This window comes from Paenibacillus sp. JQZ6Y-1 (assembly GCF_040719145.1).
In the GTDB taxonomy this organism is placed as follows: Bacteria; Bacillota; Bacilli; order Paenibacillales; family Paenibacillaceae; genus Saccharibacillus; species Saccharibacillus kandeliae.
Window position 1 is genome coordinate 1,845,486 of record NZ_JBFDUZ010000001.1, and the last position, 57,671, is coordinate 1,903,156.

Below are 57,671 nucleotides of genomic sequence, written 5' to 3' on the forward strand. Positions count from 1 at the left end.
TATCCGATGCACATCGTTATACGATTCAGGTTTGGTCTGAAAATGCGTCTGGTGTTAGATCATCCGTTCATTCTATTCATTTTAAAACAAAAGAAAAAAACCTTGGGAATGTTCCTTCTACAGCTTTACACCCATTTACAGAAGAGAATGACAAAGGGTCAAACGAAGATCATTCCAATATCCATGCACAACCTGTTATCTCAGCAGAAGATACTCCCACAAAGCTCATTCGATTTACAGATGTAGAATCCAGATACTCAGAATATGCTATTCATTTTTTGGCGGATCGAGGGATTGTTAATGGGGATGCTACAGGCAAATTCAATCCCAAAGATGGAATTACTCGTGCGGAGTTTGTGAGTATGTTGCTTCGTGCAAAAAACGAGCAAAATGAAGAATCTGCAACAAGTCTATCTTCATCGTCGGCTATGTTCACCGATATTGAAGGAAAGTGGTATACCCATAATGTAGAAAAAGCTGCAACCATGAACTATATCGACGGTTACCCCGATGGATCGTTCAAGCCAGACCGCGTGATTACACGGGCAGAGGCAGCCAAGATACTGCAAAACTTTATTGACCAAGAAAAATCAACATTGTACTCCTTCACAGATGAACGAAGCATCCCATCCTGGGCAAAACCAGCCATCGATCAATTGGGTGGTGAGTTATTTATTGGATATGAAAATGGTCAATTCAAGCCTCAACGTAACATCACGAAAGAAGAAACTGCCGTGGTGATCTATAGGTTATTAAATAAATAAGACAGGTCAGAGCAACAGGAGAAGTAAATTTCTATTCACTTACAGTCCACGAACCCACAAAATTTGCTAGCTTTATCGATCGGGAATAACATATATTTATTATATTGGATAATTAAACCATATCCAATATAGATATCATACAGTTGTATCGATTTTATTAATAAGAATCGAGGAGGGTTATCATGGAAATTCATTCAAACAGCTCGTCAAAAATTCCGTTTGACCAATTTAAAGAACTGTATAAGGTAAAACAAATTCCAGACTTTTCGAACCTTTCGAATCATGATCTTTTAAAAACGATTTATGAACATGAAAAAAGTACTCGCGGTGTTGATTGGCTTCAAGCAAATGCTTCAGGAGGCGGAAATCTTCAAGGAGTCATCTCTCAATACACTAATCTTCTATCGTCTCAAGTTTCTTCCTTATCAGAAGAAGAGCTTTCTTCTGCAAAAATGCTTGGACTAATAAATGAAGATCATTCGATCGCTATTGCACCGCTTACTGGCATCTTAGGGTCCACTGTTTCACCTGCAACTTTTCCAGATGGTGCTCCTAGTTATACAGTCTGGACTTGGAAAGCAGATAAAGTGGCTAAATATTCAAAGTTACGTGGAGTAGATGTAGAAAGAGAAATATTGAACCTTGTCGCCAACTTTCAAGTGTTGGCTCAGGATGATATTGTCGGTATGGTCAAAGGGTTAATGCACATGGGTATTGTTGCATTAGGTAAAAAGGCTTGGGATATTATCAAAGCCACCTATCAGACGTTGAGTGCTCTAACGGAAGAAACGGAAGCTTATGCAATATTTCAGGGAGTATTATCCATCGGTACAAACCTAGTACGACTTATGGTTTGTGGTATTATTCTTGCTATCTTAATTCCTTTGATGTATTTAATGTCTCGAGATGCCATAGGTTTATTTGTTATTATTAACAACACTTCTTCTGATTTAGTGATGTCCAATATAGAGTGTGTCCATGGTAAATGTATTACTGGTTTCAAAGAAGATGCTGATGTCGATAACACGAAAGCTATCTTGCCTGCAGCGGAAGAGATTTTTAATCCTGCTTTTGATAAGAAAATCAAGATGGTATCTGCTGGTTTTCTTGCTGTTCGTAAAAGAGACAATGCATTAATTGGAACATTGGGCGGTTTGAGCTTTGCACCTACAAATGAGTATCCAACCGGAGTTTATCTTGGATGGGAAGTACCACTAATCTTCGGGGATAATAAACTTCTTGTCAGCGCTAACTTTAACAGCTCAATTTCCGATTTTGCAGATAATGTTAGCGATGCAGATAGAATAGATTCTGAAGATACATCTTCAGCAGGACATACTGTTGAAGGTCACATGAATAGTGATAGTGGAAGTCATGCTTATGCATTTTTTGTAGCGAATTAAATATTAAATTACATTCATTTGCAATCATAAAAAGGAAGTGCCTTTTCATAAGGTACTTCCTTTTTATGATTGCGAAGAACGTATAAGAGAAGTTGTCAACAAAATGCTATAAAAGTAAAAGGTATAGTTATAATTGATAATTCTAAAGAATGAGGACATTGAAACATTCTGAAAATCAGCTTTTGAAATGAGATCAAGATTGAAATAACAATAAAAGAGATAATAAAACGCATGTCTGTGATTTTTGATCATAGAAACGACGTTTTTAATTTACGAAAACATTAGGTATGGTTAGCACATAAAGGCAATTTGCGATACGTATTCAACTTTATTCTTTCCTCTTTTTCATTATTTGTCCTCTCCATGTGTACAAAGAATAAAAAAGATGATACATTGAAATCAGCGTATAGACAGCAATGAAAGCGTTATCCTAAATATTATATGTCTCCTGTAAAAGGACATATGTATACTGAGGAGGGAATGTAATGTCCAGCCAAGTATTGGACCAATTTTTGAGATCAAACATTGAGGAGTTAAAGACAAAAGGGCTATACAATGTCATCGACACGCTACAAGGTGCAAATGGACCTGTGATTCGTATTGATGGAAAGTCTCTTATTAATCTCTCTTCTAATAACTATCTGGGATTGGCAACTGATCAGCGTTTGATTGATGCTTCCGTTCAAGCAGCGCAGACATACGGGGCAGGCGCAGGCGCTGTACGAACAATTAACGGTACGATGGATCTGCATATCGAGCTTGAACAAAAGCTGGCAACCTTCAAAAAAACAGAAGCTGTTATTGTGTATCAATCAGGATTTAACTGCAATATGGCGGCGATCTCCGCAGTAATGGATGGTCACGATGCTATTTTGTCCGATGAACTGAATCATGCTTCGATCATAGATGGCTGCCGTCTGTCGAAGGCGAAAGTCATTCGCTTTAAGCATTCAGATATGAATGATTTAAGAGAGCAGGCAAAAGCTGCTAAGGCATCGGGTCAGTATCAGAAAATCATGGTCATTACTGACGGTGTATTCTCTATGGATGGCGATATTGCCAAGCTTCCTGACATTGTGGACATAGCCGAGGAATTTGACCTGATTACGTATGTGGATGATGCGCATGGCTCAGGCGTTCTTGGACAAGGAGCGGGAACGGTGAAGCATTTTGGATTGTCTGACCGGATTGATTTTCAAATCGGTACGCTATCCAAGGCGATCGGCGTTGTGGGCGGTTATGTGGCGGGGAAGAAGCAATTGATCGAATGGCTCAAGCTAAGAAGTCGGCCATTTCTGTTCTCGACCTCATTACCTCCGGCTGCCATTGCTGCTTGTAGCGCTTCTGTCGATATTTTGATGAACGATACGGAGCTGATCGACAAGCTATGGAAAAACAGTACCGATTTAAAAGAGGGCTTAAGTCGGCTTGGATATGATGTAGGCAAGAGCGAAACGCCGATCACCCCATGTATTATTGGCGATGAAGTAACGACCCAGCAGTTTAGCAAACGGCTGTATGAAGAAGGTATATATGCCAAGGCAATCGTATTTCCAACTGTTCCAAAAGGGACGGGCAGAATACGCAATATGCCAACGGCTGCACATACAAAGGATATGCTCGAACAGGTAATCTCTGTTTACGAGAAGGTTGGTAAGGAAATGAAGCTGATTTAGATGCATGCGCGAGAATCTATTTCGGGAGGAATTTCTAATGGACAAGATTTTAGTGACGGGTGCACTGGGTCAGATCGGTTCAGAGTTGGTTGTGAAGTTGCGTGAGATATATGGTGCGGATCATGTGGTTGCTACAGACCTCAGATCATCGACTCACGACATTACCATATCCGGTCCATTTGAGTTGCTGGATGTGACGAATGATAAGGCAATGTTTGACATTGCCAAGCGATATAACGTGGATACAGTCATCCATCTGGCAGCGTTATTGTCCGCTACCGCAGAGGAAAAGCCGCTGCTTGCATGGAATTTGAATATGGGCGGATTGATGAATGCACTTGAAGTATCCAGAGAGCTCGGTTGCCAATTTTTTACCCCAAGCTCGATTGGAGCGTTTGGCCCTTCGACTCCGAAGGACAATACTCCGCAGGATACGATTCAGAGACCTAATACCATGTATGGGGTGAATAAGGTATCTGGTGAGTTGCTCTGTGATTATTATTTTCATAAATATGGGGTGGATACGAGAGGGCTGCGGTTTCCAGGCTTGATATCGTATATGACGCCTCCTGGTGGTGGGACGACAGATTACGCTGTGGAAATCTACTATGCAGCTATAACAGCCGGGCGGTATAGCTCTTATATCGCTAGAGACACCAATATGGACATGATGTATATGCCGGATGCTTTGGACGCTATTATCAAATTAATGGAAGCGGATTCATCGAAATTTAAGCACCGGAATTCATTTAATGTTACGGCAATGAGTGTAGATCCAGAAGCGATCGCTGCGGCGATTCGAGAGGAAATTCCTAGTTTTGTCCTTGATTATAATGTAGATCCCAAAAGACAGGCGATTGCAGATAGCTGGCCGCATTCGATCGATGCAACAGCAGCGAGAACAGAATGGGGATTCCAGCCACGATACAACTTGCAAGCGATGACGAAGGATATGCTGTGTAAGATAAGTGAGAGACAATTGCTTCGTAAGGCGTAGAGTGATTGTGGATTGGGCTGCGGCGTGATTATTTGCATGGGATTTACTTATGTGTAGTTTGTTGGTTCTATCTAATCATATTTTAGAACTGTTTTGAAGCGGGTATGATGATTTCATACGTAACGATTAGCGCTGAAAGAATTAGCGTCTTAGGGTGGTCATCCATCTTAAGTCCCTTTTTTATGCGAGAATATGTTTCCCAAAATTTCCAGATGATGATAATATAAGTAGGCGAGTACGATGAAGTTTGAGTGGATTTATCGCAATCCGCTGACTGTAGGATTAAAGAGAGAGTGGTATGAAACAGAAAGGTTGAAAGAGATTCGCAGGGTGCCGTTTAGAGTCGGAGGACTACGTTTGAGAGCGAATTGTCGTGAAAGTTAGTAAAGGTAAAGGTCGAAAAGACAAATATTGTTATCTTAAATGGCAAGTACGATTTCGAAGCGTTATATGGAGCAGGAAAATTCGGATCGGGAGGGAAGCAATCTTACCGAGTGATCTGCGCAAAAAAGTGTTTAAAGAAGCGTTCTTACAATTATGGATTCAAAAGGATTTAGTATTCATTCGCTGAGATATTCCTTAGCGACACATTTGTTGGAGAACGGAATTGATCTGAGTTATATTCTTGAGTTGCTTGGGCATAAGATTGTTATACGCATTTGAGCCAGAAAGATAGTGGGCTGATTCAAAGTCAGGTGGATCTATGGGTAGGGTGGGGATGATGAAAGGAATAGGGATACATTCGTGAATAACTATGTAAGAAGAATTATTTGGAATTTATGGAATACTGCGTCGAAGATGGTATAAAGTAAGTTCAGGAATAAGACGCTATATGATAGAATCGAAACAAAAATTCATACTAAACAACTGAACAATCAGAGCATAAATAAATTTTAAGATGGACTTTGAATGTGGAGGTTATTCAATTGAATCAAATCGTTAAAAGTTTTCTTGAGACGCACATTAAAGAATACGGAATTGAACATCTAAAGCAAGAAGTAGCTTTTGAACATTTTTGTAATAGATTAATTGTTAATAAATATGTTATAGAAAGATTTTCTCCTGAAGATACGATGACTAATGCTGGAGAAATTGGACTAGATGGTATAGCAATAATAGTAAACGATATACTAGTCAATGATAAAGACACATTAAATGAAGCATTAAAACTTTCTGCTAAAATTGATGTGAAGTTTATTTTTCTACAAGCTAAAACAAGTGATAAGTTTGATGGTGATGAAATAGGAACTTTCTGTTTTGGAGTTAAAAGTTTCTTCTTACCCAAAGAACAAAGACCAAAAACAAATGATAAAATTGAAGCGTTAATAGAGATTAAGGATCAAATTTATACAAAAAGTATTGATTTTTCTTCCAAGCCAGAATTAAATCTGTTTTTTATTACTTGTGGTAAATGGAATAGTGAGAATAATCTTAATGATAGAGTGAAAATAGAGTGCGATTATTTTGAAAAGACACAAGATTTCGAGGATGTTAATTTTTATCCATATGATAATGAAAAGATAATAATTACCTACAAGGAATTGAAGAAGAAAATAAGTAAAATGATAGTAATGGAAAAAAAATTTACATTTCCTAGTATGCTTAATATAAAACAAGCATATGGTGGTTTAGTAAAATGTAAGGATTTTGTGAATATATTAGAAGATAACGAAGGGAATATGTTAAGAAATATTTTCGAAGATAATGTAAGAGACTTTCAGGGATATAATCCAGTGAACAAAGAAATCCGTGGTACCATTAATGACGTTAATGAACAAAAATGGTTTTCTGTACTTAATAATGGACTTACAATAATTGCCAAGAAAATTGAATCAACAGGAGATGAAATAGAAATATTTGACTACCAAATCGTAAATGGATGTCAAACTAGCTACGTATTATTTGAGAATAAAGATAAATTTACTGATGCAATGCATCTTTTTATCAAAATAATTGAAGTAGAGAATCAAGAAGTCTTAGATAGAATTATTTACACAACCAATCGACAAACAGAAGTTAAGTCAGAAGCATTTGCTTCCACTAGACCATTTCATAAGGGTTTAGAAGATTACTACAATTCTATAGAACCGCAGTATCGTTTGTATTACGAAAGAAGATCCAAACAATATGACTTAGTAGATAATATTAATAAAAATAATGTAGTTACACTTTCTACTCAAATAAACTCCTATATATCTATGTTTTTGAATTCTCCGCATAGTACACATCGTTATTACGGAGAGTTATTACAAAACTATAATAAGCAGTTATTTGTTAATGATAGTTTATATGAACCATACTATATTTCGGCTTATTTTCACTATTTCGTAAATAACTATCTAAAGTCAGGTGATATTTCAAAACCAAAATATCAACGCTTTAAGTATCACATAGTTTGTGCAATGAAGGCTTTATCAGTTGGAAAGGAAATGCTTTATCCTAACAGTCGTAACTTGAAAAAGCAATGTGAAGCTTTGATGAAGGAAATTAAGTCAGATAACGATTTGAAGGAACTGTTTATTATTGCCACTTCTTGTTTAGACGAGGCAATGTTGAGAAATCCTAATATAAATCCGGATAACTTGCACCGCAGTAGAGAACTTACACAGACTTTGCTAGAAGTTGTTTCAGAGTATTCGCAGGCTTTAAATAACAGAGATTACTTAAAAAAGGGCGATGTAGTGTCTTGTGTGGTTAAAAAAATCGAGAGATATTACTTTCTAGTAGAAATAAAGACTGATGATATACGAACTAATGGCTCAGTACACATTTCGATGATTGCTGATCGATATGTTAAAGATATAAGAGATGAAGTGAAACTAGCAGATATAATTCAAGCTAAAATAGTTAATGATGACTACTACGAAAAATGGTTTGGATGGGAATTATCAATGGTTTTGAATTGAGTTTATTTTAGAAAAAGTTATCTAAAAAAAATTTAAGATCTTTCTTTATGAGTTGATTAATAATATTTAAAACAACTTTATAAAGAAAGATCTTTTGAGTTTAAAAACCACTTTTCCTAAGATTAAAGTTCATGTGACTATTTGATGTAAAAATTCCGATCAGATTATAAATAGAGTTGTCCTTGAGAAGGTCGCTATATCGATCATATACTTACCGAATTCAAAGATAAGATTCACAGCATTTATATGTGCGGCTCGATTCCCAAAGGAACGGCTAAACCTTTTCAGTCAGATGCAGACTTTACGATTGTATGTGCAAATCCTAACGATATTGATTACGAACAATTGTCAGCTATTAAAGATAGTCTTTTGAAAGAATACCCAATAGTAACGAAGATTGATACAATCATTTGCTCAATTGACGATGTATTGAATAAACCGAATGAGTGGGGTTTTTGGGTTAAGATCATTTGTGTTTGTGTATATGGTGAGGACATTGGAGAAAAAGTACCACCGATCATGATTTCTCCAGATTTCATTCTAGACTTGAATACAGAGACTAAGGAGGAAGTAGATCGTATTGTACATCGTTTACTTTCAAATGCTAATGATCATACCGTGACAACTAGATATATCAAAGGTTATTCGAAGAGATTGCTTCGTGCATTATACTCTTTGATTTTAGAAGATACAGGTGTGTGGGAAGATGACATGTTGAAGATGAAAAATACCATATTAAAATATTGTGATATTGACTCCACTTTAGTCGATTATCTGTATGCTTGTTACTTGGATAGCAACGTACCTGTTGAAGAGTTTCTGAGAATTGCAGATGAAGTATATCGCTATTTTGAGAACGCCTTACATAGAATGGCTGCTTCCAGAACTTCTTTTAACTGACTACATAGCCCGAAACTCCAAAATGAATATGTAGAGGTGTAAGCATGACACAAGAAGATATCAAAATGCTGTTGATGGAAAAGAAACTGATTCATACACCTCTCGTTGGTTGTACTGAAGAAGAGATAATTAAACTAGAGGATAGGGTTGGTTTTAAGCTGCCGGGAATGTATAAAGAGTTTTTGCTTGCGGCTGGGCACGGATCAGGCAGATTATTTCAAGGAACAACTGTTAATTATATTAACCTTATTGAAATTCAAGAATGGGCAAAAGAATTATTGGAAGAGAATAATAATCCCATAACTTTATCAAGTACTTCATTTGTTTTTTCAATGCATCAAGGGTATGAAATTAGATTTTTTGATGTCCATATGGGTGAGAATCCACCTGTATTTCTCTGGCACGAAGGAATGGAAAACCCGGCTTCAGCTATTAAGTTATTTGATACATTCGAGGAATTCTTGCTACAAGAGATTGAAGATCATTCCAGTGTAAGCTGGAGAGATTAAGAAAGTAGGATAGTTTGAAGAAGTGTGGAGCATCACATGACAAGTTCCCGTAACGAAGCAGGAAGTTAAAATAATGAAGAAAGTAAATCCATGCGTAAAAAGCAGGATAGATCTGAAGAAGCAGCCGAGAAATTTGGGGACCTACATGTTTAGTTCTATAGAGAAGGATCTGAGCGCTATTCATTCCGCCAGATCAGGTGTTCGCCATGCTTTCGAGTATGATAAGAATCTCATTTGTTTTCACAAACCGGGAATGACGTCCCAAACGAATTAGAGTTCTGCAGACAAACTCATTGGCATACTGTCGATATACATCATATGGCAAGCTTTTTAGATAACAAGTGAGGATTTCCTTAGAACATGGGAATCCCCACTTGTTTTGCTATAGGTACATGTGCTACCCATTCTAACCCTTCCAAAAACAAAAAAATCTTATCTCGATTAAGATCGAAATAAGATTGAACAGACGACTCAATGTACAAACATTAAAAGTGAAAATAAAGTTGAAAAAGTAATAATACTATAATATCATAATTAATATTAATTAAAAAAATTATATCACATATCCGAATGGATGTCAAGTGCTGAACAAAAATTTTTACAAGAGAATGAAGGAAGCAATGAGAATTAGTCATGACCAGGTAAACAGAAGCATTTCACAAGCTTGAAAACACAAAATAAGTTCCGTTTTCCAGACGGAGGGAGCTGAAGAATGACGAACGAACAGCAGGCAAGATTAGATACTGAGTTTACGCTTGAACAAACGAAAGAGTTTTTATTGGAACAAGGAAAGAAGAACGCATCGCTGCACTACAAGGAAATTATGAATAAGCTCGCTCCATTTGATCAGGACCCAGAGCAGATTGATGAATTTTTTGAGCTCCTGGTTGAAAGTGGGATTGATGTAGACAACGAATCCCATGAGGGGCAGCCATATGACTCAGATGCTCCTGTGATGGATGATCTGAATATGAAGGAATCCTTACTGCTTCGGTCCGGTATTAAAACAGATGATCCGGTTAGAATGTATTTGAAGGAAATCGGGCGCGTTCCTCTGCTGTCCGCAAAAGAGGAAGTGGAATTGGCCAAAAAAATCGAGAAGGGAGACGAAGCGGCGAGCCGTAGACTGGCTGAAGCGAACCTGCGGCTGGTCGTCAGTATTGCGAGGCGTTATAACGGCCGCGGCCTGCTGTTCCTGGATTTAATTCAGGAAGGCAATATGGGGCTGATCAAAGCAGTGGAGAAGTTTGACCATACCAAAGGGTATAAATTCAGTACATATGCAACCTGGTGGATCAGGCAGGCTATCACCCGAGCTATTGCTGATCAAGCCAGAACCATCCGCGTGCCGGTTCATATGGTGGAGACGATTAACAAGCTGATACGGGTATCCCGGCAGCTGCTTCAGGAAATTGGGCGCGAGCCCACTGTGGAAGAAATCGCCAAGGAAATGGAGATTACCATAGAAAAGGTGAGAGAAATCATGAAGGTATCTCAGGAGCCTGTGTCCCTTGAGACGCCTATCGGTGAAGAAAACGACTCGAATCTTGGTGATTTTATTGAGGATCAGGAAGCACTGGCTCCAGCGGATGCCGCTGCATATGAGCTGCTTAAGGAGCAGCTGGAAGATGTTCTGGACACACTCACCGAACGTGAAGAGAATGTTCTGCGTCTTCGTTTTGGATTGGATGATGGTCGTACACGAACTTTGGGGGAAGTGGGTAAAGTGTTTGGTGTTACTCGCGAGCGTATTCGTCAGATTGAAGCGAAGGCTCTGCGCAAGCTGAGACACCCAAGCCGCAGCAAGCGATTAAAGGATTTTTTGGAATAAGCTCGCATTATGAATAATTACAGAAGGAGGTGGTAGTATGGAAGCCGGATTTATGATCCGCTGCTTGAAATGTGGTGAGGAACAGAAACTCGTGCCGGGAAGACGTCTCAATTTTCGAAATGAGCCTATTAATTTTGGAACGGACAATTATGGTGCTGACCAAATATCCTGCAAATGCGGGAACGCGCTTGAAGAGCGGAGCAAGCATGAAAGCAGTGACTTTGAAGGAGAGTTTATTGTAGAGTGGCATGATATCTCTAAGTAAGGTGCATAAAGAATCTGTCGATGCAGAAAAAGAAAGAGCAACAAGCTTGGAACTTGTTTGTGCTGATTTTTCTAACAGTTAAGAAAGTCTAACTTCACTAAAGCGTTAAATTACTCTGAAACTTTCTGCTGGCAAGAAAAGCTTCATTTGAAACTAAGGAATTGTTAGACACGCTAAATTGACTTGAATTTCCATTAGAATCACGATCTTATAAAGAGTTTGCAGTCATCGAAAAAATGATCAGCAATTTGCTAGAATCAATAGACAAATTAAAATAAAGAATAAATATTCAAATATAATAACTGTAGTAACGAATACAATTAAATAAATCCTATGTAGTAATTATAAAAGTAAATTGCATAGGGTTTATTTAATTAAAATATTAAAAGTATCAAATAGCAGCGGTAGTAAGAGAATTAAGGTTGATAATTATTAAATAGTAAAATTTAGCTAGATGTATAGTATATGAGCAATGATTATGGATACAAGGTTAAGATCAAGCGTAAGGATTTTCAATTCTTTTATACATAATCACAAAACTCGTATTTTGTACATATGTATATACATAGTCTTAACCATGACTTTTTGTTTATTCTATCCTTCCTTGAATAAAAAAACGGAAAAGCGATTTCTAAATCTGCTTTTCCGTTTGCCATTTGATTTGTTTCTTATTCCCCAAACTAACTCATGCAGAACGCTTATTCAAAATCCGTCTGAACACTAATACTCTTATTTGCTTCCAAATTCTCATGCAATTGAACTAGCCGTTCCGATGCTCGCTGATAAGCATCACTTCCCAAAAATAATTGAACTGGCGGATTCGGCGACTCGGCTAGATTCATAAATACTTCGGCTGCCTTTTCAGGATCACCCAGCTGCTTACCATCAGTCGATACAAATTGGTTGTGACCAGAGTGAATCTCACTATAATCTTCTATTTTATTGGCAGATAAAACTAGTGAATCCGCCTTATTAAAATGAGTTCTAAATCCACCCGGAGCTACTGCCGTCACTTTGATTCCCAGATGCTTCACATCCTGAGCAAGCACCTCCGTCAATCCCATTAGCGAGAACTTCGTAGCCGCATACACACTCCAGCCCATATGAGGAGCAAAGCCAGCAATGGAAGCAATATTAAATATATGCCCTGAACGCTGCTTTCGCATATACGGCAGTACACTCTGAATAACGTTGATCGGACCAAAAACATTGACTTCAAAGCTTGCCATGATTTCCTTCTCGGATAACTCCTCAATCGCACCTCCAATCCCATAGCCCGCATTGTTGACAACTACATCTATTTGCCCAAACGTCTCGTACGTTGTCTTCACCGATTGCTGAATCGAATCCGCTTGCGTCAAATCAACTGCCAACGGTAAAAATTGTCCTTCTGACGCCTCTCCTACAGCTTGCTTTAACTCTTCGATACGACGTGAAGTTGCAGCAACTCTGTATCCGCTCTTAATCAATGTTCTGACCAAAGACAATCCGAGCCCTTTCGAAGCACCGGTTACATACCATACTTTAGCTTGTTGCATGTTTTCCCCTCCAATAGATAATCTTTGTTGTGTAAACAGGCAATTGCGATACGCCTGTTAGCACAAATTGATTATAGGTCTCTCCTCCTAAATTCCTTTAACCTATTCTTTCCGCATTCTTGCCTATTATTGTCATCTGCTTAACAAAGTTAGTCCGACAACTTATAATGGATGTAACATGAAATATACGTATAGGAGAGATATACATGCTGGCTGAAGATCAAAAAACATACGTCAAACAGTTAGAACTTGCAAAGCTCGTTGAGAAGTTCTCTGTTACAGATGGCGACCATGTCACTCCGATCCCTTCCTTACATCTAGTTCGAGATTCTCAATCGAATATTCCTGTATGTAGAATTCAAAAACCTTCGCTATGCATTGTAGCTCAAGGTGAGAAGGTTATTATGCTCGCAGATGAGCGCTATCAATATGGGGTATCCAATTACTTAGCGGTATCTTTGGATGTGCCGATCACCGGTCGTGCTATTGATCCTTCGCCTAACGATCCTTACTTAGCGATTCGTTTGGATTTAGAAGCTGACCAAATCTTTCAGATCATGAAGGAAACTGACTTACTACCTGAGAACACGAAAAAGTACCATAAAGGGTTATTTGTAGGCAAAATGAATACTCCTCTTCTCGATGCAGCCGTTAGACTCGTAGCGCTTTTAGAGACGCCAAAAGACATTCCAGCAATTGCTCCTCTTGTTATACGTGAGATGATCTATAGACTCCTTAGCGATGATCATGGAGATGTATTTAAGCAAATTGCCTTGGTTGGAAGTAAGTATGCCTCTATTGCAGAAGTGATTGAGCAGATCAAGAACAATTATAATGAGCCTCTTCGTATTGAAGAATTAGCGGAGCTGGGGAACATGAGCGTTTCCTCGTTATATCGTCATTTTAAAGAACTAACCGCTATGACTCCTGTACAGTATCAGAAGCAAATCCGATTACAAGAAGCGCGTCGTCGCCTGTTAACTGAATCTACCCATGTGGCAGATATCGCATTCGAAGTAGGCTACGAAAGCCCCTCTCAATTTAGTAGGGAATATGCGCGCCTATTCGGCTTTTCTCCGGTAAGTGATATAAAGCGGTTCATCTGAATGAACATGAAACTCAAACCGCGTAAAACGTACGAAGTGTTAAAATCATCCGCTGTTACATGCAAATATTCCATACAAATGACTGCCTATTTCTTTCTAAAGATATTGATATAAAATGATGCAAAATAAAACAGCCTATCATCACTTCCATTTTGGTGACCGGCTGTTTTATTCCACAGACTTAGACTTCATCACTACATGATAAGCTTTCCACACACAATATTGATTTTACATACTATGCTTGTTTTATCCCTAAACTCGTATACAAAACCTCCCTTACAATTACATACACAACTTCATGCAAAGGATTGTATAGAGCTACGGTAATAGCTACCCATTGTCAATTTGCCGCTTTAGCAATGAATAGTTGTTGAAAGAATTCTTTGTAGGTTGTTGGTTTTCGACCAATGAGACGTTCCAGATCGCCGGTGATTTCCGAAAATTCTCCCGTGTTGATGGCTTGCACCCAACCGAGTAAGAAATCATGCATAGCCTGTGGCAAGCCCATCATGTCAAGATAATCTGTTTCGGAAATAGCTGCATAGGTGATGTGTTCCCCGCTAATCTCTGAGAGAATGTCAGCCATCTCTGAAAAGGATTTTGCCTCTCCGCCACTTAGGTGATATGTACGATTCTCGTGTCCGTTTTGCGTAAGAACAGCCACGTTAGCCGCTGCCAAATCATCTAAAGATGCAGCAGCTACTTTACCGGAACCTTCTGGTACTCGTACACTACGAGAGCTAATTGCATCTCCAACGGATACATTCATAAGTTCAAGATATGGTGGATTCCGCAAAATGGTATAGTCCAATCCAGATGCTTGAAGCGTTTGTTCTGTAAATATGTCGGACAACGTGATTTCAGGCAAAATAAGATTGGAATGTTCTTTTCGTATAATCGATGTGAAAATGACGTGCTTAACCCCCGCCTGTTTTGCAGCAGTAATAACGTTGAAATGTTGTTTATTGCGGTCGGTAAATGCTACTGCGGAAATGAGCATGACTTTTTCCACACCATGAAACGCCTTCAACAGAGAGTCATAATCGAAATAATCGCCTTGGTGGACCTCTACTCCTTGTTCAACCATTTTTTTTGCTTTAGCAGATTCTAGATCACGTACGAGTGCAGCGACCTGATTGGGCTGAACTTGTTTGAGTAGAAGATCGAGTGTTTTGCCACCAAGATTGCCTGTTGCTCCAGTAATAAGAATTTTTCCCATGTGAATTGCTCCTTTTAAGTTAAATTTTTTGTTTTTGATTAGCATTCCATAGTATGAAAAGAGGTAATATTAAATTTTTGCTCACTGTGTAACTGTAACGGTTACAGTTACACAAAAGGTAAAAAAAAGACGTTTATTCACGTCTATCTTTTTTTAACAAATCGTCTACAACATCTTGCATGGTAAAGCTAGCCAGAACATCTTCCATGGAGATTTCCGCTTTTTTAAATATGACAGACAGAACGCTTTGTATATTAGCTCCAACAATGCAGGCTAGCTCAGTATCCTCATGAATCTGAAACAACTGCCCTTCCTTTACAACTTCAACAGCTCGATAGACATCAAGCAAAGTGATCTGATCAATAGGCTTTAAAAGAGTCGTTCCTTTATAACCTAGATTCACATGAACCAAGCCTGCTTTTTTCAACATACTCGTTACTCGACGGATGACGACTGGATTGGTTTTTACACTAATTGCAAAGAATTCAGAAGTACAAGTCACATTCTTCCCTATCGCTAATATACTCAGTATATGAATGGCTACAGAAAATCTAGTACTAATTTTGACGGTAGTCACCTCCTTTTATGTAATCATATTAGTTACAATAATTGTGGTTGTCAACCTGTAAAGATGAATTCTTTCTCTTTTGCTTTTCTAATGCATGCATTGCCTCCTCTTTCAATCTGCATTTTATTCGCGGTAATGATTCATGCTAGATGCTCGACTATTTTATTACAGTTATAATAAAGTGAATTATAGCTATAAGGAGTAGGTACACTGGCAGCAGAATGCATTGAATATTGGGTGGGTTCTGAGACTTAGACTTCAAGAATGATTTATGAACTTGTAGCGGAGGAATAGTACGTCAAAAGGAGATTATGTATGATAAGAAACGATAGAGATACCATTGTAGATGGTATCAAGCATTTATGTGATGGAATTGGTCCATACCAAAAAATGGATACCTTTGAGGATTATCTTAAAATGCAAACGGACGTCTATGATACGTTTGGAGACGATTCATTCGATATTTTAATTGATATTTTAGTGAATCCTCCCGATTTGGGGCGCTTTGATCCGAATGATTTTGAATACGAATTACAAGAAGCTATTACCGCAGTCGGGCGTAGAAATCCTCGCTATGCTTTAGATACACTTCATGATCTGCTCGGTATAAAAAGTATACGGCTCGTCCTGATAAATATTATTGGTGGATTGGAAAATGAAGACGGTTTGTTTCTATTGGAGCCTTTATTGCAGCCGTCAGCAGAGTTGGATCCCTTGTCTGAAGATGAACTCATAGGCTTAGCTTGTGCGTTCCGTGAGATTAGAGGCGAGAAAGCTGTTGAACTTTTAATAAGAATGAAAGCAAAATATTATAATCATTCATCTGAGCTGTTGCAATATATAGAAGAAGGGTTAAAGGCACTTTAGCAGTTTTTTAATTACTGAAAACCTTTGAACATTCATTCCTTAGTGTATAACGTATAATATAGCTGTTTAAAAGACCTCATTTCCTACTTATAGCGGAAACGAGGTCTTTTGCTTTTGCATGGATATAACAATCAAATGATCCTTCACCATCAACTATAGATTCAACCATGCTTGCTTTCTATCTGGCAGCAGCACTGGAACGCTTTTTATGTTGTTCTCCCCAGATCTTCATTTCCCTAATAATCGGCACTAATGTGCTTCCAAATTCGGATAGCGAGTATTCTACTTTTGGGGGAACTTGCGGATATACTTCGCGGTGTACAATCCCGTCTTCTTCCAGCTCTCGCAGTTGCAGCGTGAGCATTCGTTGCGTAATGGTTGGGCATATTTTGCGAAACTCATTAAATCGGATAGGCCCTTCGATCATATGATACAGAAGGACTCCTTTCCACTTGCCGCCGATCACATCCAGTGTATATTCGACCGGGCAACCCTCTTCATTCGGACATTCACCATAGCCCGATCTGCGGTCACGCATGTATCCCACTCCTCTGTCATAGTATACAAATTGATACTAGATCACACGATTGTGCGTACTATTCATGCTAGTTAATATACGTTATATTACAACCAGAAATCAATAAGTGCTACACACTCAAGGAGGAAATCATCATGCCTAAGCAACAAATGAAAGCCATTGGCTTGCTGAAATATTTACCTATTCATGAATCTGAAAGTCTACTGGACGTTATGATCGATGTACCGGAACCGTCAGGAAGAGACTTGTTGGTCCGCGTCAAAGCAATTTCTGTCAATCCGGTTGATGTGAAGGTCCGCGCTCCTAAAAGTAAGATCGAAAATACGTTAAAGGTTCTCGGTTGGGATGTTGCCGGTATTGTTGAACAGGTTGGACCAGAATCTTCATTATTCAAACCAGGCGATGAGGTATACTATGCCGGCAGTATTGACCGTCCAGGTGGGAATAGCGAGCTTCATCTCGTCGATGAGAGAATCGTTGGGTTTAAACCGGAAACATTGGAATTTGCGCATGCAGCCGCTCTGCCATTAACCGCGATCACCGCTTGGGAAGCATTGTTTGATCGTTTGGGCGTGTCGACTTCTACCGAACAAAACGAAGGTAAGTCTATTTTGATCATCGGAGCAGCCGGTGGTGTCGGTTCGATTGCGACACAATTGGCAAAACACGCTGGCTTAACGGTCATTGGTACAGCCTCACGTCCAGAATCGAGTGATTGGGCTAAACAAATGGGCGCTGACTATATTATCAATCATTATGAAGACTTTCTCCCTCAGCTCCAAGCTCAAGGGTTAAAAGAGGTTGATTACATCTTCTGCTTGAACAGTACAGACAAGCATTGGAGCAATATGGCGGAAGCAATTGCTCCACAAGGGAAAATTTGCTCCATTGTCGAGACGGATGAGCCGCTGAATCTAACGTTACTGAAAAACAAAAGCGTTACGTTTTCTTGGGAGCTGATGTTTACCAGACCGTTATTCCAGACTTCAGATATGCTAGAACAGCACAAGCTATTAAACGAAGTCTCTCGTATGATCGATGAAGGAAGCTTACGTACAACAGTCGCTCAGACCCTCTCGCCCATCCATGCAGCCAATTTGCGCAAAGCTCATGCCATTGTCGAAGAAGGACGTATGACAGGTAAAATCGTACTTGAGAACTTCGAGTAATCGATTCCTGTTAGATAAATGAAACTTAGAAAAACAAATGATAGAGAAAGTCAGTTGACGGATGGTCAGAATCGTTGACTTCCCTATTCATAGATAACTGAAATAATATAGATAATCAAGTATAAGCAGCCGATCACTGTGATCAGCTGCTTTCTTTTTTATAATAAAGGTATAAGAGCAATCTCTACATTCCTCTACATTCGCATCAACTTACTGTATCCCTTTTCTACGTCTACTAGCCTAAACTTAACGTAAGGATTGGAGGAATCCTGTTCTCCATGTGGGATACTTCAATTCCCAACCACTTTCGCTTTTGGCTTTGCTGTTCGAAGCGCCTCTTTCCCACGGACTTGCACCGGATTGAATGTTGGGTACAGGTGCGTGTAATGCGTCTGCATACATCGGTAGCCAATCGGTACCTTTGGCTGGTTCATCATCTACGATGTTATACGTTCCTGTAGACCAGTCCAATGCCAGTAAAGCAGCATGTGCAGCATCTTCCACATGGACAAACGAAGAGATACCGTCTGTTGCTTCTACCTCCTGCTTTTTTACCTTCTCAGCCGTAGCCCCATTCTTGTCATACCATGTTGCTGGTCCATACAAAGTGCCATACCGTAAAATCACATATTCCGGAATTTCTTTCACTGCTTCTTCTAGAGCGACTATGCCGTTAATGGTTGTATGTCTAGGCATCGGGGCATCGATGTCCAATGCGGTTTCTTCTATAGCAGGAGTTGCGCCGGGTTCATATGCCCATGAAATACTCTGTGCGATCATTTTTTGAACCTTCGCCTGTTTGACTGCATCTACTAGATTCCGAGTCCCTTCGATGCGTATGCGTGCATTTTCTATTGAACTGCCCTCACTTAATGCGGTAAGTTGATGAATGACTACATCTGGTTTTATATCCGTTAATATAGCTGCCATTTGCTCTGCATCAAATACATCAGCAACGATAGCTTTGGCTCCTGTTTGTTCAATGATCTGTTTCTGTTCTTCTTTCCGTGTCATGCCAATCACTTCATGTCCAGCCTGTAGAAGCTGTGGCAGCAAGCATCTTCCAATCACACCACTTGCACCAGCTACAAAAATCTTCATATACGTACACCTCCATGCTCATTTTATATTCTGTTGTGTGTTTATAAGTAGAATTGGTATCGAAGATACACTCTCCGGTGCTGCGTTCTCGGCGGATACTGTTAAGCTTTTCGTTCTAAGACTTCTCTTTCTCATGCAATTGACTTCTTTCTATAAGTATGGGATTTGGCATGACTTATCGTAGCATGCTATATTGGTTCTCATAAGGTCCACTTTTATTACATTTTTACCATACCACTTTAGAAGGAAAGGACATTCCTCATGCAGCCCGAACCAAATGAAACCAAAACGAGACAGGTCTATTCATGGATTCGAGACCGTATCATGCAAGGCAGCTACAAAGCAGGCTCTTCCCTTCCCTCCACCCGTGAGCTGTGCAAAGAATTGGGAGTCTCGCGCGCCTTGATTGTAGAGGTGTATGAACAATTAACAGCGGAGGGATTTTTGGAAGGTAGACAAGGGTCAGGAACCTTTGTACGAGATATAGGTTCAAGCCGAGCGTTACATGTACAGTCCGAAGAGCGGATGTACAGGAATGAGGATGACTCCCTAGCTGGTGGAGAACATCTAGCTAATATTGATTTTCGTCCCAGCTTTCCGGCTCTTGAATATGCTCCTCTACAGAAGTGGAAACGAGTTGCTATGGATGTATACCATGACCTTCCCTCTTCTATGCTTGGGTATCAGGAGGATCTAGCTGGCAATATGGAGCTACGTCAGGCGATCTGTGATCACCTTCTGCATACCAAAGGTCTTCACTGTCTACCTTCGCAAATTATCGTCACGGCTGGCGCCACTCAGGCATTTTCGATACTCGGCAAGCTGTTATTATCATCTAGTGAAGCGATTGTTATGGAAGATCCGACGGCAACCTTTATTCATGATATTTTTGCGGAAACAAATGCCCGGATTATACCTATGCCCGTGGATGCAGATGGTCTATGTGTAGAGCAGCTGCCAACCGATGTAAATCCCAAGTGTATCTTTGTCACACCGTCTCATCAATTTCCACTCGGGAGTATTCTATCCATTACGAGGCGACTCCAATTGCTGGACTACGCTCGAAGCACAGGAGCCTATATTATAGAGGATGATTACGATAGCGAGTTCCGGTATGGGGGTATGCCTGTCCATGCGCTGCGCGAGCTTGATATAGAGCGTGTCATCTATATAGGCACATTTAGCAAAAATATGTTCCCTGCCCTACGACTCGGTTATATCGTGGCTCCACAAGCGTTGATACCATCGATTGTACAGCTTAAACGTACGGCAGATATGCAGTGCCCTACTTTACCGCAACTTACATTGGCTCGCTTTATGAACGAAGGACATTTGAAGCGTCATATGCTACGAATGAAACGAATCTATCATAAACGGAGGACTCATCTGATTCATGCGTTGCAGGCTACATTTGGAGAGAATGTTCAAATCACTGGCGATGCTGCGGGGCTGCATCTGATCGCAACATGGCATGGACAAAAGGTGAATCTGCTGACTGCAATGGAACTTGAGCAGCAACGTATTACAATCTACCCAGCCGAACGATACACGATTCGGAAGGATCAGTATCCTGACAGTCTGATCATGGGATTTGGCAATGTGAACGAGAGTCAGATTTCTGAAGGCATTCAATCTCTTGTGCCATTCCTATAATTCTGTAAGTCGTTATGTTGAGGTAAGTTGAGGTATGCTCGCGATCTGAGCTTGTTCTCTACATTACACGTAAACAGCAAAAGGAAGGGCAAATGCCCCTCCACTTGTTCTCTATCGATTTGCTTATTGTAAAATTGCCGTGATGATCATAGACTTAACGCGTGTTACCTAAGAAAAACGAATATCGCTCTGCTTCACCCAACACTTCCGTATCCGTCTGGTCAATCAGCCGCACTGCTTTTAGCAACGAATGAATCTGCTCATACATTAGATGCACATTAAATTTGTCCATTTCTTCGCTCTCACTATTTACGGTCAAATAATCCGGCATCGGAATGAGTCCAATCATAGGAATCCCCGCTTCAAACAACGGCTGACTCTCACCAAACTGAAACTTGTTATGTCCGCGCAATATAACGGTTCGTGTATTGGTTCGGTCTTCAATTGCTCTTCTCCAGATCCCCGTCATAGACTCATTACCGGCATACGTGAATTCGGTACTGATCTTACCTGTCGGTCCGTATTGTCCATCAGCATGATCGGTCCATTCCATACTGCCTAGATGCTCCACGGTTACACCAGCTACTGCTTTGCGATGTCCATCTTGCCCGTCCCACAACTCGGGATGATCCTGCATCCAAGTGGAGGTCGCCTGTGATGTCCCGCCAAACACAGGCAATCGAAAATGACCAGTGACAAAAGCAAAGATGAGCGTACGTTCAGGCTGCTCCTGTTGCAGGTAGCGGATCATGGACAACATCGCTACCGCTCCATTTTCCTCAATCGCATTTACTCCATCCGTGTGCGTGTTGATAAGAATGGATTCTTTATCATTTTTGCCTTCAATCTTCACATAAAACGATTCCGTTGGTGCACTTGGCTGTACGTCTGCTTGTAGCGTCACAGTCGCTTGTTTGGATTGTTTTGCTGCATGGATCACGCGCTGTCCTTCTGAAGCGTGAACCCATACTGCTGGAATACCTGCATAGTCCTCGGTAAATGGCAGGTACTGCTGCTCGACTTTGGCAGGAGATGCCCCATTCCAGACGAGAATGACTGCTAGTACACCTTGTTCTTTTGCTTTTTCTAGATGGACATTTTTTAAGGCAGTCGTCAGTACAAGATCCCCTACATTCGGAGAAATGCCGTTCGGCTCGTGAATGGATTCACGAATATTCATAATTAGACGTACGGGGAAATGCTCAAAGTTATGCACGTCCACCACTGCTATTTTACCTTTGGCTGCTTCATAGTGATTGGGATCGGTATATACCAGCTCTCCGGTTACTCCCTCTGCTGTCGTTTCACCTGAATAGGGAAACGCTGATGATACGTGAATGGTGTCATGACCGATGGTGATGCCGCTGTGCTGTTCTTCCCAGCGATCCAATATGTAGTGATCGGAATAGGTGGCGTGTCCGTCCTTTTCCAGTTGCTGCTTTAACCATGCAATGAATTGACTGTGACCTTGAGAGCCTGTTGTGCGGCTTCCGAACGCATTCATTTGCTGCATGTTGCTAAGCATGGCTGTCGTGGAGTCTAATTTGCTTTTGTCGATCTCAACCTTCGTTTCAATGGGCAATGTTACAGATTGGGTAGCTCCATATCTCCAAGCTGCCGCTACTAACAGCAAAATCGATACCGATAGTATTCGTCTCCACATAGATGCGATTCCTCCTAGCTTCACTTCCATTTTCTGATGTTACATTTGTCAACTCATGTCGTAAAGTGTAGAATGGAAACCGCGAAAATACAATACGAAGCCACGTCTGTTGTACAAAGAGGAGGAAAATGTCATGCCCAATGACCCATCACTTCAACCACATATTGCCAAACGACAGTCCAATCAAGAGACGAATCGTCTGACAAGAGAAGCAATCTGTACCGCTTTGCTTTTGCTTATCCAAGATCGTCCCTTTGGCAAAATTACAATTACTGATATTGTGAAGCGTGCAGGTGTATCACGTATGGCATATTACAACAACTATTCATCCAAACAGGATATTCTAATTGATCTAGTAGATTCACTTATTCTGGAAATCAATCAGCATTTGCTGCCTTATACGGATACTCTTACAGGTAAATCTACCGATCCTGAAGCGTTTATCCGTGTATTGTTTGAATCGATTCTCGCTAAGCGCGAAGTATATCGAACGCTTCAGGAGGCACATTTTGATTATGTCATTTTGGATTGTCTAAATGAGATTATGCAATCCCAATTGCAGCATCCGACAGATGAGTATGTATATTGGACGTACTTTAAAGCAGGTGCGTTATATAATGTGATTGTACAGTGGATTCGATTCGGATTTGTTCAATCGGTTGAGGAGATGACCGCGATCTGCTTGCGCTATTACTATACCCCTATGTCGGAAGATGATAAAAAGATTGGCTGGATGTAAGCGAGTGATTTCTTTACAACCTTAATGTAAGTGGGAATGTTTAATGGGAAATAAGAAAAAGCCCTAACCGTTGATGGTCAGGGCTTTTTCTTATCGATTTAATTGCCTGTGTATTTCACCCAATCATATTCGGCATACAGTGGATTCGCTCCATTGTACGAACCGAGCCAATCGTCAACACCAGTGCCGTTCCACAGATTCATCATAATTTGACCCGGTGTAGTTGGGATGTTGCTAGTTGCTGTATGCTTCAGAACGCCATCCACATACCATTTGATGGAGCCAGGCTGCCAGTCAAATGCGTACGTATGGAAGCCTTGGGAAGCGTCAAAGCCCAGATTGATCACTTTTTCGTGATTGCCAACACCGTTGGTGTAGTAGTTGAATTGAACTTTGGTAGTGTCTTTGCCTAGGAATTCGATATCGATCTCATCCCATTGTGTTCCATTAGCAGGACCAGTATAGGTGAAGAACGAAGATACAATCCCCGTATTTTTGGCAGGCTTCATGCTTACCTCGTATTTACCATAGCCATATTTGTTCGTTGTGCGGTATTCGCCGCAATCGAATTTGTTCTGCGCGGAGCTGGTCAGACCCAATTTCAGCTTGCCATCACTTGTAAAATTGACATTATTCCCACGCCATGTGCAGTTGAACATATCGCCATTGGAATATCCGTCTGCCTTTTGCCATGTACTTGCATTAAAGTACGTGAGCGGCTCCCAGAACGTTGTAGCAGCAAATACATTGGTCGAGAATAATAGCGATATCATGCCTGCGGTCAGTAAGGTAAGCCAAGATTTTTTATGCATATTTAACCTCCATATGGGTATGAGTGTATAGCCAATGATTATTGTTCCACTGTGCTTTCTTGCGACTCAACGGTCGAGGCATCAAGCTCACTTTGGCTTGATCCATTCTCTTCGTCCGTTGCAGCAGCAATACCAGCAGTAGAGCCGAATTGCCAAGAATCCAGATTGAACAGATTCCCGCTACCACCAGTGAATACCAGATACACATTATGAATACCGGTAGCGTTGCTGATCGTCGTTTGGACTTCTTTCCACGTTTGTACTCCGCCTGTGGAAGGAACTTGCAAGGTGCCAACCAGTGGACCAGACACACTATCCAGACGTACTTCAATTTTGCCGCCTGATGTCGAGGCTACATTCGCTTTGAATGTTTTCGCTCCGGCGGAACCGAAGTCTGCTCTGCCTACAGCGATCCAATCCCCATTATTGATATTGGTTACATCCAGATTATTGTAAGGTCCTCCTGTTGCTTGCGATGGCTCGGTGGTAATACCCGCTTGCCAGCCAATTGTTTCCGCTTCAACTCTCGTATACGGATTCAGATTGGACAGCTGCGGCACGCCGCTCATATTCGCCTGCACTTCAGCGATACTGCCATCTCCGTTGTGTACCAGTTTGTTAATATGCGGGGAGCGGTAGCCTTTGCCATCGCCGATTTGCGCTTTGCTAACTGTCTGCGCATGGTATACGACATACCATTCATTTTTAAAATTAAACACAGCATGGTGATTGTTGCCACCTACGCCAAAGAACGAATACGGATTTTTGAGGAAATGCCCTTTGTACGTAAACGGTCCCATTGGGTTATCACTCACCATGTAGCCGATCTCACCAGCAGGATATTGTGACGGATGACTTCCGGCAAAATTGATGCAGTAGGAATAGTAGTATTTGCCGTTGTATTTATGAATACCGGAATCTTCAAACAGGTACGGCGCATCAATCGTCTGAGCGCTTCCGCTGACGCTGATCATATCCGCGCCCAATTTGATGACTCTGGCGGTTTTTGGATTAGCAATGGAGCTTGGGTCCGATTCGTTCGGAATGCCGCCACCGCTATACAGATAGCCGTTACCATCATCATTAACGAGTACCGCTGGATCGAACAACCATGTAACTCCAGCCATGCCCGGTGTGTTATGTGTCAACAGCGCTTTGCCCAGTGGGTCAGTCCAAGGACCGATCGGTGAATCCGCTGTTAACACACCGATGCCAGATCCGCCATTTGCAAAGTATAAGAAGAATTTGTCTTTACCGTTTATTTTTTTGTACGCCACTGCGGGTGCCCATGAATTGGCTGCCCATTTGGCGATCCCTTTACCGCTGTTTTTATTGTTGGCGCCTGCCACGGGAATCGTCCCATGATCGGTCCAGTTCACCATATCCGCAGAGGAAATGACCTGAATGCGATCCAATGCGCTGAAGTCATTGTCCTTGATCGTTCCATTGCTGTTGTACACATACGTATCGCTAGACATGTAGACGTACACTCTGCCGTTGTATACGAGTGAATACGGGTCTGCACCTAGCTTGTGATCCATGAGTGGGTTGGAATTGCCCGGCAACTTGGCGAGTGCCGGTGTAGCGGCTTCTGCGCGCATTTGTGAAACAGTGCCCAGAATCAAAAGGAAAGACATCAGCATAACGAACGATTTTCTAAACCTACTCATTGAATACCCTCCACTTCTTTTATTGGTAACGCTTTCATGAATAGATACATAAAACCCTTCTTCCTTGGAAGATGACTTTATGCCTTTGCATCGATTAACTGATGGCACCATCCATACGGGGTTAGGTGGAGCATGTGAAGATGCAAAGTTCTTAAAAAATCATAACACGGATATAGGAATCATTATATATTAAAAAAGCGATCCCTTTCGTTCACGTCACATGCTATCATGCCAGTGCTGAGGATGCGTAAGTGCTGGTGGTAGTAAGGTTCTGCTGTTCCCTTTTGCAGAATTGACTTGAGCCTGCGTAAGAAAAAGGCTACCCGACAGGTCGGCTCCAGCAATCTCTGCATCACGCAAATCCGCTCCGATCAGATCAGCACCATCTAGATTGACTCCGCTTAGATTCGCAGCGATCAGCAAACTTCCTCGTAAATGAGCACCCCGGAGATCGGTATTTCTCAAGTCTGCTGCAATGAGATCAGCACCGCGTCCTATTTTCTTTTGGCGACCGGAATTGGACTTGGTATTGGGCTGGTGCTTGAACTTGGTGCGAGCCTGCGCACGTACTTTTTCACTAATTTGAACGAGTAGTTCATTCACAGCATCTCGATGACTCGCTATATCAAGCTGCATTAATTGTTCTGGACGGTACAAGGTATATTGCTCTGTTTGATCAATCATGCGCTGAATCTCATCATGTAGCGGTAGCGCAGCTTGCCGCGTTAACGCTTCTGTCAAATACCAGAGCAGTTCATGCAGCTGCATCATAATCAAAAATACCTTGAACATCGGCTGTGCCGTATCCGGTTCCTTTCGCCAATCGATTCCTTGGTAACTGACCTGCGATACCTTCTGTCCCGCACCAAAGCAATCAAAGGTGATGCAGCCTTTCAGCCCGCGTTTGTTCAGCGCGTCATGAATGCCACAACGAAAATTCGTCTGTAAATGAATACATGGGGTTCCCGCAGGCTTATCGATCGGAAATCCTTCTGAAGCAGAGAAGTTGAGGGCGACGCAGCAAAGTCCAAAACACTTCTCACAATCCGCCCGTAGATCCTCTCGTCGTTGTTTGTATACATTCTCTTCTTTAAACGTGTTCAATTTGATTTCACCTCGAATAAGAGTTTGAATATGTAAGGTTGGTGGGATACCATTTTTTACTATATCATATTATTGCTGATCCAACAGCTTCTAGAGCATGGTGTATAAGGTATCTCTCAACAAAAGAAACACACAAAAGCTGCCCGATTGGTAGGCAGCTTTTGTGTGTCCATTGTGCGATGGATATGTGCTTCACCGCATCTTTTATCGGATTGAAAATACTTCTTTTCTTAACAACGATTCTGGCTTCTTACCGATCGGGTCTTTGTGGAAATAATCACGGATGACACCATCCTGTAAATAGTTAGCGATCGATACCATAATCATGCCCTGATCCAGTGCAAGATATGCTTTGGCGACATCACCGGTTTCCATATTAACGGAATCATAGAATCCGTATTTACCTGCCATCTTGAGCTTTTGAAGTGCTTGAATATTCTTTTGCGCAGCTTCTGGTGCATACTCCAATGCAAGGAATGTTGCATGTGCCGTTACGGTTGCACCGTCTTTGTAGCCTGACGTGCCGAGCGGTGTTGCAGCAAATTCGCTATAGCCTGTCGTTGTAGCAGATGGTGAGAATCCCCATGCCGGATAGCCTTGATCCTTGGCGTATTGGATTTGCAATTGTACGTGACGTTTGTTGTTCAGACCGAGCGCCTTGGTGCCAAGTTCCTTTTCCTTGATCACGATGCCGGGCATTAGTGCTTCAAACATGCTGCCGCCCCAGCTAGGTACGAATGTCTGTCCAGCGTATACATAGCTTCCTTCAAACACCTTCACCCCATCATACGTAACCTCTTTGCCTTTTGGCGTTTGGGATTGCCAGTCAAATTCTGCTGGCATGGTGCGGTACATTTTCCACCAATGATCTTGAGGTACATCGCCTTTTCCGATCGCGATATAACTTGCAACACGTGGCTCGGTGTAGAGCATACCATAATGATGCTCGGTCAGCTCGCCTTTGGCTACGTCGTAACCGCCGCGGAATTGACCGACTGCTGGATCGTAGAGGGTTGCGTAGTTCATGTTGTTCACCAATGTGCTGGTTTGTGCGTTTAATTCCTTATATGCTTGACCTACGACGATCAGACCCGCGGATAGCCAGCCGTTATCGACCTGCGAGATGAATTGTCCCCAGTCTTTTTTGAGAGAGCCATCGTCAGTGTTGTACCAGTTATAAAAGAGTCCATTCCAAGTATCCAGCTTCTCGAGCGTATTGAGTGTTGTTTGAATACGCGATACTGCTTCTTTTCGCGTAATGATGCCCATCTGCTGCGCTGAGACGGTACTCATCATATACATCGAAATGTTGGTTGGAGACGTTCGTTTGGCTTCCTCTGTTCCCTTTTCCGTTGTGCGTACTTCGTCGTAGGTTAGTCCAGTAGTAGGGTCGGTGTAGTCTTTAAAGTAATTGAATGTTTTAATTGCAACCGCTTTCAATTCTTTGTTGAACATGCCCTTTTTGCTGGATGCTGCTGTCGGTGCGGCAGAGATTGCAGACATAAACGACAGATTGATTAGCAGACATATAGATAATACACTGCTGAACAGCTTCACTTTTCTCATGATTAATCCCCTTTCATTGTATAATCGAAACGTTTCGCATTTATGATAGCATGAACAAGTCGCGCAGGTAAACCATAAAATGATAACGCTTACTATTGAAGTGTTTTGGAGTTGGTTTTTCTCTTACTGTTAGTACGAAACGTTTCAGATTACCTATAATTATGTGAGATACCTATGTATCATGGGTAGATAGCAGTAGATAAAACATCATACGAACATACGAGTAAAAGAGCAGCACGTTTACCGGCTGCTCTTTTGATATGCTTTTTAAAATAGATTGTTTAGTTAGTATAGATATGTGTAGCCCGCGTGCTGCTTCAATATTAAGAGGAAGTTTGATTTTGCTGTGCCTCAAGCTGTTTGCGTTGCTCGCTAAACACTTCAAACCGTTCAGGATGAACGACTTTGCGCATCAGGTGCATTGGTCCTTCGCCCTTCCCTGCATCACGTACACGTATACTTTCATATCCTCGGCGCTGATACATCGGCAGCAGCCATGGATGTTTCTCGGATGTGCCTAATGTAACCGCCGGTGCACCGACTTCATCACGGATGATATGCTGCTCTACCCAGTTTAGTAGCTTACTGCCAGCACCCGTTCCCTGTACATTCGGATCAACGGCAAACCACATAATAAAGGGTAGCCCCGTAGAATCGATCAATTCCTTAAACCGTTCAGGATTGGCTAATGTGATCGTAGCGGTGATCAGACCGTCCTGCTCCAGCACATAGCATTTGTTATGAGTAATATTTTCTTGAATCATCGGTACATCTGCATTGGCAGCTGGCCAGCTTAGACCCAACTCGCGAATCGTTACATACGCTTCATATATAATATGCTGTACGCGCTCCGCATCTTCCAAGGTTGCTAAACGATATACGTCACTCATGGTGTTCACCTCATCATTCCGACAATTGGGATCGGATTATTTATACTCTAATCTATCATTCCTTTTCGAACAAAGACTAATTGATTTTTTCGAATGAATGATAGAATATTTTAATACATTTTACACCATTAGTCACTTCCTTCATATAAATGTGCAGTAGCATATCCTGATCATGATTGCCAACCCACGCTCCATGTAAGGTCAATCCGCTGACATGCTCCGCATCTTCTTCCACTGCCATCGCAGCGTCCAATGCGGTTGGTACTTATTCAAATCAGAAAGCGTGATGTTCAATATCTGCTCCCATCTATATATGTACCCATATGATCGATTGTAATGACTTTTAACAGACCGTATCGATATGCCACCATGCTGGTATATAATGTCCACGCGCCGCTCTGCCAAAGTCCGCTGGGCTTCTCCATCTGCCGAGTGGAGTATAATTTCTACATATATGCTAAATAGATCGCTAGACAACGAACAAGCTTGTGTTATACTCAGTAGCCGAACCTTATTTAACTGCATATCGCAATATATTATGAAAGTATACCGTTAAAATATACAGGAAGATATTATAGTGATTGACCATGTATATGGCATATCAAAGGAGAATCTATGGAGCAGACCGATATCCAACAGCGCTTGAGAATATTTATGAAAGAAGCCGTTCTACATTATTTCAAAAATCCACAGATAAACATCAATGTCATCTTAAATGAACATTGTCTTCTCATTCGCCTACATCATTTTCTAGATAATGAGATGGAGAATCTGGTCTATCGTGAAGATATGGACGTATTCCGCAGTATTCGCGAGTTAATGATGGAGTATGCACTCAAGGATATCCAATCGCAGTTGCTGGAGCAGTTTGGATTGAAACTGCAAGAATTATATTACGATTGGGATGAGTATGATCAATCTAGTATGATCATGGGTATGTTCCAAAACCAGGTGTTTGATATTGAACAACCATATTATCCGAATCAGAAACTAGTACATGAACAGGTATCCCATGTAACTTATATTGTCGAAAAGTATCCAGATACGATTCGAAGCTTCTGGGCTGATCCGCATACACTCGTTATGATGCGACAGGGTTTGCTAGTACGAATTGAAGAAGAACTTGTAAAAGAAGGATTTCAAGAGATTCTACGTAAAACGAAACGAAAGGTCGAAAAGACTGAGTTTCTGAACAGTAATATTGAGTCTGTCACAGAACGCAGCTTAAGATCTGCTTACCTGGATTGGGATTTTGAAAAAGATCAAAGCGTACTTGTATATTCATTTCATTCACATTGAACCATAATGATTTTATAATGTCATAATCTATATATTCGCATTCAGATTTGTATAAAAAAAGGCATCCATACATCATGGATGCCTTTTAGTCTGTTGACTATGAAGCACAATGATCAATCCTATATACAATCATCGTTTACAATGTTCATTTAGTTGTTGGCTTGTGTAAGTGTAATATTCGGTCGTTCTGGCTGCTGCATGCCGTTGCCTAGATAATAGCTTGTATGCGGTGGCTGATTATAACCGGTATTCTGCCAAGCTATGCCCAAACGGTATACCGGATCGTGCATGAGTGTAACAAGACGAATGTCGGTGGGCAATGTGGTGGAATAGATACGAAGCTCAGTACTATCCTCATTCCGCAGCACAACCTCTTCTCGCCAATCGCCTAACATATCCGCCTGTAATGCTGGATTTCCTTTGGTGTCGTTATTGGATTGTGTGCCAGAGAAGGTTACCAGATTGCTCAGTTGATTCGTATTAGGATTCCATTTGTCAATCTTCGGTACACCTCGGCGTTCCGGTGTCGTCGTCCAGTTATGATCTAGCAGCTCACGACTTAGATCGCCGTCCCACCAGATGGCAAAATTGGACGTTGGAATGGAGTTGGAGATTTTCTGTCCATGTGCGGTAAACAGACCACCGGTTGTACTATTCCATTCCCCGTCAATCGCCCACATCTCTTCGCCCGGATACCTCGGATCAATATCTGCGCTCAAACCGCGTCCCACGTCGATGCCGATTTGCGGCTGACCCCAGATGACACGACCCGTTTTGGCGTCTTTTAGATCAGCGGAGTATTTGGCATTGTTATTCTCTTGCACTGCCCATACTTCGAGACCTAGACGGTTGGGATCAAGATCGCCGACATGCATCGCATCGCCATGCCCTAATCCCGAATTCCATAATCCAGTGCCATTGTCATCAATAGCGGCGGCACCCGTAATGATCTCATCTCGTCCGTCGTGATCGACATCCGCTATAGACAGCTGATGATTCCCTTGTCCGGCGTATCCTTCATTGCCCGATGTATTGGAGTCAAATGTCCAGCGCTTGGTCAATTTGCCGTCCCGCCAATCGTAAGCAACCAATACCATCCGTGTATAGTATCCACGCTGCATGATGATACTTGGATGCTCGCCGTCCAGATAAGCGATAGCTGCCAGAAAACGGTCGCCACGATTGCCGTACGTATCGCCCCAATCACCGATATTGCCGCGCGGCGGTTCATAATCCGCAGTTGCCAGCTCGCGTCCGGTCATTCCCTCAAAGATCGTATGATATTCTGGACCTGTGATTATATAACCGCCCGAATTGGCATAACGTGCATTGGCATCGCCGATCACATGACCTTGACCATCAATGGTACCATCTGCGGTGCGGAAGGTGACTTCGGCTTTGCCATCACCATCTAGATCATATGCCATCATATCCAGATAATGCGCACCTGCCCGGATATTCGGCCCTAGATTGATACGCCACATAAAGGTACCATCCAGTCGGTATGCGTCTATTAGTGTGCTGCCGGTATGACCGCTTTGAGAATTATCCTTAGAATTGCTTGGGTCCCACTTCAAAATAATCTCGTATTGCCCGTCACCATCTAGATCGGCGACCGTTGTATCATTGGCGCGATACGAATAAACCTCACCCGTTACCGTAACCCCATCCGCTGGCTTGCGAAGTGGAATGCTTAGGTGATCGCTGGTCCAGACAGTCGCTGTTTCAGAACGCTTAGGACTGTTTTTGCCGCCAACGGTTTGCAGATAATAGGAAGATGTTACTGTACCGCCTGTATCTTTGAAATTAGTCGTTGTACGTAGCGGCGAGCCATTGACCTTTTTTCCATTGCGGTACAAGTCAAAGCCGACATTGTCGGGATCGGTGCCAAGTAGTCGCCAGCTGATATATACGCCATCTGGCTGTTGAATGGCAATCAATCCACGGTTCAGATATTCCATCTGCCTAGGCGGCAGTTGAACCGGAGTCGCTTGCACCGTTACACCCTTCGATTCCGTACCGTCGGTATACGCTGCTTTGACGATAAAGGTATAGGTGGTGTTATTTTTCAGCTTGTCGATGGTGGCAATATAGGTGTTTTTGCTAACGGTATCTACCAGCTGAGGACGCTGCTTTTTGTCTAGTTGATAAATATGAGCTTCCTTGTACGTGGGATCGACATTTTCCTGCCAGCCGATACGAATCTTGCCGTTATCTGGTTCGGTATCGACATATTCCAGCTCTGGGGAGGCTTCCAATCGGTTGACGATCAATGTGTATGTTCTGGCAATGTCTGTGTACGTATCCGAAGTGACCTTGATCGGGATGGTGGTGGATGATTCGGAAATAGGCACTTGTACAGCTGTGCCACTAGTTGCCATTTGTCCAGCTACTATCAGGCGCACATGATCGGTATTGCTCGCCTGCGGAGCAACGGATACAATCTGACTGGAATACGGAATATCCAGCTGGTAATTCTGAATCGAAGGATCAAAAGCAGGTGTGAGCGCTGGCGTGAATCCATTACTGCTTACCTTCAAGTCTGTCAGTGCCAGATCTAGAGAGGTTACTTTCATATTTGCCAGCTGAATGGAACCACCGTCGCGACCGAGATAGAAGCCAAAGCTACTGATTCGGGCAGCACTACCAGTAAACGTCTCTTGCCAGTTGGCGACTACACTTCCAGTTGTGAGATCGGTAATGGAAGTGGTATAGGACTTTTGCGGAATATTGAGTACATAGTTGAATCGATACCAATGGGAGGTGCTGTAAGGAATGGAGAAAGTGGATGAACCGGCGCGCTTGATCGTTCCACTGCCGAGTGCATAGTTGATGCCGGTGGCGCTGGTGGCATTGATTTTGCCATCCATCGCGTAAAAGGAACCACCATTATTACTTGGAATGCGTGCATCGAATGAGATGGTTACGCCACCACTCTGCGGCGTAAAGCGTTGACCAACGTATATGGAGCCAGAGGTTGGATTGCTCATGGCAGCATAGGTTATGCCTGTAACGGTATCACGGTTAATCTGAATATCTGGTGTATTGCCCTCTTTGCTCCAAGCATTTCCGTTTCCGACGGTAAACGCTCCCTTCGGGTAAGTGGCAAAGTTCTCATTTACAAGGTCAATGTCTGCGGCATGAGCGATGGAAGACGTGCCAGACCAAGCTGGACAAGCTAGGAGGATAACAAGTAGGATGATCAGGTAACGGGTATAGCAGCGAACAGGTTTTCTTGGATATGGTGGTGTAGATGAAACGGAGTCTATAACGTGCGAAGATGATGTAGAAGACGATTGCGGTTTGGCATTTGCCTTTGAAGCGGAATTCATCGGTATCAATCCTTTCAGTATAGGTTGATATGTATTTTTTTGAATACGCTTACAAAATAAGAAGTTCATTATGTGTACGTTAACATTTTATAGAGCGATGTAATTTTCATTTCCCCCTTTGCTATTGCAATCGAAAGTATACTTCGAATTTTAGTGTATCAGCTTGTTGTTTGAAATCCATATCGGAATTGAGATGTGTATAATAATAGGGAATTAAGAAACAGCGATATAAGAGAATATGTCTAACTTGTACTTGAAAAGGAGGATACTTACGATGCAAACCCGCCAGCAAGCCATTGATCACTGCTTGACCCTAGCCCAGAGCTATGAGGACTATCCATTTCGCGATAGCGGCTGGACGGTGATTCGGCATGAGCAAAATCGCAAAATCTTTGCTTGGATCTTTGAAAGACAAGGTCATATCTGGATCAATGTAAAAGCGACACCAGAACTGATCGATATTCTGCGGCAGGAGCACGAGTCCGTCATTCCCGCCTATCATCTCAACAAAGATCATTGGAATTCAATTATTCTGGATGGCTCCATTCCCGAAGAAGATATCTACGATATGATCTATCATAGCTATACGCTCACCCTGCCGCGTATCCGTAAGCCAGCGAAGGAAAAAAAATAAATCGTCTGTGCATAACAACATCCCGATACTATGCTTGGAGTGTGAAGCCTGCCAACGTAGTATTGGGATGTTGTCATTTGTTTATATTCATCTATGTGTATTGGGCTGGATCGTTATTCCGATTTCTCTTGGTCCATCATGATTTATCCTGTTCTATCACACTACAGCCACCCAACATATCTGGCAGCAATGCCATACTATCCATTTCGGTAATTTCACGAATGACCCGGCATGGAACACCAGCGGCAAATGTATGCGGTGGAATATCCTGTGTGACTACGCTACCTGCACCGATCACGCAGCCATCCCCAATAGTTACTCCACCACACACAGTCACACTAGCGGATAACCATACATCATTGCCGATCACAACGGGCTTGGCGTAACAAAGTGTTTTCGCTTGTCCATGCTGATCCAGCATCTGCCGTCGCTCAGAAGCAATCATTGGATGAATGGGCGTAACGATGGTTACATTCGGTCCACAGTTCACATGATTGCCGATGGTCACTCTCGCATCATCCTGTACCGTCAGATTGTAATTGGCAAAAAAATGATGCCCAATCTCCGTATGCACGCCGTAATGGAAAAAGATAGGGCCCTGTATAAAGCTCCCTTCTCCCAGCTTGCCGATCAACTGCTGCAAAATCTGCTCCCGTTCCTCGGTCTCCTCTTCAAAGGTACGGCTATATTGACTACTCCAATGATGCGCTTTCAGCTTAATCGCCTTCAAGGCTGGATCGGCAGGCGAGAACAGCTTGCCGTCAAAGATACGTTGCTCCTCACTCATACATTCAGCTCCATTTGTCCATAAATTGGGTAGGTTAAGGAGATTCCTATGCTCCCGTATGTGCAAAGGTAATCAATAAACCTGCCTATACAATTGTAACGCAATCAGCTTGCAAAATAGTACACTCGTTATTCAAACCAATCATCCGCACAGCGAATGCTGCGAATGACCGGCTCTTCATCCGACATTTTCATACAGCCATACGTGCTGAGCCAGATGACAGCACTCAGCAGCGCACAGATCAGCAAGACGGCAATCATTGAAAATAACATCTCAATCTCCTACTTTCCGGTATGATAATATTCGATTTACGCGCTCGGCACTGTACAGCATCAACACGAGAAAGATCAATACTACCCAAGGAAACACGCCTACACTCGTGCGTGTTGCGAGCAATCCGAACAACGGTGGCAAAAAGGTGGTGCCTGTGTAAGCCACAGCCATTTGATACCCCATGAGCTTGGCGGAATTGGCTTTGCCAAAACGGGTTGGTGTCTCATGCAGTAAGCCCGGATAGATCGGGGCTAATCCCAGACCAATCAGGATCAATCCTGCGAGTGCGAATCCATCCAACATCGGCAGCAGCAAAAGAATTCCGCCGATAATACTGATCAGTTGTCCACAACGAATCAGCATCGTATTGCCTACACGCAGCGTAATAAAACCAGTAATAAAGCGACCAACAGTAATCCCACCATAGTATAGGGAAACCCATGCCGCAGCTGTCTCAGCGCTCATCCCTCTAGCGCCAACCAGATAACTTGCTCCCCATAGACCAACTGTCATTTCCACTCCGCAATACAGCAAAAATGCCGCAAGTGTGGGCTTGATTCCACGTAAACGGAGAATACGACTGCCGTTCTCAGCTACAGCATTGCTAGTTGTTTCCGAATCAGCCTGCTTCCCTAAAGGTAACTGTGATTCTGCCTGCTCTCTAGCATGAATAGCTGCTACTCGTGACCAGAGTGGTAATGTAAGCAGCAAAATAAGTACAAGTGCGAATTGAATGCCTGCAACCACTAGATAGCCGCTACGCCATGAATGATGGGTGGCGATGGAATACGACATGATGATCGGTCCCATCGTCGCCCCCACTCCCCAAAAGCAGTGGAGCCAGTTCATATGATGGGCTTGGTAATTCGCAGCTACATAATGATTCAGTGCTGCGTCGACCGCTCCTGCACCTAGACCAAGCGGAATCGACAGCAGAATCAGCCACAGCATGGAAGGTGCCGCAGAGAAGCCAAGCAACGCTGCTGCCGTCATCAGGCAGCTAATGAGCGTGATTTTACCGGTACCAATCAAGGCAATACATTTGCCGCTAAACAGACTGGATACAATCGTGCCTGCTGCAATGATCATCGCAATCATCCCCGCCGATCCAAGTGAAGCATGGAGATCTGGGTACATCACCGGCCACGCGGAACCCAACAACGAATCAGGAAGACCCAAGCTAATAAAAGCCAAATAAATAATTATCAAAAACCACGTTACCATGCGATCCCTCTTTTGCCCGACAATGAATTTGGAAGATGTCGATGCTCGAATAATACCATAATAAATAAACTTTATAAAGATGTTTTATTTAATAATCATTATTTTATTATATAATTATTCTATGGCAATTATTATGAAGATCATGGATAAACTTATATCATGTATTCGGTAGTTATGATTTGATTGCAAGCAAAAACCCCCTGCCACAATGACAGAGGATACATGAAGGTTCATATAGATGATCTATTACTAGCCTATCCTAGCGAATGTTTGAAAGTCCTCACTTGCTACTCCACTCAATAATTCAGCGATGGCGTTAATTGCTTCAGCGTTAGCCAGCGCATCCCTGCTTCAAAGTCACGCTGAAAGCTACTTTCGAGTATTACATCTGGATAAGATGGCATCACATGCTGCTGTTGGTACACTTGCCATTGCTTTTCCCATTCTGCCTCCGTTAGTAGCTCCTGATACATAACGATCCGATCTGGTGCCAGAATGGCATTAACAGATTGAATAATTTGAGCCGCAGCCTGAGCAAAAACGGTAGACTCTATCGGTCCATACCAATCCATCGGCAGGGGCAGAAATTTAATCTCACCCGCCATCCCATTTTTCCCACGCACAAGCTGTCCATCCAGATGAATGCCCATACCCGGCGGATGAAGCGGCGGAAAATACACCCCAATCACTGTCTCATTGCCCTCTAGCTCATGGCGCGAACAATATCCACTCACGGCAGCATTTACGTCGTTTTCCAATAATACAGGGAGATTGAACTGCTGTTCGACCTGACGGATGATTTGTACGCCTTCCAGCTCTTGATGACTACTAACCGCTACGACGCCATCCATCACCTGTCCAGGCAAACCAATGCCGATCACTTTCACATCATGATACTGTGCCAGACAGTCCTCAATCAGATGAAGCAATGCCTCTTGTGCAAATGCTGGGATGTATGTTTCTTTTTTGAGTACGATCCGGTCTTCTAGATTGATAACGACCGCAGATAGCAGCAGACTGCCTTGCTCCTCCTTCATACAGATCACCAGAGCAAGGCTAAAATCATAATTATAACGATACGTTAGCGCGGGACGCCCACCATTCGAAGGTACGGTTTCATCCGCTACGATTTCACCGCGTTCGGACAATTCGCGGATCAGTGAGTTAACCGTCACCACGCTAAGCCCAGTTAACGAGGCAAGCTGTGGTTTGGTCGCCGTTTCGATGCGTTTCATTACCTGACGCACATTATTAAGATTGATTTCTTTCATTAGATTGGCATTTGCGTTTTTCATAGACACCTCATTGGTTCCACCTTTTATCTTTTCCCTTACTGATCACTGCTGTATGCGCATGTAAGAAAGTCGCTTATATATATGGCATGTACGTTTTATATTTAGGACGAAAATGGGATCACGAACCGCTGCTCCGGCAACGGCTCAGGTACATATACACGCTCACGATAGATCATCTCCTCGTCGCTCATGAGCAAAACAGTAGACGAACGCGTGCCATAGGCTAATTCCTGACTATGAATGAAGATCGACGATAGTAATCGTTCCCGTTCCAGCGAAATGCCGGTATGAGGCAGCTCTTCGTCCTCAGGGCGATCCGTTACTTGCAGCAATGCAAACAGCTGATCAGCTAGCTGCTGCTCATTGATCTGCTGTGTATCCAGCTGATGAACCGTCTGCTCCAGCCCTTGCTTGCCCAAACGAACCTTAGGCCAATCCGTATCCAGCAGATGGTTACTAATGCCATATATGCCCGATTCCAGCGGCATCATCTCTTTACCCACATTGGAGTAATAATACAGATTCTGCCGATCTCCAACAAGTAGATTGTAGCCGGGGTATTGGTAACGTTCTTCCACCATTTGCTGCATGTATTCAGCTGGTGATTGCTGTTCTTTTAGAAAATTCGTGATCAACTCACCACGCGATCGTTTCCCCTCTGCTTGCTCCAGCGGATTACGATAATTCGTTAGCGCTGCGAATTGTCCCACTTTCGAGACACCGATCCACGTACCACGCTTTAGTAAATCTCGTCCAGCAATGATATACGGCATATCTTCCCAGCGATGCGCCTGCGCAGACGGACGTTCATAAAATTCATCCCGATTGGTAGCCATAATTAACGGATACCTAGGGTGTACACGATAAGCGAATAAGATGAGGCACATGAATGGATACACTCCTTTATGCAAGAGTAATTACGACTATGAACGAGTGGATACGATGCAATATGTATGCAATCATTGTACCACAGCAGCACATTCGTACACGATACATACGATGATGTAGGCTGCATTGGTATAGCTGCTACGACTTCATAAGTCGTAGCAACAATCCATCGGTATCTCTCCAAATGTAGAAAGCACATTCCTCTAGGAAGAATGTGCTTTCTCTGTCGTTTCATATAGTTGAACTGTTCACATAGGATTAGCTACGTGATGAATATACAGCATCCTTCCCAGCTATAATAGAAGTGGGCTTGTCGTATCGGTTTCTTTATTGCTGCGCCTGCTGTAGATAATTCGGAATCATCGTCTCGAAGGATGGGAACGCATAGATCAGTTTTGCTGCATCCGCTGCGGTCAGACCCAATGTGATCACCGGAGTCAGACTGTTGATCACTTCAAGTGCCTCCTGTGTATATGCCGCTGCACCAACCAACTTTTTCTCACTATTGTAAATGAGCGTTAGATGCGCTTCTGTCTCCCCGCGTCCAGCAAAGTCCCATTGTTTGCCCAGCTCAATCGGAACGATGCTGTATTCCGACGACTGTTTGGCATCTTCTACGCTAATACCGACTTGAGCAATGCGTGGGGTTGTAAATGCAATCGTCGCAATCGGCGGATATGCAATCGCATCCGTACTTACGCCAAGCAGATAGTTTGCCAGATATTTCGCTTCAAATACAGCCGTTGGTGTTAAGCGCGGCTGTGTCTTATCCAGTACATCGCCAGTTGCATAAATGTGAGGCTGCGAGGTTTGCAGGAATTCGTTCACAATCACGCCTTTTTTGTTATATTCCACGCCTGCCGCTTCCAGATTGAGTAGATCAGTATTCGGCTTACGTCCTGTTGCGTTGATCACAAGCTCTGTGCTCAAGGTCAGACCGTTCTCAGTCGTAATTTGAAGCTGATTCCCTTGTTGTTCAATGCTGCTGACTTTTTCATTGAAATGGAATTGGACACCGTCCTGTTTCACTTTTTCAATCAGCTTGTTGCTGTAGTCCTGATAGAATCCAGACAGAATGCTGTCTGTCGCTTGAATGATATGCACGTCTGAACCAGCTGTACGAGCGATAGACGCAATCTCCATCGACACATAGCCTGCGCCGATCAGTACAATTTGCTTCGGCAATTCTGTCAAATACAGAAACTCATTACTCGTAATCGCCAATTCTTCACCCGGTATACCGAGCGGAATCGGACGTTGACCAGCAGCGATGACGAATGTTTCGGATGTATACTGCTCACCGTTCACTTCCACGGTACGGGAATCAACGAACTTCGCTTCCCCGCGGATTATGTCTACACCGGATTTTTTGAGGTTGGCTTCCATCATGTCCGGCAGCGGTGTCAGGATGTTATTCTTATGTTCCATCAGCTTGCCCCAGTCGAGCTTGAACTCACTGCTCAGTCCGGCAGTTTGTAAAAGCTCGGCATCCTCCATCAGCTTGATGGGTCCATCCAATATGATTTTAGGATTGCAGCCATAGTTGGTGCAAACGCCTAGAATTTTATCACGCTCAATGATAGCTACTTTTTTTCCTGCTTTGCTCAGTGGCAGTGCTGCGTTCCACGCGCCCTGTCCACTACCGATAAATAGAATGTCGAATGATTTCATTGTGCTTCCTCCCTAGTTATATGAAGAATGGGTTCAATCAATCGTGCAAGATTAATTGGGATAGTAAAATGATTTTGTCCGTCTGTTCTACCATTACCCAATAAATCGTGATTACAATAATATTTGCCATAAAAATATTTGCAATATGTTGATACACGACATGCCAAACCTAACAAAAAGCCTGATCTGCTCCCGTGTGAGAGGCATTGATCAGGCTAGTGTGAGTGATGGAGTTATTTGTTATTTCCTTATGTCCAGTATGGTTCAGGACGATACAAGTGTAGACTTCCCAGCAATCAATCCATGCTTGAGGAAGCTGTTGTATAATCCATCCTGCTCCAACGTATCTGTCACTTCATCGGCAATTGTGAGTAAGCCCGGTTTGGCATTGCCCATGGCGATACCGAGTGCGCAATATTCCAGCATTTCCGCATCATTCATACCATCGCCAATCGCTATCGTTTGCTCACGCGGCCAATCTAGCTTTTCCAATAAATCGGCAATGGCAATCGCTTTGTGAATACCGGGAATCATGAGTTCTCCGCTATTCTTGCCAAACATAGGAACCGTACATTGAATGACTGCAAACTTCCCTTCAAACTCCTGCTGGATCATGGCAAACGGTAGGCTGCTCTCCAGAAAACAAACCTTGTTCACGTCATCTTTATACAAATCGGTTTCTCCATAGGTTAACCCTTCAATAAATGGATGTGGCGATTGTTCCATCCGTGCGCGCGCTTGTTCATCATTCAGCACATCGCCATAAATGAGCCGTTCTAGCTGTGGACGAAGCATAGCGCTTGCATATAATGCCGAATTGGATTCCAGATAGAAATGCACGCCATGCTCATTGAAAAAATCGACCATATGACGAACATCCTGCGGCTGTACCTTTTTGTGATACAGCACTTTACTACCGATCTCCACATAACCGCCACCAGCACCGATCAATCCATCAAAACCAATATCCCAGATGGAATCATAGATTTCTGCCTTGGACCGCCCTGTACATAAAAACAGTAGATGCCCATTCTCGCGTGCCTGTCGACATGCCAGCTGCGCTGACTCTGGCACATTTCCATAATCGTCTACCAATGTACCGTCAATATCAATAAAGATCATTTGTTTATGGTTATTCATCCTATTGTCCACTCCTTCAATATAGTTATGAGACGAAGCGTAATACACAATCTTGAGGATTGCTGTAAGAATGTACATTTATGCTCTATGTACATTCATGCTCTATGCAAAACCTACATGAGGCTGTAGCTGGATACTGTGAACCGCTGTTGTATCATCTACTGCTTGCTGTCTCCTTAACTGTACGAGTTGGAACGGGTTACATGTCAATCTGTATTTTACATGCCAAAAAAGCAGTGCCTGTACAGCGCCACTGCTTCTTTGTGTTGATCTATCAAATGTACTCCATACAATCAAAATCATACATGAATCGAGACGGAATATCGCTTATTCACGAAACGTCCAATCCATATAATCTGCACGCCTCCTCTAACCCACCAACAAAATAAGAATCCGACGTCGTAAACGCCCATTCGCCGTCGATTTTACGGAATTGTCCCAGTACGAGAGTGTCACAAACTGCACTCGGCATATATTCAAAGGTATGATACAAATCCAGTTCATTATCAATCGTCAATTCTACCTTTTGCTTATAGGCGTCCAATGAACCTACAATAATAATACGTTGGCAATGCTCTGGTAGCTGCTCCAGATTGAGATACATTAGCTTTTCCCAAGTGGTATCGTTAATCAATCGCACACAACCGCTACCATGCTCCGGCTGATTGTAAAATACAAAGTCCTCTTCGCCCACACACCGATCATGCTCATCCACTAGAAATGCAGAAATGTCGATATCGATCTCATCCTCAGCATCCTGTTTGGACAGCTTGAGCTTCAGCTCATGTTCCGGCGAGATACCGATACGTGAACGCAGCCGATCCTCTACCTTACCCAGCTGAGTTTTGTCCCATACCTCCACATTCAATTGCTCCGCAAGCTGTAATGCTGCACGGCTAAAATAGTTTGTTGCTACAACCATGTACTTAGAGCATTCATACATGCGTGCTCCAGCATATACTTCCTGAATTGCCTTGATTGGCACCACATTGCTAAAGCATTTCAATTGTACAGCTGTACGGGTATTCGCTTTGGTAATAATCAGATCCACGCCGTAATCTGGCGCATACGGATCACTGGTCGGCATTTCCACCTCGTACCCAAGCTTGGTGAACAAATCCTGCATATGATATTCAAAGCTTTTGCCGTCTAGAGCAATCTCTTCGAGCACCTGTGCAGTGAAATCATACGTTTCGTTCAGATCCGGTACCCCATATTGTGCACCGATCTTCTCCATTCCGGCATTGTAGCCATTGCCAATCGCATGGAAACGCCATTCCTGCTTATACTGATACAGCGCACCGAGTTCCAGCGCCGTGTTGCCCTCGCATGTCTGCATATCCACCGTATAGCGCAGCAGCTCACGATTGTCATACGTGAGCAGACGAATATACACTTCATCCGGTATACCACCCGGCATGACAAGTGAGAATAGGACACGCTCCTGCTGCGCCTGCTCGATTGCAGACAGATTGATGATATACTGCTCCATATCGGCTGTCGGCAGCTCACGTCCGTCAATATGAGTCATACCAATCGTCGATTTATTGCCGAAAAAGGCGATATTCTCCGCATCCTGCAAGCGATCTGCGCTTAACAGCATCGCGGCACTTAGACACTCATCCTCCGATGTTTTCCACCCAATGCCGACTTTAATATTGCTCTGCCCAATCGGCGTTTTGGAGCCTTTGACCAGTTGAATCGAACCGGATACATCCTCTGTTCGGCTCATACGTACACGCCCACTTAGCGGCAGATCGGTTTTATTAATATATTGGGCAAATTTGTTCAGTAGCTTACGGTATAGTGCAGAGGTCGCCAGACTAGAGATTTTCGGAATATGATTTAGATTTATATTTTTGAGCGGCTTGACCGTGCAGCGCAGCGGATAGCCCTTGATCGAAACGAAATTCCAGAACAGATGTGGAGCATTCATCGATTGGATAACCGTTATGTACGGTGTCACTTCCTCATCGGTAAACCAGATAATATGCGTTAACTCGCTTGTATGAAACAATTCGGAAAATAAATCTACTTGTTCGCCGCGCTGAGGGTCTTTCCCATAAATCTGCTCTTTCATATATTTGGTCGCATGGTTCTCGGTAAAATCAGGCAGTCGGTAAAAGCTACCGTCCTGCTGCGCCAGCGCCTGAACCGGATGATGCATAGATAGCGGAGCCAGCTTGTTAAACACCGTCTGCATATTGCCGCGACGCATATAGCGCTGTAGCCCTTCCGCTGCATTGATAATAAAAATGTATTTGATCTTGGTACCATCCACGTCCTGACGCGTCAAATACGAACTGTAGGACATGCGGTGTTTGTGCACAGAGCTCATGATAAGACCCCTTTGAATGAAAGATATTGGAATGATGTGAAGAAAATGCTATCTTCCCATACTATCTTTTTATCGGCAGGAAATAAATGAAATATATGGTAAACTTACAAAATGTACATTACTAGGTATAAAAAAGAATCATCCACCATACAGACGGAATGTCTGAAAACAATAGTGGATGATGAGGAGGAGTCCTTGATCGAATAAGAGGATAGCATAAGAGCAAGCTGCTTATACACCGATCCACCATAAAGTCATATCAGTCTATGTGCCATTCACACTATGTCTGTAATCGTTTCAACACTTCGTCAATCTTCACTTCCATAAACAATGCGTCGTCCAGCGGATTGTAAATATAGGCGTCGATCTCTCTAAAACCAAACGATTCGTACAATCGGCGCGCTGGAATCATTCGTTCCAGTGTATCTAGACGCATCTTCGCATATCCAAGACGCTGTGCCTCATGAATCGCCGCTTCTACTAGTAATCTTCCCAGCTTCAACCTCCGAAACTCCTCCGCCACATATAGTCGCTTCATCTCACAGGCATCGCCTGTTTCTGGACGAATCCCGATACAACCTGCTGCTTGCCCATCTACCGTTGCTAGCAGCAACGTTCCGTGAGGCGCAGCATATTTGCCCGGTAGCTGCTTCAGCTCCGCTTCTATATCCTGAAACGCAATATCGACCGGCAAGGCATATACATAGTCGGTAAACAGCTGGCGAATCGTATTCAGTGATTCCGGTTGTTCAGCTCCCACGTGCTGAATCTGAATATTCGGCTGCACAGAAGCATCGCTCGATGCGGATATAGCAGTTGTCTTATTGTCTTCTGGTGTCGTCATACTCTATTGTACCTCCTGCCAACATAGTCCTATTATCGTACACTATGCAATGCAGAATGACTACAATACACTCTTGTCTACTATCAGTCGACCACTGCCCATTCTTCTTCCATTAATGTTGCATGAATCATCGCCCCTGTACGACTTCCGGCAGCAGCAGCAAGAATCAACTGAGACGGACCAGTGATCGTAACATCGCCTGCGCTATATACCCCTTTTGTTGTAGTCATACCGTACGCATCTGTAACAATACTGCCGTGCTCGTTGACTTCATAATGCAGAAGGTTCTGATCCGCGACTTCATACTGAAGCTCTGGTACAATAAAGCCGCCGCTGCGTTCGATCTTAGTGCCGTCCTCTAATTCAATTGCCGTCAACTGTCCATCCTGATGCTGCAAGGCTGCAATCGGTGTGGTCACAACTGGAATATGGTGACGCTCCAGCTGTTGTAGCTGATCCTGATCCAGCACATCCAATCCATTTGTGAATACGATCAACTCTCGATTCCACGCATATAGCATTTTCGTCAGGTGCATGACGCCTGCTGGACCAGCAATGACAGCCAGCTTATGATGCTGCATCTCCCAACCATCGCAAAATGGGCAATTGAACACACTCGTTCCATAGCATTCTTTTAACCCCGGCAACGCTGGAAATGCTTCCTTCAACCCAGTCGTAATCAATAATTTGCGAGCATAGACAATGCTGCCATCAAGCAGTTGCACGCTAAACGTATCATCTGCCTGCTGCTTCATCACCTGTGCGCGCTTCGCCATATGCTCAACTGTGGGATAACGCAGCACCTCTTCGTAAGCAATTCTACGAAACTCTGCTGGCTTGATCCGATCGCGTGTCAGATAGCCGTGCGACTCATGAGTGACTTTGTTACGAGGATTCCCATCGTCGATAATGAGCACCTTTCGTTTCGCTCTGCCCAGCACTAGTGCTGCATTCAGCCCAGCCGGACCGCCGCCGATAATGATACAATCGTACATCGTTGTCATTTTGTTTCCTCCTAAATAGTATGGAATATGGGTGGATAAGCGTAGGCTTGGATAAAGTAAGGTACAATTTTTTAGGGATATTAAGGACTCATTATGTCTGTAATAAAAGTAGAATACGGCATGGCATGTAACAAACTAGAACGAACTCAGCAGATTCGCTAGATCAATCGTTCGTGCAGGATGGGTACGTTGCTCTTACAGAAAGCGGCTCATCTGTGAAGATGAGCGCGCATTTGAACAGTCAGATCGGAAAGCTTTTGCTGGCGGAGATACTCCTCCATCGTACCTTCTGCCTTCATCATCACCTGCTCAATCAAACAATCTGGACCGTGGTTCAAATTGCACTCAAACAGTGATGTGTTTCCTTCAATGGCATGAATCACATCCAGAAAAGAAAGCTCCTCCCAGTTCCGTCGCAGCCGATACCCACCATTGGCACCGGATGAAGATTCCACCATGCCCGCCTTCGCTAGCTTGGTTAGAATTTTGGATAGATATGTGGGAGACACCTGCTGTTGATCTGCAAGCTGCTGCACACCTGTCAAACGATTCGGTTCTGCTGCCGACAGATGAAGCATGGTATGCAGCGCATAATTCGTTGCTTTGGAAAATTTCACGCTGTATCGCCGCCTTTGTGACAGACTTCATTCGTCCCTATTATCTCTAGTATTGCCAAAAACAACAATTACTAAATGCAATACAACAGGGAACATACAAAAAATTAAATTAAAGACTTTACGGGTCTATAATATACGTTGATGATTCAAACGTCAATTTAATTTTACAATGCTAGTGGAGATAGCGAGTTTCATAATCTCTATTTTCGAGATTATTAGGTCATAGCGTGATTGGGACGCTTTTCGTCCAACTATCATTTCACTGCTCAGCTCTATGCTCAACATGCCAGATCAAGCAATTCCTGCTCATGCAGTTGTTCAAATACAAGCTTACTGGCAGCCGATACACGCTCCAGATCATCATAACTCAGCCATGCCAGCTCCTCAATCTCACTTTGCGGCAGCAGCTCGCCCTGATAATCCGCAGTATAACAAGTAAGACGGACGATAATTCCTTCTGCTTTGCCATCGGCAGGTGCCTCAAAGGTTCCAGCATGCTCAATTGTTTCAGGCGATAGATGAACATTCAATTCTTCCTCTACCTCGCGAATCAACGTTTGCTGATCCTGTTCACCGGATTCGCGTTTGCCACCGGGGATGTAAAATAGCTGCTTATCTTTGGAGCGCACACACAGAATATGCTTATTTTCTAGATAGACCCAAGCGATTTTGTCGATTGTTTTGATGTTGTTCATGGAAAAGTCTCCTTTAGCTTTGATTTTCTTAGGGATAATGGATAGACGGTATTTTCTTTGCAGTTTGATCAGCTGATCTACAGCCCTTTATCTAAAAGGTTTCGCTGGAAGCCAATTCCTCTAGCTGTTGCCGATCCTTAATCACAATCAATCCGCGCTGACGCTCGATCATGCCCTGCTCGCTGAACTGTCGAATGACTCGATTCAGATGGCGATAGCTTGTACCGATCAGATTGGCAATGTCGGTCAGACTGTAATCTGCTGGCTTGCCGGTGGACAGTTCGCTGTATTGTTCCGTTGTGACAGACAACAGATAGCTGGCAAGCCGTGTTTCCACAGGATACATTAGATTGAAGCTCATCGAGTCCGATTTGACTCTGAATTTGTATGTGATGATATGTAGCAGAAAACGCAGCAATGGCGGGTGATCCTGACCATATCGGTAGAGCCACTGATAACGAATGCCCAGTACCTCCACTGGCGTTACCGCCTGCACCGTATTCATCAGCTCCACCTGCTCGACATATTCAATATCACCAATCATTTCCGGCGGTGTTTTTAACGATAGCACCAATGTTTTTCCTTCTGGAGAGGTGAGCGATGTTTTGGTTGTTCCTTTCACCAGTACATATAGAATCTCCGAACGTTCCCCCTGTGCGCACAATACCTCGCCCGGTTCAAACGCATACAGTCCCACATGCGGCAATAACGGCTCGTGAAACACATCCTCAATTCCGAATTGCTGCAAATAAGCGTGCAGTCGCTGTTGATTATGAATCTCTTGCATGACGCATACCACCGTTCCCTGTAGCTTATTTTTATTATACCGAAACCTACTATGGTATAGATTAGGACATATGTCCTCAAATCGCAAATGAGAAAGGTACAGACCGTTTCAGCGGTAGTAGGTATCGTTTATGATATCTGGTATACTGCAAGAGCATAACTTTACAATATTGGAGGCATCACCTATGGCTCTCGAATTGGATACATTGGATCACTGGGATGAATCGCTATGGCAGCAGATGAAGCCCATTTATGAAGAAGCCTTTGCGCATGGCGCCAAGCCAGAGCGTATCCTGAAAATCATGCTGGATCGCGGTTTGGCTACGATGCATGCTGGTTATGACGACGGCGAGCTGGTCGCGATGGCGTTTACCGGACGAGGCGATTCGCCAGATCAACCAACGCTTATTATCGACTATATGGCGATTCGTAAGGATCGGCGCGGTCGTGGAGAAGGCAAACTGTTCTTTACATTATTACGCGATTGGGCAGTGTTAACGTATGGTGTTGCTGCTATCATTATCGAGGCAGAAGCAGAGGATAATGCGGAGAATCGAGAACGGATCGTATTCTGGGAGAAATGCGGCTTTGTGCCAACCTCGTATGTGCATCATTATATTTGGGTACCGGAAACGTATCGAGCATTAGTACTGCCGATTGATCCAGCCTTTACTGTTACCGATGATGGACAATCGCTATTCCGGCAGATTACCCACTTCCACGAACAATCCTTTCGCAAAACATGGGATGGCACGACAACACAGCCGCGTTCTTGATGCGCTTGGTGTTGAAAGTCAAAACGAGAAATTACATGGAAACTCAATACAAAAAGAAGACTCCTGCTATTCTGGAGTCTTCTTTGCATACTGTAATAGAATGACAACGCACGATTGAGATTACAGCCTATTTAAGCAATCTGAATTTGGATTGCAAGCTAGAACATAAGCCCTGCTGCACAATGACTATGGCTACGCCGTAACAACGAAGCCATTAGCAAATGTATTAGCTAAATCGCAGCACAATCACACCGATAATCATCAATCCGATACCGAGCACATGCGCCATGCCGATACGCTGCCGAAGTGTGCCGAACCAGCCCCGGCTATCAATCGTAAAGGTCATACATAATTGCGAGATGAGTACAATCGCAATCGTCAGCGTCGCACCGATCCGATGCATGGATGTAATATTGCTAAATACGATAATCGCTGCAAAGGCACCGCTGAACCAGTACAGCCTTTTCACTTGTAACAAACCGGACCAATTATTGTTACGCATGAACAGCATGATGATACCCGCCAGAAGGAAGCCGCCTAGCTGGTTGATAATCACTGCTTTCCATGTGCCTACAAATTGTCCAGTATGCGAATTCACAATTCCCTGCAAGCCAAGAAAAATACCTGCTAGCAGCGAAAAGATCACGCCTTTCATCTGTCCGCCTCCTCTATCATTCACCTTTACATTATACTAGAGTGGCTTCGTCGTGTAGTTAGGACATATGTCTTGTAATTCATAGCGATGTGAGTGGTGAATAAAACCTTTCACAGCTTTTGCCCAGTTGGTGGCAAATTCCGTATCCGGCGTCGACGTCTGCGATATAGCTGATAGCCTTTGCGCACGCTTTCCAGCATAAAGGCAGGAATCGGAAAAATGATATGCGAAGCGACTGGCCAATAGAGACGATAATAAGCTTTTTTGAAATCATCCCACATCCTGCATGATTCTTGTTTAGAAAAATCAGATACATCGACAATCAGACCGCGCCCGTGATGCACCATAACATTTTTGGCGTGTACATCATGTGGACGTAAATTCACAGAACGTGCGTAATCTAGCGCCAAATCGATGTCACGGATAGCGCGTTCAGGTATCACCACGCCTTTTTGCAGACATTCATATACCGTCATGCCCATCAGACGCTTGAGAATGAGAAACTGCTCGCCTGCATAATAGCAGGTCGAATACGAAGGATGATCTCCTAACAAACGATAGACTCCATGCTCTTCTTCCAGACCAGGTTTGCCGTCTGCATACACCTTGACTGCATGCTCTGGATAATCAGGATGATAGAGCACAGCAGCATAATTGCCCGCACCGAGCAATACCCACGGCTGCGGATACGACATCACTTGTATCGGCTCCAGCGGATCGATACTCTCAATGAGTAATTGAGGCAACAAATCGTTATATACATAGTGGATTAACGTTTCCATATATAGCACTCCAGTCGTTAACAAATAAGAGATGATTGCAAAATATAGAGAGGATACAAGTAGAATACAGCTGTCGTTTGAATATACTATGAAGCGATCCCTTCATGTCTCATGACCTTGTATACATCTGTGTAAAGGATTGCGAAAATCTAAGTGCTCAGAAACAAAGCGCGCGCGAGAAATGCAAAAACAAACATTATAATACGAAAACCAATCCAAGCATACTTCGCTTGAGCGTTATGTATGTTAAATTTGACGCTTTCTATACTATATCGGTAATGCGCAATGAAATAAACAGCTGCCCAAATACAGGCAGCTGTTTAAAATTGCAGAAACATTTGTCAAAAGAATACCTTCAAAACTCCAAGCTTCTAGATGGTAGGATCATATACTGCAAACGCATCTGTACGACTTTCGAACCTCTTCTATTAGCTCAGCTTGATACTGCTCAGGCTGCCACCACTGGCAAATAGTCGATCAATGCGTTTCTCCACATCCGCATCTGGTACAAGCGGCGGTGCTTGGTGCGGCTTGATGCGTGCATCAATAATCATATTATCACAGCCCCAATGCTTGTACTCATACGAGCTGTTCGTTCCGTAAATATCGTGTGACGGATTGCTGCGCGTAAATGTTACCCATAGGAAATTACTCAGAGTAGCGCTGACCATCTCACTATCATCGCACAGAATGATCATTGGCGCACCTTCCAATCCTTCATGCGCTTCCAGACTAGCGCAGATGTCCGCCAATTCCTGCCGAGCCGCAATATAATCGGTAAATGGCTTGCTCTGCACGGCAACCACACCCGGCATCACCAGATACGGATCATGCAGCGTTCGCAGCCCTTTCAGCGCTTCTGGTACTTCACGACACAGCTCACGGCGCTTGTCGCCATAAGCGGCGAAGATCACTTTACTTCCTGTATTCAAGCCAGTACCGGAATAGTCCAGTGTATCAATCGTTGTGTTCGTTTGGAAATGAATATCGCGGCGCAGATCCATACGCTCTAGAATATAGCCGATAAATTCGACTTCACGATGCGTATCCAGCGGTTGCTGATCCTCAGCAGTGATAAATAGGTATTTGGCAAGGCTGACCTGACCAGTACCTAGAATTCGGTTGGCAATGGTCAACAGCTCGGCAGGCTGCTTGACCTGCTGATACGGTGTATACCGCTCGCTACCAATAGCGAATAGCAGTGGATGCACACCTGCCGCATCGACAGCATGCACTTCCTTAACGCCAGGAATCTCCTGCTTTACCGCATCCCCCGTCAATTCATGGATCAGCTCACCAAAAACAGTATCCTCTTGCGGCGGACGGCCAACCACGGTAAATGGCCAAATGGCACGCGGTCTGGCATACACGCCATGTACTTTCAACACAGGGAAATCATGCACGAGACTGTAATAGCCCAGATGATCGCCGAATGGTCCTTCTGGCTTCGTATCCTGCGCATGAATCTCGCCCGTGATGACAAAATCAGCATCGTTACTGATCGCATAGCCGTCCAGATAGCTATAATTGAATCGACGACCTGCCAGCAGTCCGGCAAAGGTTAATTCGCTTAGTCCTTCCGGCAGCGGCATGACCGCAGATAACGTATGCGCTGGTGGTCCACCGACGAAGATACTCACCTTCAGCGGCTTGCCCTGTTGATTCGCCTTCGACTGATGGACACCGATACCGCGATGAATCTGATAATGCAGACCGATCTCACGATTCAGCTCGTACTCGTTGCCTGTCAGCTGAATCCGGTACATACCGAGGTTGGAATTCATAATGCCCGGCTTGTCCGGGTCTTCACTGTAAACGAGCGGCAGCGTCACAAACGCGCCTCCATCCATCGGCCAGTGCTGGATCAGCGGCAGATCAGAGATTTGAATCTGCTCCGCTGCGGCAGGCAAACTATTGCCGCGCTCATTCGGCAATGCTTTGTAAGCAGCAAGCCCATTGCGTACATTCGCCAATGGTTGCTTGAGCGCCTTCATCGGATCATTGCGTAGAGCGATGACATTACGCGTTGATTCCCATGTCTGTCGGAAAATAAAACGACTGCGATCCATCGTACCGAAAATATTCGATGCTGCCCGGAAGCGCGAGCCTTTCACATTTTCAAATAGCAACGCCGGTCCACCGGCTTCATATACACGCAGATGAATCGCCGCCATCTCCAAATGAGGATCGACTTCTTCCTTGATTCGGAGCAGATGACCGTTTTTTTCAAGATCGAGCAGGCATTCTTCAAGATTGCTATACATATCATTTCTCCATTTCATCCTGACAGAGATAGTTGTAATTTTCGTTATTCACTTTATTATAATCGGATTACAGAGCAGTGACAAAAGCCTAGGAAGCAATAGTTCGACAATTTTGCAACAGCGACGGTCAAACGGCGCTTTGGGATGTAGAAACAGATCCCTCTTTTGCTTCTATTGGAAGCATCCTGTAGACTAACGATGTTCATTCTATATGTATACCCAATATCTATGTTCAGACCAAATAAAAACCCCTGATCGACAAGCGGCTATAAACAACTCAAGCCACTATACGTCGATCAGGGGCGTGCAATATACGATCAATAATAGTTTTCTTCGCTTCTACTTACGCTTTGCGCAGCAGTCGGGTCATCGCATTGATCATACCCGAATGAGCCGCTTCATGCGTCAAGTTCAGCTCTAGTAGATCGTGAATAATTTTGGCACCCGCAAAGTTGTCCTGTACTGCTACTGATTCGTCCAGCTTGCTGCCAAACACTTCGCGCAGCTCATCCACTTGGCTGTTGAATACGTTCAGCACGTCTTCCCAGCTTGGCGGCTCGCCATGCCATTCCGACGGACGTGTATTCGGTGCGAAAAATGTAGAGTATTCTACTGGCAAACGGCGCGTCTGACCAGCGAACCCATAAATGATACTATCAGCGATGGTCACAATATGACCAAATTGCCAGTGAATATTATTGTTAAAATCCTCCGGGATAATATCGATGTGTTCTTCGCTGATCCGGTCGAGATATTTCAGCATATTTTGGCGTGTTCTCGCCATCCAATCAAAAACAAAAGCATCGGACATGATTGTAATTCCTCCTGTATGTTCTAGATCATGACCTGTCATCAGGTCCTTGACCATCGTAACCCGAATACACAGGTCATGTCCAATCTCACAACATTATTTTCGCTGAAAATAGACAATATCCCCATCCGTTACTGACTCTACAAAGCCTTCATTGCGCAAATACACCAGTCTCGCCAGCGCTGTATAAAATTCCAACAGCTCCTGTGATGCCGGTCTGCCTGTTCCATAAATCTCACGACATAACTGCCCAGCCGTTCGCCTTCCCTCTGTCAGACTGCCCAAAATCTGCTGCATCCGAAAATGATGCGCATTGCGAATATCGCGAATCCGCTGCGGCAGATCGTGAATGACATGATCATGTCCAGGCAACACCAATTCTGCCGGATACGTTTCGATTAGATCCAGTGATTGGAAATAATCCTCAAGCGGATTCACATCCTCCTCGCTCCAAAATGGAATCACAGGCGCGGTATCAGCGAACATGAGATCACCCGCAAGCAACAGCTTGGACGGCGCATGCCAAAAGCAGAAATGATCTGCCGCATGTCCCGGTGTCCAAATCGCTTCATAAGGCTCATCGCCCAGCATGACAGTATCGTGGTTGTTGTAGATCTGATCCGGCTCTAGCCATACACTGCCCATATAACGGTAAAATTGTCGTTCCTCGATCTCTGGTCCATCGTATATTTGATTAAATGCATAGGGTGTATGATCATCCGGCTGCTTTTGCTCTAGCAGACGGTGATAGGTGCTCATCAATTCATAGCTGTTACGTGAACATAGGACAGGAACGTTCCACTCCTGCTGAAACCAAAGTGCCAGTCCGATATGATCGGGGTGGGTGTGAGTAATGATCACCTTTTCGACTACCAGTCCGTTATCGCGCAGCTGCTTCCATTCCCGGCGTGTCGCTTCATCCTGTACCCCAGTATCCATAACCGTATATCCGTTCTTGCCTTCAAAGAGATAACTATTCACCGTGCCGTCTCCATAAGGAAGCGCCAGCCGGTATACGTGGTCTGCCAGTCTAACAAGTCGTTTAACCATGATGTCTCCTTTTGAAGATAAAATGAGAATTGCTTTCATGCTCAGCGTTCATGTTATATTCTAATACACTTATTCTGGCATCACCATAACAGATTATGCGGAAGTACGTGAACACAACAAATAACCGCCGAGTATCTCCTTGCCTTCACAGACTGTCATCAGACAGTTGCTTGGCATGGAGAGTCGGCGGTCATTTGCAGTCATGAAGCGATCCTGTCGGCAGGGTGCGTGCCAGCGATCGTTCCGACTGATCCGTAATGGATGTGTTTGCCCGCAAATGGCAAGAGACTAGACGACGTAGCGACATTGCACGCACGGCTTTACGGAGCCGGGTGCACGTCCCGCAGAGACTTACGTATCGGCTCGGCGGGGGTGAATGGATGATGAGCGAGATGCTGTTGTGTTTGCTCATGCTGTAATGATGTAGGGACGGACGACATTGGAAATAGGGAAATGCAGATCATCCTCATTGACCGGCATCTTCCATTGGTGCCTGTTTGTTGCCTGCCTTTTCATGCAGAACTTGCAAACTGTTGTAAAGCCACTGGGCAGCTTCGCCGCGAGTGAGCTTTTCTTTTGGCTGGAAGGTGCCGTCCTCATGCAATGTGATGATCTTGTAATGCAAGGCACGCTGTATCGCTCCCTGATTGCCAGCGGTAATATCGGATTCATCCTTGATGTCCGCTGGAACAAGATTGATCATCGGCAGACCTGCTTGATGTTCCAGTGTGTCCATAAGCAGCGTAGCGAATTGCTCGCGAGTGATGGAATCTGCCACATTCACATTTTTATCCAGCTTGACGTTATTGTAATACGCCAATACGAGCGTGTCCGCGTACCATGCTTGGTCGGATACATGGGTGTACATATCAGTCGCTACTGGCATTTTGATAAAGCGCATATTATCAATATTCAGATCATATCCTTTGACCAGCAGGGTAATCGCCTGTGCATAGCTGAGATCTTGTTCCGGTTTGAAGCTGTCTTTGCTCATACCGGCGATCACTCCCTGCTGCTGTAGGCTAGTAATCGCTTGCTTTTGCTGTTGATTCACATCGTCAAATGCCAACGCACTTCCAGTGCCACCTAGTAGTAAGGCTGCTGATAATGCTGCCGTGATTACTTTTTTCATGTGCATTTCCTCCTTTCCATTGAACATTGTGCTTGCCTCTTCATGATGTACACAACGCAGGCAGGAGGAATGTTGCAACAATGATTATGTTTTATAAAAAAATAAGATTGATACACAAAAAAGCAGTATACCCACATCTAGTAGGTATACTGCTGCTTATGATATAGATCAACAGCTTATGATATAGATCAACATCATGCTCGATCTATAATGGATCGTTTACAAGGTCTTACTCAGCATACTCAACGTTATGGTATACCTGTTGTACATCTTCCAGATCTTCAAGTGCGTCGATCAGCTTCTCAAATTGCGCTTCCGCTGCTTCGTCTGGCAGTGTCACAAAGGTTTGTGGCAGCATGGTCAGCTCGGCTACGCTAAATTCCTCGATGCCTGCGTTTTTGAATGCTTCTTGCACCGCATGGAATTGATCCGGCTCTGCATAAACGATCACGGACTCGTCTTCCTGCACGATGTCGCGTGCATCCACGTCTGCTTCCATCAGAATTTCCAGTACTTCTTCTTCGTTCTTGCCTGTTACACCGATCACGGCAGTCGATTCGAACATGTACGCTACGGAACCCGCTACACCCATGTTTCCGCCGTTTTTGTTAAATGCGGAACGTACTTCTGGTGCGGTACGGTTTACGTTGTTGGTCAGCGCATCAACGATGATCATCGAACCATTCGGACCGAATCCTTCGTAACGCAGCTCGGAGTATTGCTCGTCTCCGCTACCTTTAGCTTTATCCAGCGCGCGATCAATGATCGCTTTCGGTACATTATATGTTTTCGCACGCTCCAATACGACTTTCAGAGCACTGTTGGATACGGGATCAGGCTCGCCTTTTTTGGCAGCAACATAGATTTCCACGCCAAATTTGGCATAAATCCGACTTGTGTTTGCGTCTTTATTTGCCTTTTTTTCCTTGATATTATTCCACTTACGGCCCATACTATCCGCTCTCTTTCTGCTTGTGAATTTATACGCTATTTATTATAACGCGTTTTGCATCGTAATCAAAATATTTTGCTAATTTTATCAAATGAATCATACGCATTCTCCATTACGTATGCCAAAAGAAAATCCTGCTCAAGTCGTAACTTAAACAGGATTTCCGTCGATCTATGATCTGCATCAGGATGCAACGATCATTTACTATATTAAAATACTTTCGTGGTCCACGATTCGCAGTTCCATGTCTCGGTCACGATGTCACGGTAAAATTCCGGTTCGTGAGAGATCATGAGGATGCTTCCTTTGTACGCTTGCAACGCGCGCTTCAGCTCGTCCTTGGCATCAACGTCCAAGTGGTTGGTCGGCTCATCGAGTACGAGGATATTCGTTTCACGGTTGATCAACTTGCACAGACGCACTTTGGCTTTTTCGCCACCGCTGAGGACAGCGATTTTGCTCTCGATATGCTTGGTCGTCAGACCACATTTGGCAAGAGCTGCACGAACTTCAAATTGGGAGAAGCCCGGGAACTCGCTCCAAATTTCTTCAATACAGGAATTGTAGTTGTCGGACTTCATCTCCTGCTCAAAGTAACCGATCTGCTGATGCTCACCGCGCTCCACTGTACCGGAAATAGCAGGGATTTCGCCGAGAATACTGCGTAGCAACGTCGTTTTACCGATACCATTCGCACCGACGAGGGCGATCTTCTGCCCACGCTCCATACGCAGATCAAGCGGACGGGACAATGGCTCATTGTAGCCGATAACCAGATCTTTGGTGTCAAAAATCACTTTACCCGCTGTACGTCCAACTTTGAAGTTGAATTGCGGCTTCGGACGCTCCTGTGCCAGCTCGATCACTTCCATTTTGTCGAGCTTTTTCTGACGAGACATCGCCATATTACGGGTTGCGACGCTTGCTTTGTTACGAGCAACAAAGTCTTTCAGCTGGGAGATTTCCTG

General features: G+C 43.7%; 50 protein-coding genes and 1 pseudogene (2 of these 51 cut by a window edge). 18 read left to right on the top strand and 33 right to left on the bottom strand.

Features of this window, described 5'->3' with window-relative positions; translation table 11 throughout:
• From ABXR35_RS07985 to ABXR35_RS08030, 10 genes and pseudogenes are all read left to right on the top strand, one after another.
• Positions 1-764, top strand: partial view of an S-layer homology domain-containing protein gene (locus ABXR35_RS07985; RefSeq protein WP_367061273.1) — the final stretch only. Its footprint begins 4,000 nt before the window's first position; 764 of the gene's 4,764 nt are visible here — the last part of the coding sequence; the start codon falls outside the window, past its left edge; it ends in the stop codon at positions 762-764.
• A gap of 182 nt (positions 765-946) precedes the next feature.
• Positions 947-2,167 carry a hypothetical protein gene (locus ABXR35_RS07990; RefSeq protein WP_367057909.1) on the top strand — a complete coding sequence of 407 codons (1,221 nt, stop codon included), beginning with the start codon at positions 947-949 and terminating at the stop codon, positions 2,165-2,167.
• 485 nt (positions 2,168-2,652) lie between these two features.
• A complete protein-coding gene (locus tag ABXR35_RS07995) occupies positions 2,653-3,843 on the top strand; it encodes a glycine C-acetyltransferase (protein WP_367057912.1) in 1,191 nt (396 codons plus the stop codon).
• Between the two features lie 37 nt (positions 3,844-3,880).
• Positions 3,881-4,840, top strand: coding sequence for an L-threonine 3-dehydrogenase (locus tag ABXR35_RS08000; RefSeq protein ID WP_367057915.1), 960 nt, complete (start codon positions 3,881-3,883; stop codon positions 4,838-4,840).
• 537 nt (positions 4,841-5,377) lie between these two features.
• On the top strand, positions 5,378-5,503 hold the full coding sequence (locus tag ABXR35_RS08005) for a tyrosine-type recombinase/integrase (protein ID WP_367057918.1): 126 nt from the start codon (positions 5,378-5,380) through the stop codon (positions 5,501-5,503).
• 263 nt (positions 5,504-5,766) lie between these two features.
• Positions 5,767-7,746: an AIPR family protein gene (locus ABXR35_RS08010; RefSeq protein ID WP_367057921.1), complete on the top strand. Its 1,980-nt coding sequence runs from the start codon at positions 5,767-5,769 to the stop codon at positions 7,744-7,746.
• A 192-nt stretch (positions 7,747-7,938) separates the two neighbouring features.
• A pseudogene (locus ABXR35_RS08015) lies at positions 7,939-8,646 on the top strand (nucleotidyltransferase domain-containing protein); the annotation flags it as partial.
• 44 nt (positions 8,647-8,690) lie between these two features.
• Positions 8,691-9,155 (top strand): SMI1/KNR4 family protein, encoded by a 465-nt coding sequence (locus ABXR35_RS08020; RefSeq protein WP_367057924.1) that lies wholly within the window; start codon positions 8,691-8,693, stop codon positions 9,153-9,155.
• Positions 9,156-9,867: 712 nt separating this feature from the next.
• Positions 9,868-10,986, top strand: coding sequence for an RNA polymerase sigma factor RpoD (rpoD, locus tag ABXR35_RS08025; protein WP_367057927.1), 1,119 nt, complete (start codon positions 9,868-9,870; stop codon positions 10,984-10,986).
• Positions 10,987-11,023: 37 nt separating this feature from the next.
• On the top strand, positions 11,024-11,251 hold the full coding sequence (locus ABXR35_RS08030) for a hypothetical protein (RefSeq protein ID WP_367057930.1): 228 nt from the start codon (positions 11,024-11,026) through the stop codon (positions 11,249-11,251).
• A 698-nt stretch (positions 11,252-11,949) separates the two neighbouring features.
• Here the strand turns inward: ABXR35_RS08030 and ABXR35_RS08035 are convergent.
• Positions 11,950-12,789, bottom strand: coding sequence for an SDR family NAD(P)-dependent oxidoreductase (locus ABXR35_RS08035; RefSeq protein ID WP_367057932.1), 840 nt, complete (start codon positions 12,787-12,789; stop codon positions 11,950-11,952).
• Positions 12,790-12,995: 206 nt separating this feature from the next.
• Between ABXR35_RS08035 and ABXR35_RS08040 the strand changes: the two genes are divergently transcribed.
• On the top strand, positions 12,996-13,895 hold the full coding sequence (locus ABXR35_RS08040; RefSeq protein ID WP_367057934.1) for an AraC family transcriptional regulator: 900 nt from the start codon (positions 12,996-12,998) through the stop codon (positions 13,893-13,895).
• Positions 13,896-14,235: 340 nt separating this feature from the next.
• Here the strand turns inward: ABXR35_RS08040 and ABXR35_RS08045 are convergent, their stop codons facing one another.
• A complete protein-coding gene (locus ABXR35_RS08045; protein ID WP_367057936.1) occupies positions 14,236-15,114 on the bottom strand; it encodes an SDR family oxidoreductase in 879 nt (292 codons plus the stop codon).
• Between the two features lie 133 nt (positions 15,115-15,247).
• Positions 15,248-15,691, bottom strand: coding sequence for an Rrf2 family transcriptional regulator (locus ABXR35_RS08050; RefSeq protein ID WP_367057938.1), 444 nt, complete (start codon positions 15,689-15,691; stop codon positions 15,248-15,250).
• Positions 15,692-15,997: 306 nt separating this feature from the next.
• Here ABXR35_RS08050 and ABXR35_RS08055 point away from each other — a divergent pair, with 306 nt between their 5' ends.
• Complete coding sequence (locus tag ABXR35_RS08055) at positions 15,998-16,549, top strand: hypothetical protein (protein ID WP_367057940.1); 552 nt, start codon at positions 15,998-16,000, stop codon at positions 16,547-16,549.
• A 178-nt stretch (positions 16,550-16,727) separates the two neighbouring features.
• Here ABXR35_RS08055 and ABXR35_RS08060 read toward each other — a convergent pair whose 3' ends face one another.
• Positions 16,728-17,087, bottom strand: a complete 360-nt coding sequence (locus ABXR35_RS08060) for a winged helix-turn-helix transcriptional regulator (RefSeq protein ID WP_367057943.1) — start codon at positions 17,085-17,087, stop codon at positions 16,728-16,730.
• 134 nt (positions 17,088-17,221) lie between these two features.
• Here ABXR35_RS08060 and ABXR35_RS08065 point away from each other — a divergent pair, with 134 nt between their 5' ends.
• On the top strand, positions 17,222-18,256 hold the full coding sequence (locus ABXR35_RS08065) for a zinc-binding alcohol dehydrogenase family protein (protein ID WP_367057945.1): 1,035 nt from the start codon (positions 17,222-17,224) through the stop codon (positions 18,254-18,256).
• 246 nt (positions 18,257-18,502) lie between these two features.
• Here ABXR35_RS08065 and ABXR35_RS08070 read toward each other — a convergent pair whose 3' ends face one another.
• A complete protein-coding gene (locus ABXR35_RS08070) occupies positions 18,503-19,357 on the bottom strand; it encodes an NAD-dependent epimerase/dehydratase family protein (RefSeq protein WP_367057948.1) in 855 nt (284 codons plus the stop codon).
• A 261-nt stretch (positions 19,358-19,618) separates the two neighbouring features.
• Between ABXR35_RS08070 and pdxR the strand changes: the two genes are divergently transcribed.
• Positions 19,619-21,010: a MocR-like pyridoxine biosynthesis transcription factor PdxR gene (gene pdxR, locus ABXR35_RS08075; protein WP_367057951.1), complete on the top strand. Its 1,392-nt coding sequence runs from the start codon at positions 19,619-19,621 to the stop codon at positions 21,008-21,010.
• Between the two features lie 154 nt (positions 21,011-21,164).
• On the opposite strand, the gene ABXR35_RS08080 is transcribed toward pdxR, so the two are convergent.
• Positions 21,165-22,673, bottom strand: coding sequence for a M28 family peptidase (locus ABXR35_RS08080; protein ID WP_367057954.1), 1,509 nt, complete (start codon positions 22,671-22,673; stop codon positions 21,165-21,167).
• 133 nt (positions 22,674-22,806) lie between these two features.
• Here ABXR35_RS08080 and ABXR35_RS08085 point away from each other — a divergent pair, with 133 nt between their 5' ends.
• Entirely contained in the window at positions 22,807-23,412 is a 606-nt protein-coding gene (locus ABXR35_RS08085) for a TetR/AcrR family transcriptional regulator (RefSeq protein WP_367057957.1), read from the top strand.
• A 98-nt stretch (positions 23,413-23,510) separates the two neighbouring features.
• Here the strand turns inward: ABXR35_RS08085 and bglS are convergent, their stop codons facing one another.
• From bglS to ABXR35_RS08110, 5 genes are all read right to left on the bottom strand, one after another.
• Positions 23,511-24,224, bottom strand: a complete 714-nt coding sequence (gene bglS, locus ABXR35_RS08090) for a beta-glucanase (RefSeq protein ID WP_436669327.1) — start codon at positions 24,222-24,224, stop codon at positions 23,511-23,513.
• A 38-nt stretch (positions 24,225-24,262) separates the two neighbouring features.
• Positions 24,263-25,867, bottom strand: coding sequence for a glycoside hydrolase family 43 protein (locus ABXR35_RS08095; RefSeq protein ID WP_436669351.1), 1,605 nt, complete (start codon positions 25,865-25,867; stop codon positions 24,263-24,265).
• Positions 25,868-26,110: 243 nt separating this feature from the next.
• Positions 26,111-26,998, bottom strand: coding sequence for a pentapeptide repeat-containing protein (locus ABXR35_RS08100; protein WP_367057963.1), 888 nt, complete (start codon positions 26,996-26,998; stop codon positions 26,111-26,113).
• A gap of 204 nt (positions 26,999-27,202) precedes the next feature.
• On the bottom strand, positions 27,203-28,564 hold the full coding sequence (locus ABXR35_RS08105) for a glucoamylase family protein (RefSeq protein ID WP_367057966.1): 1,362 nt from the start codon (positions 28,562-28,564) through the stop codon (positions 27,203-27,205).
• Positions 28,565-28,887: 323 nt separating this feature from the next.
• On the bottom strand, positions 28,888-29,454 hold the full coding sequence (locus ABXR35_RS08110; protein ID WP_367057969.1) for a GNAT family N-acetyltransferase: 567 nt from the start codon (positions 29,452-29,454) through the stop codon (positions 28,888-28,890).
• Positions 29,455-30,069: 615 nt separating this feature from the next.
• On the opposite strand from ABXR35_RS08110, the gene ABXR35_RS08115 reads away from it, so the two are divergent.
• Positions 30,070-30,753, top strand: a complete 684-nt coding sequence (locus tag ABXR35_RS08115; protein WP_367057972.1) for a hypothetical protein — start codon at positions 30,070-30,072, stop codon at positions 30,751-30,753.
• Positions 30,754-30,902: 149 nt separating this feature from the next.
• On the opposite strand, the gene ABXR35_RS08120 is transcribed toward ABXR35_RS08115, so the two are convergent.
• A complete protein-coding gene (locus ABXR35_RS08120; protein ID WP_367057975.1) occupies positions 30,903-34,085 on the bottom strand; it encodes a rhamnogalacturonan lyase family protein in 3,183 nt (1,060 codons plus the stop codon).
• Positions 34,086-34,359: 274 nt separating this feature from the next.
• On the opposite strand from ABXR35_RS08120, the gene ABXR35_RS08125 reads away from it, so the two are divergent.
• On the top strand, positions 34,360-34,719 hold the full coding sequence (locus ABXR35_RS08125; protein ID WP_367057978.1) for an MmcQ/YjbR family DNA-binding protein: 360 nt from the start codon (positions 34,360-34,362) through the stop codon (positions 34,717-34,719).
• A gap of 136 nt (positions 34,720-34,855) precedes the next feature.
• Here ABXR35_RS08125 and ABXR35_RS08130 read toward each other — a convergent pair whose 3' ends face one another.
• From ABXR35_RS08130 to ABXR35_RS08190, 13 genes are all read right to left on the bottom strand, one after another.
• Positions 34,856-35,506, bottom strand: a complete 651-nt coding sequence (locus ABXR35_RS08130) for a sugar O-acetyltransferase (protein WP_367057981.1) — start codon at positions 35,504-35,506, stop codon at positions 34,856-34,858.
• 128 nt (positions 35,507-35,634) lie between these two features.
• On the bottom strand, positions 35,635-35,778 hold the full coding sequence (locus ABXR35_RS08135; protein WP_367057984.1) for a hypothetical protein: 144 nt from the start codon (positions 35,776-35,778) through the stop codon (positions 35,635-35,637).
• 1 nt (position 35,779) lies between these two features.
• Positions 35,780-37,003, bottom strand: a complete 1,224-nt coding sequence (locus tag ABXR35_RS08140) for an MFS transporter (protein ID WP_367057986.1) — start codon at positions 37,001-37,003, stop codon at positions 35,780-35,782.
• Between the two features lie 296 nt (positions 37,004-37,299).
• Complete coding sequence (locus tag ABXR35_RS08145; protein WP_367061278.1) at positions 37,300-38,298, bottom strand: ROK family protein; 999 nt, start codon at positions 38,296-38,298, stop codon at positions 37,300-37,302.
• 101 nt (positions 38,299-38,399) lie between these two features.
• Entirely contained in the window at positions 38,400-39,185 is a 786-nt protein-coding gene (locus ABXR35_RS08150) for an NRDE family protein (protein ID WP_367057988.1), read from the bottom strand.
• A 328-nt stretch (positions 39,186-39,513) separates the two neighbouring features.
• The gene (locus ABXR35_RS08155) at positions 39,514-40,857 is read right to left on the bottom strand and encodes a dihydrolipoyl dehydrogenase family protein (protein ID WP_367057991.1); all 1,344 of its coding nucleotides are present in this window, start codon (positions 40,855-40,857) and stop codon (positions 39,514-39,516) included.
• 264 nt (positions 40,858-41,121) lie between these two features.
• The gene (locus tag ABXR35_RS08160; RefSeq protein WP_367057993.1) at positions 41,122-41,997 is read right to left on the bottom strand and encodes a Cof-type HAD-IIB family hydrolase; all 876 of its coding nucleotides are present in this window, start codon (positions 41,995-41,997) and stop codon (positions 41,122-41,124) included.
• A gap of 331 nt (positions 41,998-42,328) precedes the next feature.
• Positions 42,329-44,335: a TerD family protein gene (locus ABXR35_RS08165; RefSeq protein WP_367057996.1), complete on the bottom strand. Its 2,007-nt coding sequence runs from the start codon at positions 44,333-44,335 to the stop codon at positions 42,329-42,331.
• Positions 44,336-44,615: 280 nt separating this feature from the next.
• Entirely contained in the window at positions 44,616-45,179 is a 564-nt protein-coding gene (locus ABXR35_RS08170) for a GNAT family N-acetyltransferase (RefSeq protein WP_367057998.1), read from the bottom strand.
• Positions 45,180-45,262: 83 nt separating this feature from the next.
• Positions 45,263-46,183 carry an NAD(P)/FAD-dependent oxidoreductase gene (locus ABXR35_RS08175; RefSeq protein WP_367058001.1) on the bottom strand — a complete coding sequence of 307 codons (921 nt, stop codon included), beginning with the start codon at positions 46,181-46,183 and terminating at the stop codon, positions 45,263-45,265.
• A 209-nt stretch (positions 46,184-46,392) separates the two neighbouring features.
• Positions 46,393-46,800: an RrF2 family transcriptional regulator gene (locus tag ABXR35_RS08180; RefSeq protein ID WP_367058004.1), complete on the bottom strand. Its 408-nt coding sequence runs from the start codon at positions 46,798-46,800 to the stop codon at positions 46,393-46,395.
• 278 nt (positions 46,801-47,078) lie between these two features.
• Positions 47,079-47,495, bottom strand: coding sequence for an NUDIX hydrolase (locus ABXR35_RS08185; RefSeq protein WP_367058006.1), 417 nt, complete (start codon positions 47,493-47,495; stop codon positions 47,079-47,081).
• Between the two features lie 91 nt (positions 47,496-47,586).
• The gene (locus tag ABXR35_RS08190) at positions 47,587-48,282 is read right to left on the bottom strand and encodes a Crp/Fnr family transcriptional regulator (RefSeq protein WP_367058008.1); all 696 of its coding nucleotides are present in this window, start codon (positions 48,280-48,282) and stop codon (positions 47,587-47,589) included.
• Positions 48,283-48,466: 184 nt separating this feature from the next.
• On the opposite strand from ABXR35_RS08190, the gene ABXR35_RS08195 reads away from it, so the two are divergent.
• Positions 48,467-49,057 carry a GNAT family N-acetyltransferase gene (locus tag ABXR35_RS08195; RefSeq protein ID WP_367058011.1) on the top strand — a complete coding sequence of 197 codons (591 nt, stop codon included), beginning with the start codon at positions 48,467-48,469 and terminating at the stop codon, positions 49,055-49,057.
• Positions 49,058-49,283: 226 nt separating this feature from the next.
• On the opposite strand, the gene ABXR35_RS08200 is transcribed toward ABXR35_RS08195, so the two are convergent.
• The 8 genes from ABXR35_RS08200 to ABXR35_RS08235 all read right to left on the bottom strand — a co-directional run.
• Complete coding sequence (locus tag ABXR35_RS08200; protein WP_367058013.1) at positions 49,284-49,712, bottom strand: DMT family transporter; 429 nt, start codon at positions 49,710-49,712, stop codon at positions 49,284-49,286.
• A 110-nt stretch (positions 49,713-49,822) separates the two neighbouring features.
• Positions 49,823-50,494: a serine/threonine protein kinase gene (locus tag ABXR35_RS08205; protein ID WP_367058016.1), complete on the bottom strand. Its 672-nt coding sequence runs from the start codon at positions 50,492-50,494 to the stop codon at positions 49,823-49,825.
• A 428-nt stretch (positions 50,495-50,922) separates the two neighbouring features.
• A complete protein-coding gene (locus tag ABXR35_RS08210; protein WP_367058018.1) occupies positions 50,923-52,758 on the bottom strand; it encodes a UbiD family decarboxylase in 1,836 nt (611 codons plus the stop codon).
• Positions 52,759-53,101: 343 nt separating this feature from the next.
• Positions 53,102-53,569: a DinB family protein gene (locus ABXR35_RS08215; protein ID WP_367058020.1), complete on the bottom strand. Its 468-nt coding sequence runs from the start codon at positions 53,567-53,569 to the stop codon at positions 53,102-53,104.
• Between the two features lie 96 nt (positions 53,570-53,665).
• On the bottom strand, positions 53,666-54,619 hold the full coding sequence (locus tag ABXR35_RS08220) for an MBL fold metallo-hydrolase (protein WP_367058023.1): 954 nt from the start codon (positions 54,617-54,619) through the stop codon (positions 53,666-53,668).
• A gap of 466 nt (positions 54,620-55,085) precedes the next feature.
• Positions 55,086-55,751, bottom strand: coding sequence for an S-layer homology domain-containing protein (locus ABXR35_RS08225; RefSeq protein ID WP_367058025.1), 666 nt, complete (start codon positions 55,749-55,751; stop codon positions 55,086-55,088).
• Between the two features lie 229 nt (positions 55,752-55,980).
• Entirely contained in the window at positions 55,981-56,703 is a 723-nt protein-coding gene (locus tag ABXR35_RS08230; RefSeq protein ID WP_367058028.1) for a YebC/PmpR family DNA-binding transcriptional regulator, read from the bottom strand.
• Between the two features lie 209 nt (positions 56,704-56,912).
• Positions 56,913-57,671 carry the 3' portion of an ABC-F family ATP-binding cassette domain-containing protein gene (locus tag ABXR35_RS08235; RefSeq protein ID WP_367058031.1) on the bottom strand. 798 nt of this gene lie beyond the right edge of the window, so only the last 759 of its 1,557 coding nucleotides appear in the window; its start codon lies off the right edge, out of view — the gene reads right to left on this strand; the stop codon is at positions 56,913-56,915.

Coding starts and splice junctions, on each gene's coding strand:
- ABXR35_RS08055 (WP_367057940.1), top strand. CDS start 15,998: ATGATAAGAAACGATAGAGATACCATTGTAGATGGTATCAAGCATTTA.
- ABXR35_RS08060 (WP_367057943.1), bottom strand. CDS start 17,087: ATGCGTGACCGCAGATCGGGCTATGGTGAATGTCCGAATGAAGAGGGT.
- ABXR35_RS08210 (WP_367058018.1), bottom strand. CDS start 52,758: ATGTATAGCAATCTTGAAGAATGCCTGCTCGATCTTGAAAAAAACGGT.
- ABXR35_RS08065 (WP_367057945.1), top strand. CDS start 17,222: ATGCCTAAGCAACAAATGAAAGCCATTGGCTTGCTGAAATATTTACCT.
- ABXR35_RS08200 (WP_367058013.1), bottom strand. CDS start 49,712: ATGAAAGGCGTGATCTTTTCGCTGCTAGCAGGTATTTTTCTTGGCTTG.
- ABXR35_RS08205 (WP_367058016.1), bottom strand. CDS start 50,494: ATGGAAACGTTAATCCACTATGTATATAACGATTTGTTGCCTCAATTA.
- ABXR35_RS08225 (WP_367058025.1), bottom strand. CDS start 55,751: ATGAAAAAAGTAATCACGGCAGCATTATCAGCAGCCTTACTACTAGGT.
- ABXR35_RS08095 (WP_436669351.1), bottom strand. CDS start 25,867: ATGCTGATGTCTTTCCTTTTGATTCTGGGCACTGTTTCACAAATGCGC.
- ABXR35_RS08040 (WP_367057934.1), top strand. CDS start 12,996: ATGCTGGCTGAAGATCAAAAAACATACGTCAAACAGTTAGAACTTGCA.
- ABXR35_RS08155 (WP_367057991.1), bottom strand. CDS start 40,857: ATGAAATCATTCGACATTCTATTTATCGGTAGTGGACAGGGCGCGTGG.
- ABXR35_RS08005 (WP_367057918.1), top strand. CDS start 5,378: ATGGATTCAAAAGGATTTAGTATTCATTCGCTGAGATATTCCTTAGCG.
- ABXR35_RS08230 (WP_367058028.1), bottom strand. CDS start 56,703: ATGGGCCGTAAGTGGAATAATATCAAGGAAAAAAAGGCAAATAAAGAC.
- ABXR35_RS08045 (WP_367057936.1), bottom strand. CDS start 15,114: ATGGGAAAAATTCTTATTACTGGAGCAACAGGCAATCTTGGTGGCAAA.
- ABXR35_RS08145 (WP_367061278.1), bottom strand. CDS start 38,298: ATGAAAAACGCAAATGCCAATCTAATGAAAGAAATCAATCTTAATAAT.
- ABXR35_RS08215 (WP_367058020.1), bottom strand. CDS start 53,569: ATGTCCGATGCTTTTGTTTTTGATTGGATGGCGAGAACACGCCAAAAT.
- bglS (WP_436669327.1), bottom strand. CDS start 24,224: ATGCATAAAAAATCTTGGCTTACCTTACTGACCGCAGGCATGATATCG.
- ABXR35_RS08085 (WP_367057957.1), top strand. CDS start 22,807: ATGCCCAATGACCCATCACTTCAACCACATATTGCCAAACGACAGTCC.
- ABXR35_RS08115 (WP_367057972.1), top strand. CDS start 30,070: ATGGAGCAGACCGATATCCAACAGCGCTTGAGAATATTTATGAAAGAA.
- ABXR35_RS07995 (WP_367057912.1), top strand. CDS start 2,653: ATGTCCAGCCAAGTATTGGACCAATTTTTGAGATCAAACATTGAGGAG.
- ABXR35_RS08070 (WP_367057948.1), bottom strand. CDS start 19,357: ATGAAGATTTTTGTAGCTGGTGCAAGTGGTGTGATTGGAAGATGCTTG.
- ABXR35_RS08170 (WP_367057998.1), bottom strand. CDS start 45,179: ATGACGACACCAGAAGACAATAAGACAACTGCTATATCCGCATCGAGC.
- ABXR35_RS07990 (WP_367057909.1), top strand. CDS start 947: ATGGAAATTCATTCAAACAGCTCGTCAAAAATTCCGTTTGACCAATTT.
- ABXR35_RS08140 (WP_367057986.1), bottom strand. CDS start 37,003: ATGGTAACGTGGTTTTTGATAATTATTTATTTGGCTTTTATTAGCTTG.
- ABXR35_RS08030 (WP_367057930.1), top strand. CDS start 11,024: ATGGAAGCCGGATTTATGATCCGCTGCTTGAAATGTGGTGAGGAACAG.
- ABXR35_RS08130 (WP_367057981.1), bottom strand. CDS start 35,506: ATGAGTGAGGAGCAACGTATCTTTGACGGCAAGCTGTTCTCGCCTGCC.
- ABXR35_RS08165 (WP_367057996.1), bottom strand. CDS start 44,335: ATGAGCTCTGTGCACAAACACCGCATGTCCTACAGTTCGTATTTGACG.
- ABXR35_RS08125 (WP_367057978.1), top strand. CDS start 34,360: ATGCAAACCCGCCAGCAAGCCATTGATCACTGCTTGACCCTAGCCCAG.
- ABXR35_RS08020 (WP_367057924.1), top strand. CDS start 8,691: ATGACACAAGAAGATATCAAAATGCTGTTGATGGAAAAGAAACTGATT.
- ABXR35_RS08190 (WP_367058008.1), bottom strand. CDS start 48,282: ATGCAAGAGATTCATAATCAACAGCGACTGCACGCTTATTTGCAGCAA.
- ABXR35_RS08105 (WP_367057966.1), bottom strand. CDS start 28,564: ATGAGAAAAGTGAAGCTGTTCAGCAGTGTATTATCTATATGTCTGCTA.
- ABXR35_RS08160 (WP_367057993.1), bottom strand. CDS start 41,997: ATGAATAACCATAAACAAATGATCTTTATTGATATTGACGGTACATTG.
- ABXR35_RS08195 (WP_367058011.1), top strand. CDS start 48,467: ATGGCTCTCGAATTGGATACATTGGATCACTGGGATGAATCGCTATGG.
- ABXR35_RS08035 (WP_367057932.1), bottom strand. CDS start 12,789: ATGCAACAAGCTAAAGTATGGTATGTAACCGGTGCTTCGAAAGGGCTC.
- ABXR35_RS08080 (WP_367057954.1), bottom strand. CDS start 22,673: ATGTGGAGACGAATACTATCGGTATCGATTTTGCTGTTAGTAGCGGCA.
- ABXR35_RS08175 (WP_367058001.1), bottom strand. CDS start 46,183: ATGACAACGATGTACGATTGTATCATTATCGGCGGCGGTCCGGCTGGG.
- ABXR35_RS08000 (WP_367057915.1), top strand. CDS start 3,881: ATGGACAAGATTTTAGTGACGGGTGCACTGGGTCAGATCGGTTCAGAG.
- rpoD (WP_367057927.1), top strand. CDS start 9,868: ATGACGAACGAACAGCAGGCAAGATTAGATACTGAGTTTACGCTTGAA.
- pdxR (WP_367057951.1), top strand. CDS start 19,619: ATGCAGCCCGAACCAAATGAAACCAAAACGAGACAGGTCTATTCATGG.
- ABXR35_RS08150 (WP_367057988.1), bottom strand. CDS start 39,185: ATGTGCCTCATCTTATTCGCTTATCGTGTACACCCTAGGTATCCGTTA.
- ABXR35_RS08110 (WP_367057969.1), bottom strand. CDS start 29,454: ATGAGTGACGTATATCGTTTAGCAACCTTGGAAGATGCGGAGCGCGTA.
- ABXR35_RS08185 (WP_367058006.1), bottom strand. CDS start 47,495: ATGAACAACATCAAAACAATCGACAAAATCGCTTGGGTCTATCTAGAA.
- ABXR35_RS08135 (WP_367057984.1), bottom strand. CDS start 35,778: ATGTTATTTTCAATGATTGCCGTCTTGCTGATCTGTGCGCTGCTGAGT.
- ABXR35_RS08120 (WP_367057975.1), bottom strand. CDS start 34,085: ATGAATTCCGCTTCAAAGGCAAATGCCAAACCGCAATCGTCTTCTACA.
- ABXR35_RS08220 (WP_367058023.1), bottom strand. CDS start 54,619: ATGGTTAAACGACTTGTTAGACTGGCAGACCACGTATACCGGCTGGCG.